Source organism: Nocardia aegles (assembly GCF_052545135.1).
The window spans coordinates 1-56,422 of sequence record NZ_JBQWRI010000013.1 but is presented as its reverse complement, the minus strand read 5'-3'; the positions used below and the strand labels follow the sequence as shown (position 1 = coordinate 56,422).

Annotated in this window: 51 protein-coding genes and 3 tRNA genes (1 of these 54 cut by a window edge); 34 read left to right on the top strand and 20 right to left on the bottom strand. The window is 67.5% G+C overall.

Translation table 11 applies throughout. From position 1 onward, the window contains the following. Positions 1 to 929, top strand: partial view of an MFS transporter gene (locus tag ACT89H_RS26585; RefSeq protein WP_445111401.1) — the 3' portion only. It extends 436 nt beyond the left edge of the window; 929 of the gene's 1,365 nt are visible here — the last part of the coding sequence; its start codon lies off the left edge, out of view; it ends in the stop codon at positions 927 to 929. Between the two features lie 6 nt (positions 930 to 935). Here ACT89H_RS26585 and ACT89H_RS26580 read toward each other — a convergent pair whose 3' ends face one another. Beyond that, on the bottom strand, positions 936 to 1,556 hold the full coding sequence (locus ACT89H_RS26580) for a TetR family transcriptional regulator (protein ID WP_445111400.1): 621 nt from the start codon (positions 1,554 to 1,556) through the stop codon (positions 936 to 938). A 171-nt stretch (positions 1,557 to 1,727) separates the two neighbouring features. Here ACT89H_RS26580 and ACT89H_RS26575 point away from each other — a divergent pair, with 171 nt between their 5' ends. From ACT89H_RS26575 to ACT89H_RS26565, 3 genes are read left to right on the top strand one after another with little or no spacing between them, the layout of a single operon-like run. Beyond that, positions 1,728 to 2,846: a ferredoxin reductase gene (locus ACT89H_RS26575; RefSeq protein WP_445111399.1), complete on the top strand. Its 1,119-nt coding sequence runs from the start codon at positions 1,728 to 1,730 to the stop codon at positions 2,844 to 2,846. 19 nt (positions 2,847 to 2,865) lie between these two features. Next, positions 2,866 to 4,014 (top strand): fatty acid desaturase family protein, encoded by a 1,149-nt coding sequence (locus ACT89H_RS26570; protein WP_445111398.1) that lies wholly within the window; start codon positions 2,866 to 2,868, stop codon positions 4,012 to 4,014. Further along, the gene (locus tag ACT89H_RS26565) at positions 4,015 to 4,332 is read left to right on the top strand and encodes a hypothetical protein (RefSeq protein WP_445111397.1); all 318 of its coding nucleotides are present in this window, start codon (positions 4,015 to 4,017) and stop codon (positions 4,330 to 4,332) included. Here the strand turns inward: ACT89H_RS26565 and ACT89H_RS26560 are convergent, their stop codons facing one another. After that, positions 4,333 to 4,863, bottom strand: coding sequence for a DUF4254 domain-containing protein (locus tag ACT89H_RS26560; protein ID WP_445111396.1), 531 nt, complete (start codon positions 4,861 to 4,863; stop codon positions 4,333 to 4,335). Positions 4,864 to 5,280: 417 nt separating this feature from the next. Here ACT89H_RS26560 and ACT89H_RS26555 point away from each other — a divergent pair, with 417 nt between their 5' ends. After that, a complete protein-coding gene (locus tag ACT89H_RS26555) occupies positions 5,281 to 5,559 on the top strand; it encodes a hypothetical protein (protein WP_445111395.1) in 279 nt (92 codons plus the stop codon). Positions 5,560 to 5,603: 44 nt separating this feature from the next. Here ACT89H_RS26555 and ACT89H_RS26550 read toward each other — a convergent pair whose 3' ends face one another. From ACT89H_RS26550 to lpqS, 3 genes are all read right to left on the bottom strand, one after another. Beyond that, a complete protein-coding gene (locus ACT89H_RS26550; protein ID WP_445111394.1) occupies positions 5,604 to 6,842 on the bottom strand; it encodes an MFS transporter in 1,239 nt (412 codons plus the stop codon). Next, the gene (locus ACT89H_RS26545; RefSeq protein ID WP_445111488.1) at positions 6,839 to 7,891 is read right to left on the bottom strand and encodes a PLP-dependent cysteine synthase family protein; all 1,053 of its coding nucleotides are present in this window, start codon (positions 7,889 to 7,891) and stop codon (positions 6,839 to 6,841) included. The genes ACT89H_RS26550 and ACT89H_RS26545 overlap by 4 nt, the downstream gene beginning before the upstream one ends. A 225-nt stretch (positions 7,892 to 8,116) precedes the next feature. Further along, entirely contained in the window at positions 8,117 to 8,533 is a 417-nt protein-coding gene (gene lpqS / locus ACT89H_RS26540; protein WP_445111393.1) for a putative copper homeostasis (lipo)protein LpqS, read from the bottom strand. A 237-nt stretch (positions 8,534 to 8,770) separates the two neighbouring features. On the opposite strand from lpqS, the gene ACT89H_RS26535 reads away from it, so the two are divergent. Beyond that, positions 8,771 to 9,448, top strand: coding sequence for a DUF4389 domain-containing protein (locus tag ACT89H_RS26535; RefSeq protein WP_445111392.1), 678 nt, complete (start codon positions 8,771 to 8,773; stop codon positions 9,446 to 9,448). Positions 9,449 to 9,475: 27 nt separating this feature from the next. Here ACT89H_RS26535 and ACT89H_RS26530 read toward each other — a convergent pair whose 3' ends face one another. The 4 genes from ACT89H_RS26530 to ACT89H_RS26515 form a co-directional block, all read right to left on the bottom strand. Next, a complete protein-coding gene (locus ACT89H_RS26530) occupies positions 9,476 to 10,462 on the bottom strand; it encodes an ABC transporter ATP-binding protein (RefSeq protein ID WP_445111391.1) in 987 nt (328 codons plus the stop codon). Continuing rightward, positions 10,459 to 11,286: an ABC-2 family transporter protein gene (locus tag ACT89H_RS26525; protein ID WP_445111390.1), complete on the bottom strand. Its 828-nt coding sequence runs from the start codon at positions 11,284 to 11,286 to the stop codon at positions 10,459 to 10,461. The genes ACT89H_RS26530 and ACT89H_RS26525 overlap by 4 nt, the downstream gene beginning before the upstream one ends. Beyond that, on the bottom strand, positions 11,279 to 12,010 hold the full coding sequence (locus ACT89H_RS26520) for an ABC transporter permease (RefSeq protein ID WP_445111389.1): 732 nt from the start codon (positions 12,008 to 12,010) through the stop codon (positions 11,279 to 11,281). The genes ACT89H_RS26525 and ACT89H_RS26520 overlap by 8 nt, the downstream gene beginning before the upstream one ends. Positions 12,011 to 12,453: 443 nt before the next feature. Continuing rightward, positions 12,454 to 12,527: transfer RNA gene (locus tag ACT89H_RS26515), tRNA-Arg, on the bottom strand. 201 nt (positions 12,528 to 12,728) lie between these two features. Here ACT89H_RS26515 and ACT89H_RS26510 point away from each other — a divergent pair. The 8 genes from ACT89H_RS26510 to ACT89H_RS26475 all read left to right on the top strand — a co-directional run bounded on the left by ACT89H_RS26510 (position 12,729) and on the right by ACT89H_RS26475 (position 24,864). After that, on the top strand, positions 12,729 to 14,762 hold the full coding sequence (locus ACT89H_RS26510; protein WP_445111388.1) for a bifunctional copper resistance protein CopD/cytochrome c oxidase assembly protein: 2,034 nt from the start codon (positions 12,729 to 12,731) through the stop codon (positions 14,760 to 14,762). Then, positions 14,759 to 15,727, top strand: coding sequence for a serine/threonine dehydratase (locus ACT89H_RS26505; RefSeq protein WP_445111387.1), 969 nt, complete (start codon positions 14,759 to 14,761; stop codon positions 15,725 to 15,727). Before ACT89H_RS26510 ends, ACT89H_RS26505 begins: the two co-directional genes overlap by 4 nt. Before the next feature lie 160 nt (positions 15,728 to 15,887). Continuing rightward, positions 15,888 to 16,385 (top strand): single-stranded DNA-binding protein, encoded by a 498-nt coding sequence (locus tag ACT89H_RS26500; protein WP_445111386.1) that lies wholly within the window; start codon positions 15,888 to 15,890, stop codon positions 16,383 to 16,385. A gap of 80 nt (positions 16,386 to 16,465) precedes the next feature. Then, positions 16,466 to 18,142 carry an energy-dependent translational throttle protein EttA gene (ettA, locus tag ACT89H_RS26495; protein ID WP_445111385.1) on the top strand — a complete coding sequence of 559 codons (1,677 nt, stop codon included), beginning with the start codon at positions 16,466 to 16,468 and terminating at the stop codon, positions 18,140 to 18,142. 296 nt (positions 18,143 to 18,438) lie between these two features. Continuing rightward, entirely contained in the window at positions 18,439 to 18,561 is a 123-nt protein-coding gene (locus tag ACT89H_RS26490; protein ID WP_445111384.1) for a hypothetical protein, read from the top strand. A gap of 192 nt (positions 18,562 to 18,753) precedes the next feature. Further along, on the top strand, positions 18,754 to 23,691 hold the full coding sequence (locus tag ACT89H_RS26485) for an NAD-glutamate dehydrogenase (protein ID WP_445111383.1): 4,938 nt from the start codon (positions 18,754 to 18,756) through the stop codon (positions 23,689 to 23,691). After that, a complete protein-coding gene (locus ACT89H_RS26480; RefSeq protein WP_445111382.1) occupies positions 23,688 to 24,152 on the top strand; it encodes an acyl-CoA thioesterase in 465 nt (154 codons plus the stop codon). Before ACT89H_RS26485 ends, ACT89H_RS26480 begins: the two co-directional genes overlap by 4 nt. Positions 24,153 to 24,198: 46 nt before the next feature. Then, positions 24,199 to 24,864, top strand: a complete 666-nt coding sequence (locus ACT89H_RS26475) for a DUF8185 domain-containing protein (protein WP_445111381.1) — start codon at positions 24,199 to 24,201, stop codon at positions 24,862 to 24,864. Between the two features lie 243 nt (positions 24,865 to 25,107). Here ACT89H_RS26475 and ACT89H_RS26470 read toward each other — a convergent pair whose 3' ends face one another. Both ACT89H_RS26470 and ACT89H_RS26465 read right to left on the bottom strand, forming a co-directional pair. Further along, a complete protein-coding gene (locus tag ACT89H_RS26470) occupies positions 25,108 to 25,416 on the bottom strand; it encodes an AzlD domain-containing protein (protein WP_445111380.1) in 309 nt (102 codons plus the stop codon). Continuing rightward, positions 25,416 to 26,111 carry an AzlC family ABC transporter permease gene (locus tag ACT89H_RS26465; protein WP_445111379.1) on the bottom strand — a complete coding sequence of 232 codons (696 nt, stop codon included), beginning with the start codon at positions 26,109 to 26,111 and terminating at the stop codon, positions 25,416 to 25,418. The genes ACT89H_RS26470 and ACT89H_RS26465 overlap by 1 nt, the downstream gene beginning before the upstream one ends. Positions 26,112 to 26,306: 195 nt before the next feature. On the opposite strand from ACT89H_RS26465, the gene ACT89H_RS26460 reads away from it, so the two are divergent. Further along, positions 26,307 to 26,873, top strand: a complete 567-nt coding sequence (locus tag ACT89H_RS26460) for a helix-turn-helix domain-containing protein (RefSeq protein ID WP_445111487.1) — start codon at positions 26,307 to 26,309, stop codon at positions 26,871 to 26,873. A gap of 4 nt (positions 26,874 to 26,877) precedes the next feature. On the opposite strand, the gene ACT89H_RS26455 is transcribed toward ACT89H_RS26460, so the two are convergent. After that, on the bottom strand, positions 26,878 to 27,579 hold the full coding sequence (locus tag ACT89H_RS26455; RefSeq protein WP_445111486.1) for an HNH endonuclease: 702 nt from the start codon (positions 27,577 to 27,579) through the stop codon (positions 26,878 to 26,880). Positions 27,580 to 27,822: 243 nt separating this feature from the next. Here ACT89H_RS26455 and ACT89H_RS26450 point away from each other — a divergent pair, with 243 nt between their 5' ends. From ACT89H_RS26450 to ACT89H_RS26435, 4 genes are all read left to right on the top strand, one after another. Beyond that, entirely contained in the window at positions 27,823 to 28,227 is a 405-nt protein-coding gene (locus ACT89H_RS26450; RefSeq protein WP_445111378.1) for a globin, read from the top strand. A 216-nt stretch (positions 28,228 to 28,443) separates the two neighbouring features. Beyond that, on the top strand, positions 28,444 to 30,048 hold the full coding sequence (locus ACT89H_RS26445; RefSeq protein ID WP_445111377.1) for a glycoside hydrolase family 13 protein: 1,605 nt from the start codon (positions 28,444 to 28,446) through the stop codon (positions 30,046 to 30,048). Positions 30,049 to 30,152: 104 nt separating this feature from the next. Beyond that, positions 30,153 to 30,431, top strand: coding sequence for an aa3-type cytochrome oxidase subunit CtaJ (gene ctaJ, locus ACT89H_RS26440; protein ID WP_445111376.1), 279 nt, complete (start codon positions 30,153 to 30,155; stop codon positions 30,429 to 30,431). Continuing rightward, on the top strand, positions 30,418 to 30,882 hold the full coding sequence (locus tag ACT89H_RS26435) for a DUF5130 domain-containing protein (protein ID WP_445111375.1): 465 nt from the start codon (positions 30,418 to 30,420) through the stop codon (positions 30,880 to 30,882). The genes ctaJ and ACT89H_RS26435 overlap by 14 nt, the downstream gene beginning before the upstream one ends. Before the next feature lie 234 nt (positions 30,883 to 31,116). Here the strand turns inward: ACT89H_RS26435 and pepN are convergent, their stop codons facing one another. After that, a complete protein-coding gene (gene pepN / locus ACT89H_RS26430) occupies positions 31,117 to 33,699 on the bottom strand; it encodes an aminopeptidase N (protein WP_445111374.1) in 2,583 nt (860 codons plus the stop codon). A 216-nt stretch (positions 33,700 to 33,915) separates the two neighbouring features. Between pepN and ACT89H_RS26425 the strand changes: the two genes are divergently transcribed. Then, on the top strand, positions 33,916 to 34,752 hold the full coding sequence (locus ACT89H_RS26425; RefSeq protein WP_445111373.1) for a phosphoribosylaminoimidazolesuccinocarboxamide synthase: 837 nt from the start codon (positions 33,916 to 33,918) through the stop codon (positions 34,750 to 34,752). Between the two features lie 5 nt (positions 34,753 to 34,757). Here the strand turns inward: ACT89H_RS26425 and ACT89H_RS26420 are convergent, their stop codons facing one another. The 4 genes from ACT89H_RS26420 to ACT89H_RS26405 all read right to left on the bottom strand — a co-directional run bounded on the left by ACT89H_RS26420 (position 34,758) and on the right by ACT89H_RS26405 (position 38,558). Continuing rightward, positions 34,758 to 35,234: an NUDIX hydrolase gene (locus ACT89H_RS26420; protein ID WP_445111372.1), complete on the bottom strand. Its 477-nt coding sequence runs from the start codon at positions 35,232 to 35,234 to the stop codon at positions 34,758 to 34,760. Between the two features lie 321 nt (positions 35,235 to 35,555). Further along, positions 35,556 to 36,821, bottom strand: coding sequence for an RNA polymerase sigma factor (locus ACT89H_RS26415; RefSeq protein ID WP_445111371.1), 1,266 nt, complete (start codon positions 36,819 to 36,821; stop codon positions 35,556 to 35,558). After that, positions 36,818 to 37,219: a YciI family protein gene (locus ACT89H_RS26410; RefSeq protein ID WP_445111370.1), complete on the bottom strand. Its 402-nt coding sequence runs from the start codon at positions 37,217 to 37,219 to the stop codon at positions 36,818 to 36,820. The genes ACT89H_RS26415 and ACT89H_RS26410 overlap by 4 nt, the downstream gene beginning before the upstream one ends. A gap of 106 nt (positions 37,220 to 37,325) precedes the next feature. Next, positions 37,326 to 38,558 (bottom strand): NAD(P)/FAD-dependent oxidoreductase, encoded by a 1,233-nt coding sequence (locus ACT89H_RS26405; RefSeq protein ID WP_445111369.1) that lies wholly within the window; start codon positions 38,556 to 38,558, stop codon positions 37,326 to 37,328. Positions 38,559 to 38,737: 179 nt separating this feature from the next. Here ACT89H_RS26405 and ACT89H_RS26400 point away from each other — a divergent pair, with 179 nt between their 5' ends. After that, positions 38,738 to 39,379 carry a mycothiol-dependent nitroreductase Rv2466c family protein gene (locus ACT89H_RS26400; protein WP_445111368.1) on the top strand — a complete coding sequence of 214 codons (642 nt, stop codon included), beginning with the start codon at positions 38,738 to 38,740 and terminating at the stop codon, positions 39,377 to 39,379. Between the two features lie 40 nt (positions 39,380 to 39,419). On the opposite strand, the gene ACT89H_RS26395 is transcribed toward ACT89H_RS26400, so the two are convergent. Then, the gene (locus ACT89H_RS26395; RefSeq protein WP_445111367.1) at positions 39,420 to 40,529 is read right to left on the bottom strand and encodes a M48 family metallopeptidase; all 1,110 of its coding nucleotides are present in this window, start codon (positions 40,527 to 40,529) and stop codon (positions 39,420 to 39,422) included. A gap of 175 nt (positions 40,530 to 40,704) precedes the next feature. Here ACT89H_RS26395 and ACT89H_RS26390 point away from each other — a divergent pair, with 175 nt between their 5' ends. Together ACT89H_RS26390 and ACT89H_RS26385 are read left to right on the top strand one after the other, a co-directional pair. Then, complete coding sequence (locus ACT89H_RS26390; protein ID WP_445111366.1) at positions 40,705 to 41,178, top strand: ribose-5-phosphate isomerase; 474 nt, start codon at positions 40,705 to 40,707, stop codon at positions 41,176 to 41,178. Between the two features lie 23 nt (positions 41,179 to 41,201). Further along, the gene (locus ACT89H_RS26385) at positions 41,202 to 42,014 is read left to right on the top strand and encodes an Fpg/Nei family DNA glycosylase (RefSeq protein ID WP_445111365.1); all 813 of its coding nucleotides are present in this window, start codon (positions 41,202 to 41,204) and stop codon (positions 42,012 to 42,014) included. 16 nt (positions 42,015 to 42,030) lie between these two features. Here ACT89H_RS26385 and ACT89H_RS26380 read toward each other — a convergent pair whose 3' ends face one another. Beyond that, positions 42,031 to 42,981 carry a diguanylate cyclase domain-containing protein gene (locus ACT89H_RS26380; protein WP_445111364.1) on the bottom strand — a complete coding sequence of 317 codons (951 nt, stop codon included), beginning with the start codon at positions 42,979 to 42,981 and terminating at the stop codon, positions 42,031 to 42,033. Positions 42,982 to 44,005: 1,024 nt separating this feature from the next. On the opposite strand from ACT89H_RS26380, the gene ACT89H_RS26375 reads away from it, so the two are divergent. Both ACT89H_RS26375 and ACT89H_RS26370 read left to right on the top strand, forming a co-directional pair. After that, a tRNA-Gly gene (locus ACT89H_RS26375) sits at positions 44,006 to 44,079 on the top strand. A gap of 47 nt (positions 44,080 to 44,126) precedes the next feature. Then, positions 44,127 to 44,203: transfer RNA gene (locus ACT89H_RS26370), tRNA-Pro, on the top strand. A gap of 243 nt (positions 44,204 to 44,446) precedes the next feature. Here the strand turns inward: ACT89H_RS26370 and ACT89H_RS26365 are convergent. Next, the gene (locus ACT89H_RS26365) at positions 44,447 to 45,163 is read right to left on the bottom strand and encodes a MerR family transcriptional regulator (RefSeq protein ID WP_445111363.1); all 717 of its coding nucleotides are present in this window, start codon (positions 45,161 to 45,163) and stop codon (positions 44,447 to 44,449) included. 266 nt (positions 45,164 to 45,429) lie between these two features. On the opposite strand from ACT89H_RS26365, the gene ACT89H_RS26360 reads away from it, so the two are divergent. The 9 genes from ACT89H_RS26360 to ACT89H_RS26320 all read left to right on the top strand — a co-directional run bounded on the left by ACT89H_RS26360 (position 45,430) and on the right by ACT89H_RS26320 (position 56,168). Beyond that, positions 45,430 to 45,882: a hypothetical protein gene (locus ACT89H_RS26360; protein WP_445111362.1), complete on the top strand. Its 453-nt coding sequence runs from the start codon at positions 45,430 to 45,432 to the stop codon at positions 45,880 to 45,882. A gap of 50 nt (positions 45,883 to 45,932) precedes the next feature. After that, positions 45,933 to 46,826, top strand: coding sequence for an ROK family protein (locus tag ACT89H_RS26355; protein WP_445111361.1), 894 nt, complete (start codon positions 45,933 to 45,935; stop codon positions 46,824 to 46,826). Between the two features lie 370 nt (positions 46,827 to 47,196). Continuing rightward, positions 47,197 to 48,321, top strand: coding sequence for a GAF domain-containing protein (locus ACT89H_RS26350; protein WP_445111360.1), 1,125 nt, complete (start codon positions 47,197 to 47,199; stop codon positions 48,319 to 48,321). Between the two features lie 86 nt (positions 48,322 to 48,407). Next, positions 48,408 to 49,394 (top strand): conjugal transfer protein, encoded by a 987-nt coding sequence (locus ACT89H_RS26345; protein ID WP_445111359.1) that lies wholly within the window; start codon positions 48,408 to 48,410, stop codon positions 49,392 to 49,394. A 16-nt stretch (positions 49,395 to 49,410) separates the two neighbouring features. Continuing rightward, positions 49,411 to 49,671, top strand: coding sequence for a hypothetical protein (locus ACT89H_RS26340; protein ID WP_039796594.1), 261 nt, complete (start codon positions 49,411 to 49,413; stop codon positions 49,669 to 49,671). Continuing rightward, complete coding sequence (locus ACT89H_RS26335) at positions 49,668 to 50,219, top strand: hypothetical protein (RefSeq protein WP_445111358.1); 552 nt, start codon at positions 49,668 to 49,670, stop codon at positions 50,217 to 50,219. Before ACT89H_RS26340 ends, ACT89H_RS26335 begins: the two co-directional genes overlap by 4 nt. Next, positions 50,219 to 52,744 (top strand): ATP-binding protein, encoded by a 2,526-nt coding sequence (locus ACT89H_RS26330; RefSeq protein WP_445111357.1) that lies wholly within the window; start codon positions 50,219 to 50,221, stop codon positions 52,742 to 52,744. The genes ACT89H_RS26335 and ACT89H_RS26330 overlap by 1 nt, the downstream gene beginning before the upstream one ends. Further along, entirely contained in the window at positions 52,744 to 55,221 is a 2,478-nt protein-coding gene (locus tag ACT89H_RS26325; protein ID WP_445111356.1) for a hypothetical protein, read from the top strand. The genes ACT89H_RS26330 and ACT89H_RS26325 overlap by 1 nt, the downstream gene beginning before the upstream one ends. 53 nt (positions 55,222 to 55,274) lie before the next feature. Further along, complete coding sequence (locus tag ACT89H_RS26320; RefSeq protein ID WP_445111355.1) at positions 55,275 to 56,168, top strand: NlpC/P60 family protein; 894 nt, start codon at positions 55,275 to 55,277, stop codon at positions 56,166 to 56,168. The last annotated feature ends 254 nt before the right edge of the window (positions 56,169 to 56,422 follow it).

Sequence of the window (56,422 nt, the reverse complement as noted above, 5' to 3'; positions counted from 1 at the left end):
AGGTGTCCACGCCGCAGACCGTCGGCCGGGTCTCCGGATTCGGCTGGGCGATGGGTTATTTCGGCGGCATCTTCCTGTTGCTGATCTGCTACTTCGGCTTCATCGCCGGCCAGGGCGACAATCGCGGGCTGCTCGGCGTGCCCATCGACGAGGGGCTCAACATCCGCCTGGTCGCCGTGCTGGCCGCCGTGTGGTTCGCCGCCTTCGCCTTGCCGGTGCTGTTCGCGGTCCCCGAGCTGCCGCGGACGGACGCCGATCCCGGCGCGGCGAGCGCGGGATTCCTCGGCTCGTACCGGGTGCTGTGGCGCGATCTGCGGGAACTGTGGCGCGCCGACCCGCGTACGGTGGGCTTCCTGGTGGCCAGCGCGGTCTTCCGGGACGGACTGGCCGGGGTGTTCACCTTCGGTGCGGTGCTCGCCGTGCGGGTCTACGGCATCGCCGACTCGGATGTGCTGCTGTTCGGCATAGCCGCCAATGTCGTCGCGGCGCTGGGTGCGATCGTCGCGGGGCGGTTCGACGACCAGGCCGGACCGAAGGTGGTCATCGTGGTGTCCCTGGCCGCCATGCTGGTCTGCGGGCTGGCGCTGCTGGTGGTGTCGGGCCCGCTGATGTTCTGGATCTTCGGCTTGCTGCTCACCGTCTTCGTCGGTCCGGCGCAGGCGGCGGCGCGCTCGTTTCTGACCCGCCTCGCGCCGCCGGGACGCGAAGGGCAGCTCTTCGGCTTGTACACCACCACCGGGCGGGCGGTGTCCTTCCTCGCGCCGAGTCTGTTCGGCCTGTTCGTCTGGCTGTTCGACGCGGACCGGGCGGGCATCGCGGGGCTGCTGGTCGTGCTCGCGGCCGGGCTCGCGGTGCTGCTGCCGGTGCGGTCGCCGGACCCGGTGACAGCGGCGCGCGGCGGCGTCGAGGAGCCGCGGCCGGCCGAGTGAGGGGTATCAGCGCTGCTTCGGCGGCCGCCAGCTGCCCATGCCGAGGGCGATCAAACGCATCTGCTGGACGGTGCGGTCGATGATCGCCGGTTCGTCGCGCGGTGCGGCCGATACGTAGGCGGCGATCCCGTCGGTCACCGTGGTGACCATCAGCTCGGCGGCGAACTCCAGGTCTCGTGGCGTCCAGGAGTCCAAAGCCCGGATGCGGGAGAGGTCGGCGACGAGTTCCCGAACGATCAGCTGGACCTCCCTGGCGATGGCCGTGCGCAGCGCCGCGGAGCCGCCGTGGCGCTCCCTGATGAGGAAGCCGAACAGTTCACGTTTGGGGCCGATCTGCGCGAACACGAAACGCACCGTGTCCGACAGGCTCGCATCGGCGTTGCGGCGGACTTCGCGTAGCGCCAGTCGCAGCGCCGTGACGCCGTCGTCGACCAGCGTCGCGCCGAGGTCCTCCAGCGAGGCGAAGTGCCGGTAGAACGCCGTCGGCACGATGCCCGCCGAGCGGGCGATCTCCCGCAGGCTGAGCGCGGCGAACCCGCGTTCGGCGGCCAGCGCGAGGGTGCCGTCCAGGAGTGCCTGCCGGGTCCGCTCCTTGCGCTCGCCTCGGGTAGCTGCCTGCTCACTCATCCCGGTGAGCATACATTCGTTCACCATTTGGCCTATCTCCAGATGTAGTTCGAGTCACACATTTCGATGGTTGACACGGAACACCCGTCATCAGTCACACTATTTGAGTGTACAGTCGTGCACTGAATATCGAGTCGCACGCGTCAGCCCGGCAAGAGGTACGGAGAACTCATGGTGGATCTCATCGACCTGGTGCAGACCCTGACCGCGCCGCACCCGCTGGATCGGTACCTCGAACTGGTCCGGCCCACCCTCACGGTGCGGGACATGCGGGCCGAAATCACTCACGTGCGCCGCTCGGCGCCGGGTTCGGTGACACTCACGCTGCGTCCGACTCGGCAGTGGAAGGGCCACCGCGCCGGACAGTACGTGCAGATCAGCGTGGTGATCGATGGCGTGCGGCACACGCGGTGCTATTCGCCGGTGAACCCGGAAGGCGGTCGGGATCGCCATATCCAGCTGACCGTGAAGGCACATCCGGACGGCTTCGTGTCGCAGTACCTCTACTGTCACGCGGCCCCCGGCATGGTGGTCGACCTGGCGCCCGCCGCCGGCGTGTTCCGGCTGCCCGAGCCGCGGCCGCGGCGCGTGCTGCTGATCAGCGGCGGCAGCGGCATCACGCCGGTGCTGTCCATGCTGCGCACGCTCGCCGCGGAGGATCATCCGGGCGAGGTCGTCTTCCTGCACTACGCGAAGTCGCCGGCCGTGCTGCCGCATCGAGCGGAGCTGGACACCATCGCCCGACAGCACCCGAACTTCCGGATCGAGCTGCGCTATCCACACCGCATGCCGGACCTGCCGCCCGAGGTGGACCCCGATGCGCCGTCGGTGGACCTCGCTCCACCGAGGAACGACGGATACTTCGACTACGACGAACTGGAGCGCGTCGCGCCTTGGTTCACCGACGCGCAGACGTTCGTCTGCGGCCCGCCATCGCTGATGGAGGCGGTGCGCACGATCTATGCGGCCGAGCAGCTCACCGACCGGCTGCACGCCGAGGAGTTCACACTGCCGGTCGCGCCGGTGGACGCCGACGCGCACGGTACCGTCAACTTCTCGGCCAGCGGGGTGACCGCGCGGAACAACGGCGCCACCCTGCTCGAGCAGGCCGAATCCGCCGGTCTCAGTCCCGAGTACGGCTGCCGCATGGGGATCTGCTTGTCCTGCACCGCGGTGCGCCGCTCCGGCTGCACGCGCGATCTGCGCACCGGCGCGACCGACCTCGACCCCGACCGGCCGATCCAGCTGTGCATCAGCGCGCCGGTCGGCGACGTCGACATCGACATCTGATCACGAAGGGGAGCGAATCATGACCATCCTGACCGAAACCGAGAACGGACCGCTGGTCCTGAGCCCGGACCAGATCGAGGAACTCGGCCGCGAACAGGACGAGCTGCGCGCCGCGATCGTCGCCGATCTCGGCGAACGCGACCGGGAATACCTGTACTCGATCATCAAGGCGCAGCGGGGATTCGAGATCGCCGGGCGCGGCCTGATGTATCTCGGCTTCCTTCCGCCCGTCTGGCTGGCCGCGGTGGCGGCGCTGAGTGTGTCGAAGATCCTGGACAACATGGAGATCGGCCACAACGTGATGCACGGCCAGTACGACTGGATGCGCGAGCCGGGGCTGAATTCCCGGGTATTCGAATGGGATAACGTCTGCCCGGCCGACCAGTGGAAGCATTCGCACAACTACCTGCACCACACCTACACCAACATCCACAACAAGGACCGTGACATCGGCTACGCCATCCTGCGCATGGACGAGGCGCAGGAGTGGAACGTGCTGCGGCTCGGTCAGCCGCTGTACGCCTTCGTGCTCATGGTGCTGTTCGAGTGGGGCGTGATGGGCCACGACCTGGAGGTCGAGAACATCCTGGCGGGTAAGAAGAAGTGGCCGGAGGTCAAGAAGCTGCTTCTCGGTCAGTGGCGCAAGGCGGGCAAGCAGGTGCTCAAGGACTACCTGGTGTTCCCCGCGCTCACCGGACCGCTGTTCTTCCACACGCTGGCCGGTAATACCGCCGCCAACCTGGTGCGCAACGTGTGGGCCTTCGCGATCATCTTCTGTGGTCACTTCCCGACCGGCGTGCAGACGTTCACCGAGGAGGAGACCGCGGACGAAACCCGCGGCGAGTGGTATATCCGGCAGATGCTCGGCTCGGCCGACATCACCGGCAGCAAGCTGTTCCACATCATGTCCGGGAATTTATCGCATCAGATCGAACACCATCTGTTTCCCGACCTGCCCGCCAGCCGTTATCCCGAGCTGGCGCCGACCGTGCGCGCATTGTGTGAAAAGTACGGTTTGCCGTATAACACCGGCCCGCTCGGTAAGCAGATCGGCTCGGTGTGGAAGAAGATTTTCAAGCTGGCACTTCCGTCGCGTTGGGTCGAGAGCGAACCGCCGCCCGGTGTTATCGTGATGCGTCAGCGAAATGCGAGCGAAGCGGGCGTGTGAATGATCGGGAAATTCGAGAGCAACAAAGATCTCATTCAGGAATTGACCTCTTCCGGCGCGAGACACGTCGGCAATATCGCCAACATCATCACGGGGACCGTCGCCGAGGTCACCAGGGAGATCGGTGAGTGGATCACCGACGCCATCGAGATGAACGAGGCGGCGGCCGCGGCTCGCCGGGACGCGGCGGCGCAGCGGGATCTCGATCGTGACCTCGGCGAGGAGACCGAGGTCGCGGTCCCGAAACCGCGGGCGGAGGCGGCGGAGGGGTTCCTCGACGCCGAGGTCGTCGAGCCCCGGGTCGACGAGCCGCGCTGATCACCACACCGGCAGCCTGCGCCGATGCTGGATGACATCGGTGATCAGATCCTGATAGCCGTCGATCAGCTCGGCCAGCCTGCTCCACTGAAGGTGGGCCTCCCCGCGTGCCTGTGCCGGATGCGGCCCGGTCGTGATCTCGTCGTCCAGCGAGTGTCGAGCCGACACCCATTTCGCCGCGATTCGGTCGATGACCGCGCCGAGTGTCTCGGTGTGCAGGGAGGCGCCCTCGCGGTGCGGCACGTTCTCGGCCACCCAGGCGTCTATCCGCCCGATCCATTCGGCGCGGCAGCCGTCGATGTCCTCGACTTCCTGGGTGCACGCCGCGACGCGGGTGCTGGATGCCCCCGGGGCGTGCGCTCGCTCCAGTTCCCGCTGCCGCCGCTCGTGGCAGTCGACGAGTTTCCGCGCGGCGTGCAGCACGCTGTGCCGGTGCTGGTTCTCGCCGGGTTCGCGAATCGCGCGAAGCAGTGCGGCGGGCGGCGGTAGTTCTTCGGCTCCGAAACTGCGCTGAGCGTATTGAGTGGTCATGACATACCTCTGCGACACGACGAATGCTGGATACGCCAGGGCCGAGGGGGATTCGGGGAGGGTCGCCCCTCGGCTCCGGCGCAGTCCCGCACCCGGGTGCCGACCCGTGCTCCACCAGTACGGCAGAGAAACCGGGAAATCCGCGACGATGCGAGAGAGACGGTCCGAGAAAATCGGGACACTTTCAGGAAAGCGCGGCAACCGAAGCCGCGCAATACTCTGGTTCGCGAATCCGAAAGCTGCCGGGAAATCGTTATGTCTCGTTACGGATCGGTCACCCGGATCGGGTGTTCGCGAAATCGTCGAGCGTATGAGCAGCAACCGATTCCGTGTGAGCACTGCGCACCGCTGCCCGATCCGCTAGCCTCGGTATCCGTGCCCGCCTACGTGTCATCGCCGGAGCTGACATTCGGCTTCATGTTCGCACTGGAAGACCCGGAGCGAATCGCGGAGGTCGTGCGTAATCTGATCGTCCGCAAGACCGTCTCGGTCTTTCGTCTCGCCCGGCTGTCCGACGACGACGGTCCACCGGAGCGCTACGTGGTCAACTGGGCGGTCATCCCGCAGATCTCGATCACCACCGCCGCGCCGGACGACGAGGAATTGCGGACCACCCGCACCATGCTGGTCAACGCCTTTCTCAGTGAGGACGGCGAGGTGAGCCTGTACTCGGCGCAGTCGAGCGGACCGGCCTGAGGCGGTCGGTCCCGGATGACGCGTATCCGGGACCGACCAGCCGATCACCCGATCGGGACCGGCGCGTCGAGTCGCCCGGACCGGGCGAGCGCGAACAGTCCCCACGCCGCGACCGCGCCGACGGCGACGAGCGCGGCCCACGCCAGCGCGCTCATCCCGGCCTCGCGCGTGCGGTCCAGCAGCGTTCCGATGCCCAGGTTCCCCAGCAGGATGCCGATGCCGACGATGGTGTTGTAGAGGCCGTAGTGCGTCGCCACGAGGCGGTTGCCCGACAGCGCGACCACGGTGTCCATCTCGAACGGAAAGACCGCTGCCGCACCGATTCCCAGCGCCACGGCGGTCAACAGCAGGGCGCCGATCGCGGGCCACACGCCGAAGCCGGTGCCGGGGATCACCACCAGCGGTGCGAACGCGGACGCGAGTATCGCCATGCCGAATGCCAGGCTGTGCGCGCGGCCCCACCGCTGCCCGAACCAGCGGGTGATGCGCAGTTGCCCGGCGATCGCGATCAACCCGGACAGCACGAAGACCGCCGTCATCAGCACGGTGGCCGAGTCGCCCGCGATCCGTGCGGCGTGCACGGGCAACGCCAGGTAGACCTGGAAGGCGAGGACCGAGGAACTGATCATCGCCGCGGCGAACAGCAGGAACGGCCGGTTGCCCAGTACTACGCGCCAATCGTCCAGCACGGACGTGGTTTTCGGCTCGGCTCGGTGCTGCGGGAGCGCGCGTAACTGGGCCAGCGTCAGCACGCCGAACACCACCGCGGCGCCGGTCGCGGTGGCGCGGAAGTCAACGGCCATCAGCGCGAGCCCGGCGATCGGGCCGAACAGCATGCCCGCCTGGTAGAAGACGTTGAACACGGCGAACGCCTCCACGCGGCGCGCACCCGAGTCCGCCGCCAGATAGGCGCGGACCGCGGGGTTGAACAGCGCGCCCGCGAAGCCGGTCGCGGCCGAGGCCGCCACCAGGGCCGGCAGTGTGTCCGCGACCGCCAGTAGCGCGAAACCGCCGGTGCGCAGCAGGCATCCGGTCACGATGAGCGGTTTGTAGCCGAGCCGGTCGGCCAGCGTGCCGCCGAACAGGAACATTCCCTGCTGGGCGAAGTTGCGGATGCCGAGGACCAGCCCGACCGCCCACGCGGCCAGCCCGAGTGGCCCGGCCAGGTAACCGGCCAGGTAGGGCATCAGCATGTAGAAGCCGGTGTTGATGGCGAACTGATTGACCATCAGCATGCGGCTGGGACGGTTGAAGCCGCGGAAGGTGGCGATCAGGTCGGTCATCGCGTCCGCTCCTTCCCGGCGGCGCCACGGGGATCGACGACCGTCGTGCACCGAGTCCACGAGACCGCGACGGCGTGGGCGGGATGCGGGATGCGCAGCGGCGCCGCGGCCGGTGCGACGTCGAGCAAGCCGTGCTCGCGGCAGTAGTCGTCGTTGTACACCGTGTCGAAGTAGCGCAGCGGACCGTCGGGAAAGACCGCGGCTATCCGGATGTCCGGATCCCCGGTACGGGCCAGCCAGCCCGCGACCAGGGCGACCGCGCCGACGCTCCAGCCGCCGCTGGCGTGATGTGTCGCGGCGAGTCGGCGGCAGGCCCACACCGCCTCCGCGGGCGCGACCCAGTGCACCTCGTCGAACGCCGCATAATCGACGTTGTCCGGGTGGATGCTCGAACCGAGCCCGCGCATCAGCCGCTGCCCCGCGGGCTGTCCGAAGATCGTGGACGCCACGGTGTCGACGCCGACCAGACGCAGGTGCGGAAAGTATCGGCGCAGCGTGCGCGTGATCCCCGCGGAATGGCCGCCTGTGCCGACCGAGCAGACCAGGACGTCGATCCTTCCCAGCTGCGCGACCAGCTCGAGCGCCAGGCCCGCATAGGCATCCTGGTTGTCGGGGTTGCGGTACTGGTCCGGGCACCAAGCCCGCGGATCGTGCCGCAGCAGTTCGGCGACGCGGTCGCGCCGCGCCTGCTGCCAGCCGCCGGTGGGGTGTGGTTCGGTGACCAGTTCCACCCGCGCCCCGTAGGCCGCGAGCATGCGGTGCATGAGCGGTTCCAAGCCGGGATCGGTGACCAGCGTGACCGGGTGGCGATACACCATCCCGGCCAGCGCCAAGCCCGAACCGAGCGTGCCGCTGGTCGATTCGATGATCGGAGCGCCCGGTGCGAGCGCACCGCGCGCGATGGCGCGCTCGACCATGTGCAGCGCGGGCCGGTCCTTCATTCCGCCCGGATTGGCGCCCTCGAGTTTGGCCCAGAAGCCGCGCCCGTTCGGTGTCGTCGTGCCGTCGAGCGGTTCGGTGATCCAGAGCACCGGCGTGTTGCCCACCATGGTGGCCGGACGCGGACAGCGCTGGGCCGCCGTGAGCAGACTCGCCGGGCTCGCGAGGAGCGCCTCCGGTTCGCGTGGAGCGGGATCGGGCACGGCCGGATTCTGCAGCGCAGAAGTCATGAGCAATCGTCGATTCTGTGCGGTCGCTGTCGCAGCGACGGTGTGAGTGCGGACTTCGCACGAACACCGGCCGGCCCCGGCAGGCTCCGGCCTGACGCTGACCGATCAGTTCCGATCGATGCCGAATCGAGTGAGTCTGTCTCTGCCCGGATACACCGGAAGGGTCGCGACCGGAGGTGCGCGCACGCCGCCCGCGCGGGCGGACGCGGGTGCGGCGAGCAGCACCGGCACGCACGCGATCAGCAACAACAGCAGCAACGTGACCGCGCGCGGAAGGGCGGCGAGCACCCCGTCGCCGGGCATGTGCCGGTCCGGCTCGGCGGCGTGCTGATGCGGCTCGGCGATGATCGCCGGGGAGACGATGGAGGCCGCGACGGGGCCGGACGCTTCGATGTGGGCGTGTGACGCGACGGCGTGGCCGAAGACGTGGCACTGCGGCACCGCCATGGCAACCACCCACACGGTGTAGGTGAGAGCCACGATTATCCGGATCCCGGGTTGCCGCAGCGCGCCGAACGTCACGCTTTCCGATGGTACAAGCCCGTTCGCGCCCCGATCGGCGGGTGCGAACGGTATAGGCGCGGCCCGGGCGATTTCAGCTGCGGCGCAACGCCCCTCGTTCGCCGAAGACCGTCTCGCGCCCCGATTCGTTGGCGTGTCGGTATCAGATGGTGCCGTTCGCGGGCAGCCGGATACGCGACAATCAGTAACACCTACTGGTTGTGGCTTGGATCACAGCAACCGTAAGGAGCGTTGCTCATGGAACTCGAGAAGCCCGTCGCGCCGCCCAGCCCGATTCGGGTCCGAGGCGATCTGGACCCCGCATTGTCCCGGTGGCTGTGGCTGGTCAAATGGATATTGGCGATTCCGCACTACATCGTGCTGTTCTTCCTGCACATCGCGTACGCGGTGCTCACGGTGGTCGCCTTCTTCGCCATCCTGATCACCGGAAAGTACCCGCGGGGGCTGTTCGACTTCAACGTCGGCGTGATGCGCTGGGGATGGCGGGTGACCTTCTACGCGCTCTCGGTGCTGGGCACCGACAAGTACCCACCGTTCAGCCTGCGACCGAACGCGGAGTACCCGGCCGATCTGGAAATCGACTATCCGGAGACGTTGCACCGCGGCCTGGTGCTCGTGAAGTGGTGGCTGCTCGCCATTCCGCACTACCTGATCGTCGGCGCGGTCGTGAGCGGCGGCATCGCGATCTCGGGCAGCGGCGGCGACGACTGGGGCGGCGCCTCGATCTCGTTGCTGAGCATCCTGCTGATCGTCGCGTTGGTCGCGTTGCTGTGCACGGCGCGCTACCCGCAAGGTCTCTACGACTTCGTGATGGGCGTCAATCGCTGGATCATCCGCGTGCAGGCCTACGCGAGTCTGATGCGCGACGAGTACCCGCCCTTCCGGCTCGACCAAGGCGCTCGCGAGTCCGACTGAACCCGGCACCGAATCCGCCCGCCTCGTTCAGCGGGCGGATTCGTATATCCGGCGGACCACATCCTCGATTTCGGGCTCCTCGATCGACAGGTCCCGCACTTCGGCGCGTTCCGACACCGCGGCCAGCAATTGCGCGGCCGTGATCTGCTCGGGATCGAAGGCCAGTCGCTGCCGCATACCACCGCCTTCGGTGCCGAGCAGCTGCGCCGCGGGAAGATCGTCGAGGTCGGGCACGGGCTCGGCCAGGTCGACAACCAGCACTCGGCGCGCGCCGACGGTGGCCGCCAATCCGGTGAGCGACCCGTCGTACACCAAGCGGCCGTGGTCGACGACGAGAACACGCTCGCAGAGCCGTTCGATGTCGCCCATGTCGTGGGTGGTGAGCAGCAGGGTCGTGCCGCGCTCGGCGCGCTCGGCCCGCAGGAACTCCCGCAACCGTTGTTTGGACAGCACGTCGAGGCCGATGGTCGGCTCGTCCAGGATCACCAGCTCGGGCGAATGCAGCAGGGCCGCGGCGACTTCCGCGCGCATACGCTGGCCCAGCGAGAGCTGGCGCACCGGTGTGTCGAGCGTGTCGGCCATTTCCAGCTGCTCGATCAGTTCGTGCGCGCGCATGCGTGCGGCGCCCGGCTCCAACCGGTGGATCGCGGCGAGGATCGAGAACGATTCGCGCAGGGGCAGATCCCACCACAGTTGCGAACGCTGACCGAACACCACACCGATCCGTCCGGCCAGTTCACGCCGCTGCCGCACCGGATCGAGCCCGCAGGTACGCACGGTGCCGGAGGTGGGGACCAGGATGCCGGTGAGCATCTTGATCGTGGTGGACTTGCCCGCACCGTTGGCGCCGATGTAGCCGACGGCGGCGCCCCGCTCGATCCGGACGGTCGTCCGGTCGACGGCGGTCAGCGCCTCGCGGCGCCTGCGCCAGCGGCGACCGTCTTTGCGATACAGGATGAACTGCCTGGTGAGACCCATCATGTCGATGATCGCCTCCGGGCCGCCCGTGCTCATCCGCCGCCTCCCTGGTAGTGCCGAGTGCCCGATCGCCACAAACCCAGCGCCAGCAGCCAGACCCACAGCGCCGCCACCGGGGTGAGCCAGGCCAGCCAGGCGGGCAGCAGCGGAGGCCCGGGCAGGCCGAGCAGCGCGAGGGTGGGCAGATAGGCCGTGAACGAGACCGGAATCGCGAACCCGAACAGCAGTCGCATGGGTGTGGGAAACACCGACGCGGGTTGCGTCGCCGCGAACGAGCCGCCGTAAGTGAAGCTGTTGGTGAGCTCGGAGCCGTCGATCAGATAGAACTGCGCTCCGGCCGCGCAGACGAACACCCCGCCGAACAGCGCGGTACCGCCGGCGAGCGTGAGTGCGAGCAGCGCGGCCGTGGCCGGAGACCAGGCGATGTCGTTGCGCGCCGCACCGGCCACCAACGCGACGATCGCTACCGAGGCGCGAGCGAACCGGCGCAGGGAGATGTCGCTGGTGATCAGTTGCAGCAGCAGTGGTTGCGGCCGCAGATGGTAGGCGTCGAGCTGACCCATCCGGATCAGTACCGGCAGCGTATCGAGGTGGCCGAAAAGCACTTGGGACAGCGCGAAACTCGTGTTGCTCAGCCCGAACAAAAGCAGTGCGCCGTCCAGGTCGAGGCCGCCGAGGACGCGTGCGGTGCGGAAGATCAGCCATACTTCGGCCAATTCGACCAGGCCCACCAGAAATGCGCTCAAAAGCTCACTGCCGAAGGACAACCGGTAGCTGCGCTGCGCCCGGATCCGGGAGCGCAACACGGCCACATAGGGCGTCGACCACGAACCGGTACGCGGGGCACCGATGTCACCCACCCTGTACCTCCAGCCTGCGCCGGCCCGCCACCAGCAACACGCGCCCGGCGATCGCGGTCACGACTACCCAGAACACTTGGACGCCGACGACCGAGAGTGCTTCCGCGCCGGTGATCCGTCCCGAGAGCACGTCGATCGGAGATTGCAGAATCGACGGGAAAGGCGTGGCCGCCGCGATGGCGCCCAGCCACGAAGGGAACATGTGCACCGGCACGAACAGTCCGGCCAGGAACGTGCCCGCGGTGTAGTACAGCACCCGGATGCCACGGGTTTCCACGACCCAGAATCCGATCAGCACCACGAGGAACCGGCACAGGAACGAAATGACCACCGCCAGCAGGACGCTCACCGCTCCGAGCAGGTAGGGGCCGGGCGTGACCGGCATCGCCAGCCCGAAGGTGAGCGTGCCCACCAGCACGCTGGGCACTCCGCGCGGAAGGAAGGTGCACGCCGCTCGCCCGAGATCATCGGCGAGATAACCGCATTGGATATCGACCGGGCGCAGGAAATCGATGGCGATGTCGCCGTTCTTCACCCGATCGTCCAGTGGGCCCAGCGGTCCCATGAACTGCAACGCGCCGAGCAGGCCCTGGGAGAGCCACACGTAGGCGCCGATGCTGCCCCGGTCGTATCCGCCGAAGTCGCCGGCGGCGTCCACCGCCGCGGCCAGTACGGACGCGCGGACGAACCCGAACACGCAGTTGGTGAACAGTCCCGCCAGCATCGCCGCTTTGTATTGCCCCTGTCTGCGGAATCCGGCGCCGACGAGCGATGCGTAGAGGGCGACGGCACCGCGAAATCGTTCCCTGACGGCACGCTGTCCGCCCCCCTCCGGTCTGCCGCGCACAAGGAGTTGACTCTACTGGCCGCGGTGGCACGCCGAAAGGCTTCGGCGCCGTTTTGGGGAAGTGCCACATCCGCAAGGCAGCACAGAAGCACGCGCACTTCAGGGTGTGGAGCGCTGTTTGCGGGCACCGGCTCGGCCGACTGCGGCCACGACTCGTGCTCCCGCAACTCGCTCGCGAAGTCGTCGAGCCAGCTCGGCCGGATCGACGAAATCGTTCCCGATGGCGAACCCCATTGGGCGCCGTTCCTCGGTGTTTGAGGTTCGCACTGGGTGGGTAATAACCCTGTGACCTGCAGAATCTGCAGGTCACAGGGCCGTTGCGCCCCCGGCAGGAATCGAACCTGCGACCTAGGGATTAGAAGGCCCTTGCTCTATCCAACTGAGCTACGGAGGCAGTGGGTTCTACGATGGCCGACATCGGCCGTACTGTCCAGCGGGTCGAGTATAGCGACCGTCCAGGTGGTCACATTCTTAGTGTTAGCAACGTTTCAGCCATCTCGAGACAGTAGGTGACGCGCCCATAGTGATCGGGGCCGAGGATATCGGTACAAACCCGACCGGGCCACGGAATACTCGCCGAACTACGCTCAGTCGTATGTCGTCCACCCCCACCTCGTCCGCCGCTCCCCGAACCGGGGCCGCTCGGTCCAGGGCGACGTTCGCGACGATCACCGCGTTGGCCGGCGCCATCGCGGCCGTGGTCGCGGCGCTGGTAGTGGGGTTGTCCGCGGCGCAGGCACTGAGTCTGCTCGGCATCCCGGACCCGGGCGCGCCGACCACCTATGGACTGCCCGCGGTCCGGGCGCTCGCCGATCTGTCGGCCGCGCTGACGGTCGGTTCGCTGGTGTTCGCGGCGTTCTTGGTGCCGCCGCAGTCGAACGGGCTGCTGGACGTCGGCGGGTATCGCGCGGTGCGCAGGGCATCCGACTTCGCGCTGGTCTGGGCGTGCTGCGCGGCGCTGCTGGTACCGCTGACGATTTCGGACACCACCGGACGGCCGGTGGGGGACGTCCTGGGGCCGCAGGATCTCTGGCAGGCGATCGATCGGGTCGAACTGGCCGGAGCCTGGCGAACGACGGTCGTGTTCGCGGTGATCGTCGCGGTGGGCTGCCGGCTCGCACTGCGCTGGGGCTGGACTCCGGTCCTGCTCGGCGCCGCGATAGCCACCATGATGCCGCTGGCGTTGACCGGCCATTCCTCCTCGGGCGGGTCGCACGACGTGGCGACCAACAGCCTCATCCTGCACTTGATCGCGTCCGCCGTCTGGGTCGGCGGTCTGTTCGCGGTGCTGGCGCACGCCTTGCGCGGCGGTGCGTACACCGATGTCGCGGCGCGGCGTTTCTCGCTGACCGCCACGGTCTCGTTCGCCGTGATCGCGGTCAGCGGCGTGATCAACTCCTGGGTCCGGGTACCGCTGGACGAACTTCTCTCCAGCACCTACGGCAGGCTGGTGCTGGCCAAGGCCGCCGCGCTGGTCCTGCTCGGCGTGTTCGGCTATCTCCAGCGCCGCGCCTCGCTGCCCGCTCTGGCCGCCGATCCCGGCGACCGGTCGGCCCTGGTGCGATACGCGGGTGTCGAGGTGTTGATCTTCGCCGCGACCATCGGCCTCGCGGTCGGGCTCGGCCGCACGCCGCCGCCACCGCCGGATTCCGTTCCGACTCCGGTCCGAGTGGAACTGGGCTACGACCTGGCCGGGCCACCCAGCTTCGCCCGTCTGGTGTTCGACTGGCGATTCGACCTGATCTACGGCACGCTGTCGGTCCTGCTGGCGGTGCTGTACCTGCTCGGTGTGTGGCGGCTGCGCTCGCGGGGCGACGCCTGGCCCGCCGGGCGAACGCTCGCCTGGCTGTCCGGTTGCGTGGTGCTGCTCGTCGCCACCTCTTCCGGCGTCGGCCGGTACTCGCCCGCCATGTTCAGCGTGCATATGGGAGCCCACATGGCGCTGTCCATGCTCGCGCCGATCCTGTTGGCGCTCGGTGGTGCGGTGACGCTGGCGTTGCGCGCGCTGCCCCCGGCCGGCCGCGGTGGCGTGCCCGGCCCACGGGAATGGCTGCTGGCCGCGGTGCACAACCCCGTATCGCGTTTCATGACCCACCCGATCTTGGCCTCGGTGATCTTCGTCGGCGGCTTCTACGCGCTGTACCTGGGCGGCATCTTCGACGCCTACGCCGATTCGCACGCCGCGCATCTGTTGATGAACGCGCACTTCCTGCTCAGCGGTTACCTGTTCTACTGGGTGGTGATCGGCATCGATCCCAAGCCGCGGCAGGTGGAGCCGCTGACCAAGCTCGCCATGGTGTTCGGCTCGCTGCCGTTCCACGCGTTCTTCGGCATCGCGCTGATGAGCATGACCACAGTGCTCGGCGGCTGGTTCTACCACGGCCTCGGTCTCGGCTGGAACGGCGACCTGCTCGGCGACCAGCGCACCGGCGGCAGTCTCGCCTGGGCGAGCGGAGAGGTCCCCCTGGTGGTGGTGATGCTGGCGTTGCTGATCCAATGGTCGCGCAGCGACCATCGGCTCGCGCAGCGCACCGATCGAGCCGCCGAACGCGACAACGACGCCGCACTCGCCGCACACAACGCCATGTTCGCCGAACTGGCCAAGCGAGATGGAGAAGTGCGTAAGTGAGTGAACGCGCCACCCCGGTCCACCCGCACGGGCCGGTCGGGCGGGTGGACCGGTCGGACGTGCGATCCGCCCGCAGGCGGCTGACCGGACATATCCGCACGACGCCGGTCTTTCACACCTCCATCGCGAGCCCGTCCGGTCCCGTGCCGGTGACGATGAAGCTCGAGCATCTCCAGCACGGCGGGACGTTCAAAGTGCGCGGCAGCCTCAACGCGCTGCTCGAGTCGGGCGCCGGGATCGATCAGGTGGTGATCGCCTCCGGCGGTAACGCGGGTATCGCGGCGGCGCTGGCCGCGGCGCGGCTCGGCAAGTCCTGCACGGTCGTCGTTCCGGAGACGGCGCCGCACACCAAGGTTGCCGCGATGTGGTCGCACGGCGCCGAGGTGCTCTGGCACGGCACCTCCTACGACGAGGCCTTGCGGCACGCGACCGAGCTGGCCACCGAGCGCGGCGCGCTGCTGCTGCACGGGTACGACCTGCCCGCGGTGGTCGCAGGCATCGGTGTGGTCGGGCTGGAACTCGAAGAGCAGGTACGCGGTCGGCCGCCGGTGCTGGCCGTGGTGGGCGGCGGCGGACTGGTCGCCGGGATCGCGGCCGCGGTCGGGCGCCGCAGGCGGGTGATCGGGGTGGAGCCGGAAGGCGCCGCGATCCTGCGCGCGGCGTTGGCGGCGGAGTGCCCGGTGGACATCGTCGGATCCGGGATCACGGTCGACTCGCTGGGACCGACGCGGATCGGTGACATCGCCCTCGACCTCGCCCGCCGTCATGGCGTGACGTCGCTGCTGGTCAGTGACGACGCGATCAGCGCGGCTCGGGAGTATCTGTGGCGCGAATTCCGCATCCTGGTCGAAGTGTCCGGCGCGACGGCGCTGGCCGCCGTGCACAGCGGCGCCTACGTTCCCGAGCCGGACGAACGACCGGTGATCGTCCTCTGCGGCGCCAATACCGACGTGGCGGTGTTCTGATCGCGCGGTGGTGAAAGCTCGATCTTCACATTTCCGGAAGTTGTGCACATTCCCTCGATCGGATCGTTCGGGTCGGCGGAATCGGCGCACCCTGGAAGAGCCCTCCTGGAGGGGGAGGAAATTCCGGGCAGGCCCGGATCCGAAGTGAAGGGGCATCGATATGTACGAGGCGAATGCGACCGTGATCGGAACGATCGCCACCCACCCGGTCAAGCGCGATCTGACCAATGGCGAGCAGGTGGTCACCTTCCGGTTGGCAAGCAATTCCCGCCGGCTGGACCAGACGTCGGGGCAATGGGTGGACAACGGCACCCTCTATCTCACCGTCAGCTGCTGGCGCAGGCTGGTGGCTGGTGTCGACGCGTCCCTGCGGCGCGGCGATCCCATCATCGCCTACGGCCGGCTGCGCTCCCACGAATACCGCAGCAAGGACGGTGTGGAGCGACGGGATCTGGAGATGCGCGCCACCGCCGTCGGGCCGGACCTGTCCCGCTGTGTCGCGCAACTGACGCGGTCGTCCGACCTGCCGCCGCGGAATACTTCCGGCGTCGCGAGCGCTGAAGGTCGGGTGCCGGTCGGCGACGCGCCGGGGGAGAATGTCGCTGCCGCCGATTCGGCACCGCCCCGCGGCACCGCGCCCGAGCCTGTCGACGCTTGATCGAACGACCGGTTTTCGTCCCGGCGGCAGGGTAGCTCTGCTTCGTCCTCCCATCTCCCGCACCGATAGGCTTCACACTTATGGCTGAGTTCATCTACCAAATGAAGAAGGTTCGCAAGGCGCACGGCGACAAAGTCGTGCTCGACGATGTCACCTTGAACTTCCTTCCCGGCGCCAAGATCGGTGTCGTCGGCCCGAACGGCGCGGGTAAATCCAGCGTTCTGAAGATCATGGCCGGACTGGACCAGCCGAACAACGGTGACGCGTTCCTCGCCGCGGGCGCCACCGTCGGGATCCTCCAGCAGGAGCCGCCGCTCAACGAGGAGAAGACCGTCCGCGGCAACGTCGAGGAGGGTCTCGGCGAGATCAAGGTGAAGCTGGATCGCTTCAACGAGATCGCCGAGCTGATGGCCACCGACTACTCCGACGAACTCATGGAGGAGATGGGCAAGCTGCAGGAGGAGCTGGACCACGCCGACGCGTGGGACCTCGACTCCCAGCTCGAGCAGGCGATGGACGCGCTGCGCTGCCCGCCGCCGGACGAGCCGGTCACGAATCTCTCCGGTGGTGAGCGACGCCGGGTGGCGCTGTGCAAGCTGCTGTTGAGCAAGCCCGACCTGCTGTTGCTCGACGAGCCGACCAACCACCTCGACGCCGAGAGCGTGAACTGGCTCGAACAGCACCTGGCGCAGTACCAGGGCGCGGTGCTCGCGGTCACCCACGACCGGTACTTCCTGGACAACGTCGCCCAGTGGATTCTGGAGCTCGATCGCGGCCGCGCCTACCCGTACGAGGGCAACTACTCCACCTACCTGGAGAAGAAGGCCGAGCGGCTCGAGGTGCAGGGCAAGAAGGACCAGAAGCTGCAGAAGCGGCTCAAGGAAGAACTCGCCTGGGTCCGGTCCGGCGCCAAGGCCAGGCAGGCCAAGAACAAGGCCCGTCTCGGCCGGTACGAGGAGATGGCGGCCGAGGCCGAGAAGATGCGGAAGCTGGACTTCGAGGAGATCCAGATTCCCGCGGGCCCGCGCCTGGGCAATGTGGTGGTCGAGGTCGAGCACCTGGACAAGGGCTTCGGCGACCGCCAGCTGATCAAGGACCTGTCGTTCACCCTGCCGCGCAACGGCATCGTCGGCGTGATCGGGCCCAACGGCGTCGGCAAGACCACCCTGTTCAAGACCATCGTCGGGCTGGAACAGCCGGACAGCGGCGAGGTGAAGGTCGGCGAGACGGTCAAGCTGAGCTATGTCGACCAGAACCGTGCAGGCATCGACCCGAAGAAGACGGTCTGGCAGGTGGTCTCCGACGGCCTGGACTTCATCGAGGTCGGCCAGCAGGAGATGCCGTCGCGCGCGTACGTGAGCGCGTTCGGCTTCAAGGGCCCCGACCAGCAGAAGCCCGCGGGCGTCCTGTCCGGTGGTGAGCGCAACCGGCTGAACCTGGCGCTGACGCTCAAGCAGGGCGGCAATCTGATCCTGTTGGACGAGCCGACCAACGACCTCGACGTCGAGACCCTGGGCTCGCTGGAGAACGCGCTGGAGAAGTTCCCCGGCTGCGCCGTGGTCATCTCGCACGACCGCTGGTTCCTGGACCGCACCTGCACCCACATCCTGGCGTGGGAGGGCGACTCCGACAACGAGGCCAAGTGGTTCTGGTTCGAGGGCAACTTCGAAGCCTACGAGGCCAACAAGGTCGAGCGGCTGGGCCCGGAAGCGGCGCGCCCGCACCGGGTTACACACCGCAAGCTCACCCGCGGCTGAGTTCGTCGCACGGCGGGTGCGGGGTGTCACCCCGCACCCGCCCGTGCTCGCCGCACTATGGGGGATGAGTGTCGTCGACACGATAGGGGGAAGACCGGGGTCCGTTTCCGACCAGGATGCCGCCGCGCGGAGCGTTGCGCACCGCACGCTGCCTGGCGTTGCGGGTACTGCCTGGGAGGCGGGAATCCGAGTCGGAAGCGGTGGTGGCCGCCTCGGCGGGGGTGGTGCGAAAAGTCTTGTCGGCAACGCGGAACAGGAGTGACACCTACCCGCGCGTAGCTCGCTAGGGTGGAGTCGTGAATGCGCAGGCGCAGTTCGAGCAATCGGTGGCTTCGACCGCCGACGCGGTGGTCGAGCTGACCCGAGGTACCGCTGCGGCGCCGTTGCCGCCGCGGATACGACCTGTGACGCACACCTGACGTTTGCGGGTCCGATTCCTGTGCGGTGCCCGGGGTCATGCCGTCCGACCTCGGCACACGAGCGGCGAACTCCGTGGTCGCGGTGAACACCTCGATATTGGAAGGGAATTCACCCGCGCGTCTCCGGCGCACAGTTACTCTCGGACCGGCGTCACTTTGTTACGGAACCGATATCCGAGGGAGTTGGCGAAAATGACCGTCTCGTCCGAATTGTCCAGCGCGGCGTGGGCCGCGGGTTTGCCGCAGTCGCTGCGCGGCGAACTCGCGACCCTCGAGGAGGCGTACTTCCGCCACGTCGACGCGGGCGATGTGGACTGTGCGATCACCGGCATCACCCAGATTTTCCGGAGGCACCTGGAGTTGGCGGTGACGCGCCGCCCGGGTCGCGCGCTGGTGCGGGTGTATCACCCGGACGACGGTTCCGGAATCGGTGCGGCGGTGCAGATCGTCACCGACGACATGCCGCTGCTGGTCGAGTCGATCAGCTCGTCGCTGAGCCGGATCGGTGTCAGCGTCAGCGAGATCATCCACCCGATCTTCGAGGTCGAGCGGGACGAAGAGGGCCGGCTGACGCACGCCGGCGCGCACGAGGTGGACGGCACCGGCGGGGCGGGGCTGCGCGAATCGTGGATGCACGTGCAATTGCACCCGTCGACCAGTGCGGCGCTTCTGGCCAAGGTCGAGTCCGCCGTACCGGACGTGGTGGACGACGTGCGGCAGGTGATCGGTGACACCGACGCCATCGAAGATGTGCAGAGCAAGCTGGCCGACGCTCTGGAGCTGGCCGCGCACTCCGGGTCCGCGCCGTTCCCGCCGACCGAACTGACCGACACCGCCAACTTGCTGCGCTGGCTGGCCGGGGGAAACTTCACCCTCCTCGGTTACGCGCGCTACCGCCTGAGCACCGACCAGGGTCGCGAGGTGTCCAGCGTCGTGCCCGACACCTGCCTCGGCGTGCTGCGGCCGGACGTGGGGACCGACTTCCACGTCCCCGTCAACGGCGCCGACCGTCCGTTGCTCACCCTCACCCAGGGACTGGTCCCCGCCACCGTGCACCGGGCGGTGTATCCGTACATCGTCGGCGTCGCGGATTTCGACGCCGACGGAACGATCGTCGGCGAACATCAGTTCATCGGCGTCTTCACCGTCACCGCCGTGCATGAGAACGTGCTGGACATCCCGGTGATCGAACGCCGGGTCCGCTCGGCCATCGAGGACAGCGGATTCGACCTGGATTCGTTCTCCGGTCAGGCCATGCTCGAGGTCATCCAGTCCTTCCCGCGCACCGAGCTGTTCTCCGCCGACGCCGAGACGCTGCGCCGCACCGCCACCGCCGTGCTGAGCGTCAGCCTGCGGCGCCAGGTGCGCCTGTTCCTGCGCGCGGACACCTACGGCCGCTATGTCGCCTGCCTGGTCTATCTGCCGCGTGACCGGTACACCACCAGAGCCCGGCTCGAGATGCAGGAGATCCTGGTCCGGGAACTGGGTGGCGTGTCCATCGACTACTCCGCGCGAGTGGGCGAAAGCGATTTGGCGCGAGTGTATTTCACCGTGCGCATGCCGGAGGCCGAGCTCGATGTCCCGCGTAGTACGCTGCCCGGCGCCGATACCTCCGAGCCCAACCGGCTGCGTTTGCAGAACATGCTCGCCGAAGCCAGCCGCACCTGGGAAGACCGGCTGAACGACGAGGTGAGCACCTCGACGGTGCTCGATCCGGCGGTGGTGCAGCGATACGCGGAAGCCTTTCCCGAGGGCTACAAACAGGATTTCGCCGCGGCCCGGGCGCTGAGGGACATCGTGCGCCTGGAGCGTTTGCGCGCCGGCGCCATCGACCAGTACCTCTACCGAAAGCCGGATTCGGCACCGGGTTCATGGCGTTTCACGCTCTATGTCGGTGGCAGCGGCATCTCGTTGAGCCAGGTGCTTCCGCTGTTGCAGAGCCTCGGCGTGGAGGTGGTTGACGAGCGGCCCTATCAGATCGGGCTGGAGGCCGCGGCGGACGGCACCGGCGGCGAGCGGTGGATCTACGACTTCGGCCTGCTCGCCCGCCCGGAGCTGCTGCGCAGTTCGCTCGACCGCGATCTGGACGCCGAGCTGCTCGAGTCCGCCAAGCGCGCCGACGTGCTGGCGGCGGAGGTGCGCGGGCTGCGGGAACGGTTCGTGGAAGCCTTCGAGGCCATGTGGTACGGCCGTGCGGAGGCGGACGGGCTGAATGAGCTCGTGCTGCGTGCCCGGCTGCCGTGGCGGGCCGTGTCGATCCTGCGCACCTACGCGAAGTACTTGCAGCAGGCCGGTTTTCCGTACAGTCAAGCCAACATTTGCCGCGTGCTGCTCACGTACCCGGATATCGCGCGCCTGTTCGTCGACCTGTTCGCCGCGCGCTTCGACCCCGACACCGTGTCCGCCGAGCACGCGGCGGAGCTGGAGACCCAGGTACGCGGACGGATCGACGAGGTGGTCAGCCTGGACGCGGACCGCATCCTGCGGGCGATCCTCGGCTTGATCAAGGCGACACTGCGGACCAACTACTACGTCACCGACGCGGAAGGCAGACCGCGCGACTTCGTCTCGGTGAAGGTCGAACCACGGGAGATCGCTGAACTGCCGAAGCCGAAGCCGCAGTTCGAGATTTTCGTGTATTCGCCGCGGGTGGAGGGTGTGCATTTGCGTTTCGGTTCGGTGGCGCGTGGTGGTTTGCGGTGGTCGGATCGGTTGGAGGATTTCCGCACGGAGATTTTGGGTTTGGTGAAGGCGCAGGCGGTGAAGAATGCGGTGATCGTGCCGGTGGGCGCGAAGGGCGGTTTCGTGGTGAAGAGGCCTCCTGCGGCTACGGGTGATCCGGTGGTGGATCGGCAGGCGTTGGGTGTGGAGGGGGTGGCGTGTTATCGCACGTTCGTCTCCGGTTTGCTGGATGTCACTGACAATGTCGATCGGGTGAGCGGTGAGGTTCTTCCGCCGGCGCGGGTGGTGCGTCGGGATGGGGATGACACGTATCTGGTGGTGGCGGCGGATAAGGGTACGGCGACGTTTTCCGATATCGCGAATGATGTGGCGGGGAGTTACGGTTTTTGGTTGGGTGATGGGTTCGCGTCGGGTGGTTCGGCGGGTTATGACCATAAGGCGATGGGTATTACCGCCAAGGGTGCGTGGGAGAGTGTCAAGCGGCATTTCCGGGAGATGGAGATCGACACGCAGGTTCAGGACTTCACGGTTGTGGGTGTTGGTGATATGAGTGGTGATGTGTTCGGCAACGGTATGTTGTTGTCGGGGCACATTCGTTTGGTGGCTGCGTTCGACCACCGGCATATCTTCTTGGATCCTGATCCGGATGCGGTGCGTTCGTATCGGGAGCGGCAGCGGTTGTTCGCGTTGCCGAGGTCGTCGTGGGCGGATTACGACACGTCACTGATCAGCCCGGGCGGCGGGGTGTGGGATCGCACCGTGAAGGCCGTGCCGATCAGCCCGCAGGCCAGGGTGGCGCTCGGCTTGGCCGATGACGTCGTGTCGCTGTCGCCGCCGGACCTGGTTCGCGCGATCCTGCTCGCTCCGGTGGATCTGTTGTGGAACGGCGGTATCGGCACTTACATCAAGGCGAGTACCGAGACCAACGCGGAGGTGGGTGACAAGTCCAACGATGCGGTTCGGGTCAACGGGGATCAGTTGCGGGTCAAGGTGATCGGGGAGGGCGGTAATCTCGGCGCCACGGCCCTCGGGCGGATCGAGTTCAACCGCAACGGCGGCAAGATCAATACCGACGCGCTGGACAACTCGGCGGGTGTGGACTGCTCCGACCACGAGGTCAATATCAAGATCCTGCTCGACGCCGTCGTCTCCAGCGGTCAGTTGCCGCCGGACGAGCGCAACCCATTGCTGGCGTCCATGACCGACGAGGTTGCGCAGATGGTCCTGCAGGACAATGTGGCGCAGAACTTCCTCATGGGTATCTCACGCACCGAGGCGCCGCAGATGCTGAGCGTGCAGATGCGGCTCATCGAGGAGCTCGAGCAGCGTCGCGGCTTGGACCGCGAACTCGAAGCGCTGCCCTCGGACCAGGAGATGAAACGCAGGCTGGAGGAAAGCGCCGGACTGGCCTCGCCGGAGCTGGCCAATCTGATGGCGCATGTGAAGCTCTCGCTCAAGGCCGATCTGCTCGATTCCGACCTGCCCGACAGCCAGTATTTCGCCGCGCGGCTGCCGGAGTATTTCCCGACGCCGCTGCGCGACCGTTTCGGAGCGGCGATCAAACGTCACCGGCTGCGCCGGGAGATCGTCACCACCATGATCGTCAATGAGATGGTGGACTACGGCGGCATCACCTACGCGCACCGGTTGAACGAAGAGGCCGGCGCTACCACCACCGACGCGGTGCGTGCCTTCGCCGCGGCGAGCGGAATCTTCGACCTGCACGAACGGTGGGCGCGAATCCGCGCGTGCGACGCGCCCACCCCGGTGCGCGACCTGCTCGAACTGGAGACCAAGCGGACCCTGGACCGCGCGTCCCGGTGGCTGCTGAGCAATCGCCCGCAGCCGATCGCGGTGGGGTCGGAGATCAGCCGGTACCGCGCCGACGTGCGGGAACTCGCACCCAAGGTGCCAGGATGGCTGCGCGGGCACCACGTGTTCACCCTCACCGACCGATCCGCCGAGTTGATCGCTCGCGGCGCGCCGACCGAGCTGGCCACCGAGGTCTTCGGTCTGCTCCACCTCTTCCCGCTGCTGGACATCGTGGACATCGCCGACATCACCGACCGGGACGGCGACGAGGTCGGATCGCTGTACTACGCGCTCAACGATCACCTCAAGATCGACTGGCTGCTGCAGGCGGTCAGCCACCTCGAACGCGGCGACCGCTGGCACGCGCTGGCGCGGCTCGCACTGCGCGACGACATGTACGGGTCGCTGCGCTCGCTCACCCTCGACGTGCTCTCCGGTGGCGACCCCGAGGAGACGGCGGACGAGAAGATTGCATACTGGGAGTCGAAGAATCAGTCCCGCCTCGGGCGAGCCAGGGCGGCGCTGTCGGAGTTGTTCGAGTCCGGAACCCACGATCTCGCCACGTTGTCGGTTGCAGCGCGGCAAGTGCGGAGCATGGTGAGCGGGGTGGGCGCTCAATCGGAGGTGCCGCGTTGACCAGTTCGGCGAACGGAGGCGGGAAGGCCGCGGGCAGCCTGGTGCTGCCCAAGCGGTTCCACGCCAAGGTGGACGTCAGGTGGTCGGACATGGACGTGTTCCAGCACGTCAACCATGCCCGGATGGTGACGCTGCTGGAAGAGGCGCGGATTCCGTGGCTGTTCGAGAACGGCCGCCCCACCGCACCGCTGCGCGAGGGCTGCGTCCTCGCCGACCTGCGGGTCCGCTACCGCGGTCAATTGCGGCACGAGGACACGCCGCTGGACATCGCCATGTGGATCGAGCAGTTGCGCGCGGTCGACTTCACCATCGGCTACGAGGTGCGGGCGGCGGGTGCGCGGCCCGACTCGCCCGCGGCCGTGGTGGCGTCCACGCAGATCGCGGCGTTCGACATGCGGGCGCAGCGGTTGCGCAGACTCACCGACGCCGAGCGTGATTATCTGTCCGAATGGATGGAGTGAGCGACCGCGGCGATGGTGGTCGAGTGCTGACGGCGGAGCTGCCGTGATGGCGGAACAACGAGTACTGCACGTGCCCGATCCGGCGGAGCGGGAAAATCTTGCGACGTTCCTGACCAGAGCCGTGCGGCTGGACCCAGCGGCGGTGGTGCGCCTGCGCCGCCGCGGGGAAAAGTATGTCTCGGCGTGGGTGGCGACCGGTTTCGAAGCGTTGGCGATGCGCACCGTGGTCGCCGAGCTCGGCGTGGACGATGTGACGGTCGGCGCCGAACTCGTGCTGGCCGGTTCGGCGGGCGGCACTCCGATCGATCTGGGGTATTCGATGGACTCCGCGTGGCGCGGCGCGCTGCCACCCGTCGACGGTTTCACGCATATCGATGACGTGCCCGCGCGCACCCTGGTCGAACTCGCCGAGCGGGGTGCCCAGCTGGCGAAGGAACACGGCAGCGGCCACGGCCCGCCCGCCTCGTTGCTGGATCAGGCGGTGCTGACCGTATCGGGTGCGGACACGCGGGTGCAGGTGCCGATGCGCGTCGTCTTCGCGCTCACGGCGATGGACTTCATCCCGCATTCGGGGGAGAAAGCCGACCCCCGCCGCATCCCAGCCGCCGAGATCGTCCGCGTCCGAGCGACCAGAACCTGGCTGCGGCTCGACGCCCGCTACGGTTCGGTGGCCCGTCGACTCGGCGGCGGAATTCCCCTGCTGCCGCACTGACCGCGCGGCCGTCAGGCTGGTCGTTCACCGGCCGGTCGGCGTCGACGTCGGACGTAGTTTCTTCGATCCGAATCGCTATTTCCTTCGTACACAATGGAATCCGGGTGCCTCTGCCACACGGTGAATTCTGGAGTAGCGAACAGGGTCACCGAAGCGACCGATGAGGCAGGCGGCGCCGTCGGTAGGAGCGGATGGCGTCGCCTGCCGCTGCGCGGAATCCGGTTGCCGAGAGGTCCCGGCCGCTCAGGAAACGCCGAGGAGGCGGACGAACGCCGTGGTCGCGGCGGCGGCGAGGATGACAAGGAGCATGGGTTGCCGGAACCAAGCCAACGCTGCGCCGACGAGAGCCCCTGCGGGCACGGCGAATCCGAGGTTCGCGGTGCCCAGCGGAAGGATGGTGACGGCCACGAGTGCGGTGAGCAATACGACTGCGCCGATCTCCAGCAGCCGCACCACGCGCGTGGGAAGGCGCACCCGGTCGCGCAACGCGGGTCCGGCCCAGCGGAACGCGTAAGTGCCCGCGGCAAGGGCGACGATTCCCGTGGCCAGCATCACGCCACCCCCGCTACGGTCGCCGGTTCGGGTTTTTCCCGCGCCGCGACCAGCACCCCGGCGAGGGCGAGCAGGACCGGAAGGCCCCTGGGCAGGAACGGAGCGCTGACCAGCGCGATGGCGGTGCCGACACCCACTGCGGCGAGGGTGGTCCGGTCCCGCAGCGCGGGTAGTACCAAGGCGAGTAGAACCGCGGGGAACACCGCATCGAGTCCGAGCGCCGAGGTGTCGGTGACCACCGATCCGATCAGCGCTCCGACGGCGGCGCCGCCGGGCCAGGCGAGCAGCACGCCCGCACCGGTGATCCAGTAGGCCGCGCGCCTGCGTCGCGCGTCCGGCTGCGCGATGGTCATCGCGACGGACTCGTCGTTCATCAGATGGACGCCCAGCGGGCGCCGCCAACCCGTGCCGACCGCGTCGGGGATCGACAGCCCGTACGGCACGTGCCGGGCGTTCACCAACAGTCCCGCCAGCACCGCCGCGATGGGACTGCCACCGGCGGCGACGATCCCCAGAAACAGGAACTCCGAGCTCCCGGCGAGCACCACGCAACCGAGCAGCACCGGCAGCCAGACCGGGAAGCCCGCTGCGACCGCCGTCGCCCCGTAGGAGATCCCGATCACACCGACCGCTAGGCACACCGCCCCGATCCCGAGCAGCGTATTCCGATCGAGTGTTCGCCATATCGAACGCATGTAGCTTATAGTGAACATTGCGTGCCGCTTCGTCAAACCTGACCCAACCCGCCGCGTCCGCGACGAAGTCGCCGGCGGTGGTCGCTCGGGCCCGAGCCACAAGACGGCCGCGAACACGCAGCGGCCGAACCAGCGCAGCCGCGAACGCAGCGCCGCAGGCGCGGCAAAGTAGACACAGTGGACACAGAGGCGGACATGACGCAGCAGGACGCGACGGCAACACCTCAGGCGGTGATCGCCGCCGCCCTTCGCCGCGAGCGCACTCGGGCCGGACTGTCGTTGAGCGAGGTCGCCGGCCGGGCGGGCATCGCGAAATCGACTCTCTCGCAATTGGAGTCGGGAACCGGCAACCCGAGCCTGGAGACCTTGTGGGCGTTGTGCGTCACCCTGGACCTGCCGTTTTCCCGATTGCTCGACCCGCCGCGCCCGAACGTGCACGTCATCCGTGCCGGTGCGGGCCCGGTGGTGGCGGCCGAGCAGTCGGAGTATCGGGCGACGCTCCTGGCGGCCGGGCCGGCCAATTCCCGCCGCGACCTGTTTCGCATCACCGCGGAGCCGGGACATGCGCGCCGATCGGATCCGCATATCGCCGGTGTGGTGGAGCACGTGCTGCTCGCCGAAGGGAGGGCGCTGGTCGGCCCCGTCGACGCACCTGTCGAACTACACCCGGGCGACTACATCGCGTACCCGGGCGATCAGCCGCATGTGTTCGAGGCGCTGGCGTCGCCGACCTGGGCGACGCTGGTGGTGGAGTACACCTGATCGGTCAGGCGGCGCCTTCACCGAGATACTGCAACCACACGGGGTCGAGTTCGGCGGTGGTGGACAGCAGGCGCCAATGCGGCCCCTTCGGGGAGACCAGCGGGGCGCGCAGTGTCCAGCCCAGTTCGCTGAGCAGTTTGTCGGCTTTGCGATGGTTGCACGGTGCGCAGCTGGCCACGCAGTTCTCCCAGGAATGCTCGCCGCCGCGGCTGCGCGGGATGACGTGGTCGATGGTCTCGGCTTTGCCGCCGCAGTAGCCGCAACGGTAACGATCCCGGTGCATGAGCGCGGCGCGGGTCATCGGCACCCGGGCGCGATAGGGAACGTGCACGTAGGTGCGCAGGCGGATCACCGAGGGGATGGCCACCGACGTATCGGCGGAGTGCACTATCGCCCCTTCGTCGTTGTGGTGAACGGCGTCGGCCTTGTCGCAGATGAGCAGGACGATCGCGCGGCGCGCGGACAATGCGGTGAGCGGCTCGTAGGTGGCGTTCAACAGCAACACCCTGGTCTTGAGCCAGTTCGTGCCCTCGGCGGGCGGGGCGGTCGGGCGGGGTCCGTGGTCGTGATGGCCACGGTGTCCACCCGGATATCGTTCGGACAAGATGTGCAGCGGAGTAGCCCCCGACCCACGATTGTGGACGTCGGCGGGCTGGAGTTGTCGGTGCGCTCGCGCCTCATGTCGGGCGCCGTGCCGCTGCTTCATCTCGACCTCGATTTCATGATTGGCAGGATCATGTGGTATCTGCAAAGCAGAGACTGTCACCCAGTTGACCATGGAATGTCGGGCATTGCACGGTGATTTTCAACAATGTCCGGTTAACTGTGGCTGACGTGCCGTTCCGGCGCGATGTTCCGGTTGCCGACCGGTGGCGCACGGGCGGTGCGGCGGCGGTGCACGGGCGCGGGCACAATGGACAGCGGCGCATCCGGTGAAGCGAGAGGGTCTATGACTTCGGGCGAGCAAACGGCGACGTCGTTCTACGAGGCGGTCGGCGGGGCGGAGACGTTCCGGCGGCTCGTCGCGACGTTCTATCGCGAGGTGGCCGCCGACGAGGTGCTGCGCCCACTGTATCCAGAGGAAGATCTCGGTCCGGCGGAGCGTCGTTTGCGAATGTTCCTGGAGCAGTACTGGGGCGGTCCGCGCACCTACTCCGAGGAGCGCGGCCACCCCCGCCTGCGCATGCGGCACATGCCGTTCACCATCGGACCGATCGAGCGGGACGCGTGGCTGCGGTGCATGCGTATCGCCGTCGCCGAGATCGAGCCGGGAATCCTGGATGGCGAGCACCGTAAGGCTCTGCTCGACTACCTGGAGATGGCGGCCAACTCCTTGGTGAACGCCCCCTTCTGAGAGGTATGCCGACTCCGGCGACGGTGTGTTTTCTACCGCGTTGAGGTGACGAGACATTCGCTGGTGAACGGCGGGTGACGTGCAGGTTGCGGGTGAGAGGTGGAGCGGAGCAGCGTCTTTCGCCTACACAGGTGACAGTGCTGGGTATTTGCCGGGAATTCCAAACCGTGTGGCGGGTGACGGCTTTCGCGTTGAAACTTTGGCACTATTGCGGATGTGAGTGATGCACCAGCCTTAACGGCGCCGGTGGATCGCACCACGCAGTCGTGGTGGCGGTCGGCCGTGTTCTACCAGGTTTATCCGAGATCCTTCGCGGACTCGAGCGGAGACGGGGTCGGCGACCTCGGGGGAGTCCGAGACAAATTGGGCTATCTCGAACTGCTCGGCGTCGACGCGCTGTGGATCTGCCCCGTGATGCGTTCGCCGATGGCCGATGGTGGCTACGACGTTGCCGATCCCCGCGACATCGATCAGCTCTTCGGCGGGCTCGCCGCGATGGACGCGCTGATCGCCGAGGCGCATGCCCGCCGGATCAAGGTCACCATGGACTTGGTGCCCAACCACACCAGCGACCAGCATCCGTGGTTCCGCGCGGCGCTGGCGGCGGCTCCGGGCAGCCCGGAGCGCGACCGGTACATCTTCCGCGACGGCCGCGGCCCCGGTGGCGCCCAGCCGCCGAACAACTGGCCGAGCATTTTCGGTGGCCCCGCCTGGACCAGGATCACCGAACCCGACGGCACGCCCGGCCAGTGGTACCTGCACATCTTCGCCCGTGAGCAGCCCGACCTGAACTGGGCCAACCCCGAGGTCGCCGCCGATTTCGAGCAGACGCTGCGGTTCTGGCTCGACCGCGGGGTGGACGGATTCCGGATCGACGTCGCGCACGGCATGGCCAAACCCGACGGTCTGCCGGATATGCCGGAGCTGTCCGTGTCGGCCCTGCTCGCGCACGACGACAGCGACCCGCGGTTCAACAATCCCGCGGTGCACGACATCCACCGCCGGATCCGCAAGGTCGTCGACGAGTACCCGGACGCCGTGACCATCGGTGAAGTGTGGGTGAACGACAACACCCGCTTCGGCGAGTACGTGCGCGCCGACGAACTGCATCTCGCGTTCAACTTCCGGCTCGCGGAATCGGCGTTCGCCGCCGACGCGGTGCGCGACGCGATCGACAACTCGCTGTCCGCCGTCGCGCCGGTCTTCGCCGTGCCCACCTGGACGCTGTCCAACCACGACATCGAGCGGGAGGTCACCCGGTACGGCGGCGGCGCGCTCGGCGTCGCGCGGGCGCGGGCGATGATCCTGCTGGAACTCGCGCTGCCGGGCGCGGTGTTCATCTACAACGGCGCCGAGCTGGGGCTGCCCAACGTCGACGACCTGCCGGACCATGTTCTGCAGGATCCGGTGTGGGAGCGCTCCGGCCACACGCAGCGCGGCCGCGACGGCTGTCGGGTGCCGCTGCCCTGGGAGGGCGCCGCGCCGCCGTACGGGTTCACCATCGGGACGCCGTGGCTGCCGATTCCGCGCGACTGGTCGCCGCTGACCGTCGAGGCGCAACTCGAGGAGCTGGGGTCGACCTTGTCGCTGTATCGCATGGCGATCGAGCTGCGCGCGCTGCGGCCGGAGTTCGCGGGGGACCGGATCGAGTGGTACGGCAGCCCGGCTGGTTGTCTCGCCTTCCGCAGGCCGGGCGGACTGGTCTGCGTGCTCAACGCCTCGGACGCGCCCATCCAGCTACCGCCGGGAGATGTGCTGCTGGCCAGCGCGCCGACCGACGGCGGCCAGCTGCCGGCGAACGCGACCGCCTGGTTGGTCTGAGGGGTGTCGCAAAATACCAGCTCGGAGCGGGTGCAGTCGACACTGATGGCGATCCGGCTCGACCGGACGGAGAACTACTACAGAGGATCGTCTACCTTTGATCCGTGAGCATTCTCGAGACAGTGCTGATCTTCGCCGGCATACCGCTGGTGATCTACGGCGTGATCGCCGGATTGTCGTTCCTCGGTAAGCCGCTGCCCGGCGAGAAGCCGGTCCACTTCGCCCTCGGTCAGAAGTGGACCGCGTCGCCGGTGCTGTGGAGTGCCACCGAAGAGGTGATCGGCTCGGGTCACCACTTCGCGGAAACGCCGCATGAACACCATGCGGCCATCGAGTCCACCGCGGTGGAGCTGATCGGAGGACGGGCAAGTGGCAGGTTCTAAGTGGCCCGCGGTGGTCGAAGCCGATTTGCCGCACGGATACGCGATCACCAGCAGCGGACGCGTCTCCGGCGTGCACGAGGCAGGCGACGTGTTCAAGGAAGCGCCGTTCAGCGACGACGAGCGGCTCCTCATGGACAACGTGCTCACCGAGGCGACCCGCGCGACGAAGGTGCGCTTCAACGTCTACATCGGCGATCTCGGCGCGGACCCGGCAGCGTCCGCGGACGCGATCTTCCCCGGCACGCCCGAGGCGGCGCACTCGGTACTCATCGCCGTCTCGCCCAACGAGAAGGCGATCGAGGTGCGCTCGGGCCGGGCTGTCGCCGACCGTGCGAACGATCGCGTCTGCCAGCTCGGCGTCACCGCCGCGCTGAGCTCGTTCCGGCAGGGCCAGCTGATCGACGGCGTGGTCTCCGCCGTCCGCGTGATGGCCGCCGCCATCGGTAGATAGGGCTGTAATTTTTTCCAGCGCCTGCGGCGCTGGGTGAACGGCGGATGCTCGGTCTCGCTGACGCTCGAAACCTGGGGTTTGGCCGACGCCGTTTGCGTAAGCGGTCATCTTGGACGCGAGCCGGGCTCGTGATCGGCGGATGCTCGGTCTTCCTTCCCTCGAAAGAAGGTGTGGCCGCTGTGGTGCTGCCGTAGTCGGCGCGTCCGCCCGACCAGGGCGGACGCGCCGGTTCGGTTACGACTGGGCGTCGAAGGCGCGGGCGCGCAGCGAGCGCTCGATGCCCGCCTTGCCCTCGCTGACCAGCCTGCGCAACGCCGGTGGGTGATCGCCGGCCAGGAACTTGTCGGCGACGGCTACCGCGTCCTCGCTGATCGCCCAGTGCGGGTAGAGACCGACCACCACGGTCTGGGCGACCTCGCTGGAGCGACGCTCCCAGACGCCGGGGATCTCGGCGAAATACCGCTCCACGTAGGAGGACAGCAACTCACCCTGTCCGGCGGGCGCGAAGCCGCCGACGATCGAGCGGGCGGTGATATTGGGCACCGAGTCGTCGCCCATCACCGTCGCCCACGCCTGCTCCTTCACCTCGGCGATCGGGCGCGCCGTCGCCGCGGCGGCCGCTTGCCGCCGGCCCGCGGCGGTGGGGTCGTTGGCCAGCTCCTCATCGATGACCGGCGTGTCCAATCCCTCGGCGTCGATCTCGCCCGCCGCCGCAAGCGCCGACAGGATCCGCCAGCGCAGATCGGTGTCGACCACCAGACCGGGCAGGCCGACCTTCGCCGGGTCGCCGTCGCGCAGCTCGCTCAGCACCTCGGTGTGCCAGGCCGACAACTTCGCGGCGGTCAGCGCGTTGACGAAGGCGAGCTGATGGTCGGAGGCCGGCTCGGCTTCCCGTGCCAGCTCCAGCAGCCGGTTCGCGTATTCCGGCCAGCCGGTGGTCGCGGCCCATTCCGGATCGGCGTAGCTGCTCAGCGCGGTGTTGGCCTGCATGAGCAGCCGTTGCACCACACCGATCTCGCTCTCGGCGCCGGCACCGCGCTCGACCAGCGCGACGAAATCACGGGCGCGGAACTCGGCCTGACGCGTCATCTCCCAGGCCGCTGACCAGGCCAGCGTGCGCGGCAGCGGCTCCGCGATGTCGGCGATGCGGTTGACCAGCACGTCGAGCGAATCGGCGTCGAGGCGGATCGAGCAGTAGGTGAGGTCGTCGTCGTTGACCAGAACGAACTGACCGCGCGGCACGCCGACCAGCTCGGGTACCTCGGTGCGCTCGGCGGCGTCGAGGTCGAGTTCGACCCGCTTGGTGCGCACCAGTTTCCCGTCCTGGTCGTCGTAGACGCCGATCGCGAGGCGGTGCACGCGCCGCTCGCCCGCGCCCGGCTGCGCGCCCTCCTGCACGACCGCGAAGGAGCTGAACCTGCCCTCGGCGTCCACCTCGAAGTCCGGGCGCAGGATGTTCAGTCCGGTGGTCTTGAGCCACTGCGCGCCCCAGGTGGACAGGTCGCGGCCGGAGGACTTCTCCAGCGCCGACAGCAGATCGTCGAAGGTGGCGTTGTCGTAGGCGTGGTCGGCGAAGTACGTGCGCAGCCCGGCCAGGAACGGCTCCAGGCCGACATAGGCGACGAGCTGCTTGAGCACGCTGGCGCCCTTGGCGTAGGTGATGCCGTCGAAGTTGACCTCGACCGCGGCGAGATCGGGGATGTCCGCGGCGATCGGGTGGGTGGAGGGCAACTGGTCCTGCCGGTAGGCCCAGGACTTCTCCACGTTGGCGAAGGTGGTCCAGGCGTTGGTGTACTCGGTGGCCTCGGACTGGCACAGCACCGACGCGAACGTGGCGAACGACTCGTTCAGCCACAGGTCGTCCCACCACTTCATGGTGACCAGGTCGCCGAACCACATGTGCGCCATTTCATGCAGGACGGTCTCGGCGCGGCGCTCGTAGGACGCCCGGGTGACCTTGGACCGGAAGACGTAGTCCTCCAGGAAGGTCACCGCGCCCGCGTTCTCCATCGCGCCCGCGTTGAACTCGGGGACGAACAGCTGGTCGTATTTGCCGAACGCGTACGGTACGCCGAAGTTCCGGTGGTAGAAGCCGAAACCCTGCTTGGTCTCGGTGAACAGCCGCTCGGCGTCCATGTACTCGGCCAGCGAGGCGCGGCAGTAGATGCCGAGGGGAACAGCGCCGTGGTCGTCGGTGTAGACGTCGGTCCACTGCGCGTACGGGCCCGCGATGAGCGCCACGAGGTAGGTGCTCATCTTGGGGGTGGTGCGGAAGACGTGTTTGCCCGGCTCCGCCACGAGCGTCTGCACGACGGCCGCGTTGGAGATGACCTGCCAGTCCTCCGGTGCGGTGACGGCGAGGTCGAAGGTGGCTTTGAGGTCCGGCTGATCGAAGCAGGCGAACATCCGCTTGGCATCGGCGGTTTCGAACTGCGAGTACAGGTACACGGCGTCGTCGGCGGGGTCGACGAACCGGTGCAGGCCCTCGCCGGTGTGGGAGTACTCGCAGTCGGCCTCGACCACCAGCTCGTTGTGCTCGGCCAGGTCGGTCAGCGTGATCCCGGTCGACTCGTCGTACCCGGAGACGTCCAGCGCGGTCCCGTTGAGCACCGCCGAGCGCACGCCGCGCGCCACGATGTCGATGAACGTGCTCGCGCCCGGTGTCGCGGTGAAGGTCACGGTGCTGCGGGAGAAGAAGGTCTGCTCGCCCGGCTTGCCCGCGCCGTCGGTGAGGTCCAGTTCGACGCGATAGTTCTCGACCGACACCGTCGCGGCGCGTTCGATCGCCTGGTCGCGAGTGAGGTTGGGTGCGGACATAGGGCTCCTTCGTAGTCGAAGAACTGGCACGGGCGACACCCACAATGCCACCCCGGCGTGGCGGGCTGCGCGGGACTTTCCCGATCAACCCTAATGTTCGTGGCGCTGACGCGCCGGTACGGCGGCGCGACGCGGACGGCGCGGCGGTCGCGCTCGGGGCGCCGGTATTGTGCCTGGTGCAGCACAGGTTCACCCCACGGATTCGGAGGCTCGACGTTGAAGCATGTGCACGCCGGAAAGGTGCGTGACCTGTACGAGGACGGCGACACGCTGCTGCTGGTCGCGTCCGACCGGGTGTCGGTGTACGACGTGGTGCTGCCGACGCCGATACCCGACAAGGGCGCTCTGCTCACGCAGCTGTCGAACTGGTGGTTCGAGTACTTCACCGACGTGCCCGACCACGTGGTCTCCGCCACCGACGTGCCCGCCGAGTTCGCCGGCCGCGGCATCCGGGTCAAGCCGCTGAAGATGATCCAGGTGGAATGCATCGCGCGCGGCTACCTGACCGGGTCGGGCCTGGTGGAATACCGCAGGACGGGCGCGGTGTGCGGGATCGCGCTGCCGCCCGGCCTGCGCGAGGGCGACAAGCTGCCGGAGCCGATCTTCACGCCGACCACCAAGGCGTCCGAAGGGCACGACGAGTCGATCACCTTCGCGGACGTGGTGAACCAGGAGGGACGCGAGGTCGCCGAGCGGCTGCGTGAGCTGACCTTGCACATCTACGCCCGAGGCGCCGCGCACGCGGCCGAACGCGGTGTCATCGTCGCCGACACCAAGGTCGAATTCGGCTGGGACGGTGAGGTACTCACCCTCGGTGACGAAGTACTCACGTCCGACTCGTCACGTTTCTGGCCCGCCGACGAGTGGGAGCCGGGTCGTACCCAGCGCTCGTTCGACAAGCAGTTCGTCCGTGACTGGGCCACCTCCACCGGCTGGAACAAGGAGGCGCCCGGACCGGAGATTCCGGCCGATGTCGTCGCGGCGACGCGCCAGAAGTACGTGGAGGCCTACGAACTCATCACTGGCCGGGCCTGGGCGGGCCTGTCGCGGTAACGCGGTCAGTCCGCGAGCAGTTCGGCCAGCCGGTCCAGACAGGGCCGCTGTCCCGCGACGAGCTTGTCTCGCGCGGTGGACACATCGAACCACTCCGCGCGGTCGACTTCGGGGAACTCCGCGAGGCGACCGGAACGCGGCGGCCATTCCAGCTGGAAGGTTCCCGGTACCACGGCGGCGGGATCGAGATCGCCTTCGACGGCCCAGACGGTGAGGATCTTCGTGCCGCCGCTGTAGCGCGTCTCACCCAACGGCAGCCACCTGCCCGCCGGGACCGGCAGCCCGAGTTCCTCGGCGAACTCCCGGCTCGCCGCGGCCTCGGCGTCCTCCGTCTCCGGCTCGTACTCGCCTTTCGGAATCGTCCACGCGCCCAGGTCTTTTCGCGCCCAGAACGGACCACCCATGTGTCCGAGCAACACCTCCACGGCGCCGCCGGAGTTCCGGCGGAAGACAAGGACTCCCGCACTGTGTTTGCCTGCCACACCGCGTAGTCTGCCCGGTCACGATCAGCCGAGCGTCCTCGCCCGCTGTCGTCCGGCGCGTCGCAGTAGCAGCCGCTTCCACGAATCCACCGTCGGCGTCCGGTCGCGCCCGAGCCGAGCCGTGCGAAGGTGTGCGCGCACGGACAGCCGGTCTCCGCTGCCACGCGGTGGCGCCCGAAGTCCCATACCGCAGATCTGGATCCGCGCCAACGGCCCGGGCGGGACGCCGCGCCGGGGTGGAACCACGATCACGCAGGCTCAGCAGAGTTCGCGCAGGCCCCGATGGCGAACCGAGGTCGCCGCAGCCGTTCGGGCAGCTGCTCAGCCGGTGCGATTCGCCCGTGCTCCGTGACGCAGCCGTGCCGCACGGATGGTCAGATAGTCGCGCTCCGGGACACTTGTCGTGCGGGCGGCTGCCTTGGTGTAGCAGCCGATGGCCGCGTCGACCGCACCGGCCATCTCGTGCAGATGGCCGCGCACGGCGTCGAGCCGGTGGGTACCCGACAGTTGGTCCTCGAGGGTCTCGGCCAGCGCGAGACCCGCTTCGGGCCCGGCCACCATCGCCGTCGCCACGGCCCGGTTCAGCGTCACCATCGGATTGTCCGAAAGCCGTTCGAGCCGGTCGTACAGCGCCAGGATCTTGGTCCACTCGGTATCTTCCGGGCGCGGAGCCTGCGCGTGCAGGACCGCGATGGCCGCCTGGATCTGATAGGGCCCGCGCAAGCCGCCCGCGAGCGTGCCGGTGACCAAGGCCGTCCCTTCGATGATCTGCGCCCGGTCCCACAACGCGCGATCCTGCTCGGCCAGTGGCACGAGTTCGCCGTGCGCGCCCGTGCGTGCCGTGCGGCGGGCGTCGGTGAGCAGCATCAACGCGAGCAGGCCGGTGACCTCCTGGTCGTCGGGCAGTAGCCGGTGCACCGCCCTGGTGAGCCGGATCGCCTCGTCGGACAGATCCGTCCGCTGCAACGTGTGCCCCGAGCTGCTGGTATGGCCTTCGCTGAAGATCAGGTACAACACGTGCAGCACCGCGCCGAGCCGCTCGCGCCACCCCTGGTCACCCGGCTGCGCGAAGGGCCGTTCGACCGTGGCCAGCTTCTTCTTCGCCCGGGTGATCCGTTGCGCCATTGTCGCTTCCGGCAGCAGGAAGGCGCGGGCGATCTGTTCGGTGCCCAGGCCGCCCACCGCGCGCAGCGTCAGCGCGATGGCGGCGGCGGGCGTCAGTGCCGGGTGGCAGCACAGGAACAGCATGGTCAGCGTGTCGTCGTGGTCCACCGGGACGGCGTCGCTCACCTCGCGGTCGAAAGCCGTGGTCTCCCTGCGCCGCCGAGCCACTTCCGCGCGCACGGCGTCGGCCATGCGGCGCTGCGCCACCTGGATCAGCCAGGCCCGGGGGTGGTCCGGCAGGCCCTCGCGCGGCCACTGGGTCGCGGCCGCGAGCAGCGCTTCTTGCAGTGCGTCCTCGGCGGTGTCGAAGTCACCGAACCGGCGGACGAGCGTTCCGAGGACCTGCGGCGCCAGTGCGCGCAGCAGGTCCTCGGTGCTCGCCGGGAGCGGTGTGTCGTCGGGCACCGCACTCCGGTCGCTCATTGCTCGGTGGCGGGGGCGCCCATCACCGCGCGAACTTCTATGTACTCGCCGATCGGTTTACCGCCGGGGCCGGGTGCGGCGGAGGCCTGCGCCGCGATCTCGTAGGCCCGCTCGGGGCTGTCCACGTCGACGATCCAGTACCCCGCCAAGAACTCTTTGGTCTCCGGGAATGGTCCGTCCGTGACCACCGGCGCCGACCGGCCGTCCGAACTGACGATCCGTGCCTCCTCCGGCCCGGCCAATCCCTGCGCGTCCACCAACTCGCCCGCCTCGGCCAGCTGCGCACCCAGCGCGCGCTGGAAGTCTATGTGCGCCTGGATCTCTTCCGGGGACCATTCGTTGATCGGTGTGTCGCAGTACGCGGTGGGTGCGTAGGTCTTCAGCAGCATGTACTTCATGGTCGTCTTCCTCTCCGGCGTTCGGTCGCATGGAGCGCTCCGGTGGCGCCCGCGAGGAGGTCGGAGCACGGCGCGCGCATTCGACCCAACTCTTCGGTGATCCACATCACAGTTCGGCCGAGGTGTCCGCCAGCCGATCCGGATCGACCGGTTCACCCGCCAGAATCAGTTCCTTGATCCGGTCGGTCACGTCCCAGACGTTCACGTTCATCCCGGCGAGCACGCGGTTGCCCGCGTCCAGCCAGAATGCCACGAACTCGCGTGCCGCCTGGTCGCCGCGCACGACGACCCTGGCGTGCTCGCCCGGCGCGGCGAACCCGGTGTACTCCATGCCCAGGTCGTACTGGTCGGTGAAGAAATAGGGCAGCCGGTCGTAGGACGCCTGCTTGCCGAGCATGGTCGCGGCGGCGACCGCGGGTTGGTTCAGTGCGTTCGCCCAGTGCTCCACCCGGACCCGCCTGCCGAGCACCGGATGCTGCTGAGCGGCGATGTCGCCGACCGCGACGATGTCCGGATCGCTGGTGGCCAGGCGTTCGTCGACGAGCACACCGTCGTCGACGGCGAGGCCGGCGTCGGCGGCCAGTTCCACGTTCGGGCGCGCACCGACGGCGACCAGCACCGCGTCCGCTTCGATCGTGCTGCCGTCGGCGAGCCGTACCCCGTTGGCGACCGCGGTCGCGATGGCGTCCTCGGTGGTGATCGCCTCGACCTGAGCGCCGAACCGGAACTCGACGCCGTTGGCCCGGTGCAGATCGGCGAACACCTCGCCCATCTCCGGCCCGAGCACCGCCAGTAGCGGCAGGTCAGCGCGTTCGACGATGGTCACCTCGACGCCCGCCGCGCGTGCCGCGGCGGCGACCTCCAGGCCGATCCAGCCCGCGCCGATGATGACGAGCCGCCGCGCGCTGCCGAACAGTTCGATCAATGTGTCGGAGTCCTCGATGGTGCGCAACGTGTACACGTTCGGCGCGTCGGCGCCGGGCACGGGCAGCGTCCGCGGCGTGGAGCCGGTGGCGAGCGCGAGCTTGTCGTAGGGCAGCGTGGAGCCGTCGGGCAGGGTGAGCGTCTTGGCCGCGGGGTCCAGCCCGGTGACCGTGGTGCCGAGCTGGATCTCGATGTGGTGATCGCGGTACCACTGGGCCGGATCGATCGTGAACTCCGGCAGCGACTTCTTTCCGGCGAGATGCTCCTTCGACAGCGGCGGCCGATCGTAGGGCAGGTGCTCCTCGGCGCCGATCAGCGTCACGCATCCGTCGAAGTCGTCGGCGCGTAACGCTTCCGCGACCTTGGCCGCGCCCAGTCCGCCTCCGACGATGACGAAACGCTGGTCAGAACTCATCGCGGACTCCTTCTCCGAAGGGAACCAAGCTCCTGGCGACCAACCCTACTTGCAGCCGTACGCCCAGCTCGGGAAAACGGGCGCCGCGGGTGGGAACGAATCGGGAGCCGCCGTGGTTGGTCGGTAGGGCGGCGACGTGTGCGCGTCGTCCTGCCGCATGCGATCGAGAGGAACTGCCCGTGACCGACAAAGCCACCAAGGACGTCGCCGATTTCTGGTTCGACCCGCTGTGCCCGTGGTGTTGGATCACGTCCCGCTGGATCCTCGAGGTCGAGCAGGTGCGCGACATCGAGGTCCGGTTCCACGTAATGAGCCTTTCGGTGCTGAACGAGGGCAAGGACGCGCCGCCGCAGTACCAGGAAATGCGGGCCGCGGGCTGGGGCCCGGTCCGCGTCGCGATCGCCGCGGCGCAGGAGCACGGCGACAAGGTGCTCTCGCCGCTGTACACCGCGATGGGCACGCGCATCCACGATCGGCGGGCCGAATACGAACGCGAGAGCCGCAAGGAGTCCCTCGCCGCGGTGATCGCCGACGCGCTGGCCGAGGTCGGCCTGCCCGCCGAGCTGGCCGCGGCCGCCGAGAGCATCGACTACGACGAGGCGCTGCGCAAAAGCCACCACGAGGGCATGGACAAGGTGGGGCCGGACGTCGGCACCCCGACCATCCACATCAACGGCACCGCGTTCTTCGGTCCGGTGCTGTCCCGGATTCCCCGGGGCGAGGAGGCGGGCAAGGTCTGGGACGGTGCGGTGGCACTGGCGTCCTATCCGCACTTCTTCGAGCTGAAGCGCACGCGGACCGAAGATCCGTCGTTCGACTGAGCGACGTGCCCGGGTGCCGACGCGCGGCACCCGGCTCCGGTCATGACGCGGACTTCGGCGGGCTCGCGGGCATCTGGCCGTAGGAGTTCGCGTAGCCGCCCGCGGGCACACCGGCGCCCGGGGGCGGCGCGGGGCGCAGGAACAGCTTCCCGTGCCTGCTGCGATCGCGCAGCGCCCACATCCGCCAGGTGAGCACCGGGTGGCTGGACAGAGCGTTCACCATCCAGACGAAGAATCCCTTCTCGACAGCCGCTCGATCGGCCATCTCGTCGAAGCCCACCAGCGTGTTCATGTACTTGCCCGCCGCCAGGGTGCCCATGGCGGCGGACGCACCGGTATGCCGATTGCAGAAGCCGTGGTTGTCCGCGGTGTATTCCTGCGCGCGGATCAGGCTGTTGCCGACGATCGGCAGGAACGGCACGAGGAACATGCCCAGCTGCCGCCAGTACGACGTGTGCCCCGCCGCGATATGGCCGACCTCGTGGCCGATGATGAACGCCAGGGCGTCGGGTTCGCGTGCGGCACCGCCGATTTCGAACAAATCGCTGTAGACGACCACGTAGCGCCGGAACCCGTGCCCGCTGGCGAACGCGTTGATCTGGCCGTTGCCGAGCACCACGTACGCGTCCGGCACCTTCGTCATGCCGAAGCGAGCGGCGGCGTCCACCACCATCTGATATCCCTCGGGGAACTGGGTCGGCGACATCTTGACGCCGTTCACCCGCTGGCTCGCGTAGTTGACGCCGCGACCGAACCACAGCAGCAGCGGCGCCGCCGCGAACGCGAGGACGTACTGGTCGAAGTTTCCGGTGGCGAGCAGCACGAGCGCGATCAGATACGCGAACACGGTGAGCACCACCACGACGACCAGCATCGGTATCTCCCAGCTGTGCCGGGCGGGCATGCCGAACGGCGACAGACCGCGTGGCTGCCGCTGCGGCGGTGCCGCGGGTGGCACCGGGACGCCGGGATAGGAACCGTAGGGCGCCGGGTACGCAGCCGGAGGCGCGGACGGATACGAGCCCGAGGTGTACTGCTGGCCGAAGGACGCGGCAGGTGTGTTATGGGTCGGGCCCCACCCGCTTTGCTGGGCGTACGGGTCGGCCTGGCGGCCCGCCTGGTCGGACGGCTGGGGTTGGAACGGCTGCATGGGATGAACTCTATTCAGTGGTCGGGAACGGCGTCGGGGCGTCGGCCGTGTCACCGGGCTCTGTGGCCGCGAACACAACTGGCACATCACTCGATTCGCGCGGTGCCGCCGCGGTGTCGATCGTGGGGCAAGCCCTCTCGCCACCGCGACGCGGCCACCTGACACAATGCCTGCCATGCGCGTTTACCTCGGTGCCGACCATGCCGGTTTCGAACTGAAGAATCACGTCAAGGCCCATCTGGAGCAGGCGGGCCACGAGGTCGTCGACTGTGGGGCGCTCGAGTACGACGCGCTGGACGATTACCCCGCCTTCTGCATCGAGGCGGCTCGCCGGACCGTCGCCGACCCGGGCAGCCTCGGGCTGGTGTTCGGCGGCAGTGGCAACGGCGAGCAGATCGCCGCGAACAAGGTGCCCGGCGCCCGCTGCGCGCTGGCCTGGAGTGTGGAGACCGCGAAGCTGGCCCGCGAGCACAACAACGCGCAGTTGATCGGCATCGGTGGCCGCATGCATTCGACCGAGGAAGCGCTGGCCATCGTGGACGCGTTCGTCTCCACCCCGTGGTCGGGCGAGGAGCGCCACCAGCGTCGCATCGACATCCTGGCCGAGTACGAGAAGACCGGCATCGCCCCGTCGGTTCCCGCGTACTGAGCGCACCGAGGTCGTAATAGGCTGTGCCGGAAGGACATACGCTACACCGCCTAGCGCGGCTGCATCAGCGTCGCCTCGCGGGCGGTGTGGTGCGCGTATCGAGCCCGCAGGGCAAGTTCGCCGCGGGCGCTGCCCGGGTGGACGGGCAGGTGCTGACGAAATCCGAGGCGTGGGGCAAACATCTGCTGCACTACTACGACTCGGGGTTGGTCGTGCACGTGCATCTCGGCCTCTACGGCGCCTTCACCGAATCCGCGCTGCCGATGGGGGAGCCGGTCGGGCAGGTCCGGATGCGCATGTTCGGGGGGCCGGACGGGCAGCCGGGCTTCGGCACCGACCTGCGCGGGCCCACCGCGTGCGAGATCCTGCTGCCGCCGGAGGTGACGGCGCTCACCGACCGGCTCGGTCCTGACCCGCTGCGGCGCGGCGCCGATCCGGATCGGGCGTGGCGGCGCGTCTGTCGTTCTCGCAGGCCGATCGGCGCGCTGCTGATGGACCAGCACGTGGTCGCCGGAGTCGGGAACGTCTATCGCGCGGAATTGTTGTTCCGCCATCGCATCTCGCCGCATCGTCCGGGCGTGGATCTGTCCGCGGGCGAGTGGGCGGACATGTGGTCCGATCTGGTCATGCTCATGCGGGTGGGGGTGCGCGTCGGGAAGATGGTCGTGGTGCGGCCCGAACACGATCACGGCGAGCCGTCCTACGCCCCGGATCGTCCGCGCACCTACGTCTACCGCCGCCAGGGCGCTGCGTGCCGTCTGTGCGCGACGCCGATCGCCCATCAGGTGATGCAGGCGCGCAATCTCTTCTGGTGCCCCACCTGCCAACCCGGCTGACCCGGACAGGTCCGGGTCAGCCGGCGACGGCGGTGTCGATGTCCGGCTCGTCCGCGAGGGCGAAGCGGCGGCCACCGGCCGTTTTCGCGGAGTACATCGCGCGATCGGCGCGGCGGAGCAGATCGGTGAAATCCAGTGGGCTGCCCGGCGGGTTGTAGGCGGTGCCGACGCTGGCCGACACCGGAACGGGCCCGGCCGATGACCAGACCGGGTCCCGCAGAGCGGCCACGATCCGATGCGCGAGGTCACCGAGGTTGTTGTGGTGCGGGTTTGTCGCGAGCACGAACTCGTCACCGCCGTACCGGCAGATCACCGTGTCCGGCGGACACGCTTCGCGCAGTCTGCCGGCCAGTTCGACCAGCACCTCGTCGCCGATCGCATGCCCGTACCCGTCGTTGATCTGCTTGAACCGGTCCAAATCGATCAACAGCAATCCGACACCGCGTGTCGGATCGGTGGCCATCAGGCGCACCTTGTCCTGCAACAGCGTCCGGTTGGCCAGATCGGTGAGCGCGTCGTGGGTGGCCTCATGGCGCAACCGGTGCTGTAGCGCGGCGATCTCCTGCACGCGCAACGACACCTTGGCCGACAGGTTCTGCTCCTGCTGCGCGAGAGCGCGCTCCTGCAGCGCCTGGGCGTAACTATCGATGGCCTGACTGGCGATGAGGGGCCAGCGTGTGGCCACCAGGGAGCCCGGCGCGCCGGACGGGAAACCGAGCAGCCAGCGCGTGGCGTGCGCCAGCATCCGAATCCGGTCGAACGGCGCCTCGGCGAGCCGCGCCCCGAGCATCCGTGCCTCCGGAACCGGGAACGGCTCGGATCTGGCCAGCGTGAGCAGGCGCTCGACGAGCTCGACCAGCACCGGTTCCAACTGGTGGGGCGCCGCGCCCGAACCGGGCTCGGCGCAGACCGCACGGGCCCACGCTCGGGCCATGGCGGCTACCGGGGGCTCGATGGTGGTCGCCATCGGAATCACCCGGTGTGGGCGACGTCGGTACCGAGATGCCCTGTAGTCACACAGGTGCCGGCGTCACCCTGATCGTTCCCACTGCTACGCGGTTGTGTCCACCTGGTTCGGCGCACGTTCACCGCCCCCTTTCCAGATACCCCCGTCCGGCACAAAGGATCCTAGCAAGCCACTCGGCATCGAAAAGCGACGATTTACAACGTGTGCTCGACGCGTGACGAATGGTGATCGGGTATGTGATCGTTCCCGTCGCTTTGGTGTTACACCGGATTCTCGTTCGCCGCAAAGACGCGCCGCGACGCGCTGGCGACACGCTGTATGTGGCGTACGGACAGTGGTGTGTCAGCCATGCGCACGGTCCGCACCGGTCCCGCGCCGCCCGCTTCACGAGAATCTGTTCTCGCCCGCGATGTCCTTGTCTGCCCTGTCGAGGTGCGAATCGCTGTTCCGCGCGTGCTCGAGGTGGTCGCCCGCTCGCGGTCGTCCGGCCGAACCGGCTCGGGTCGCGTCCGCCGCCCGGCGCCACGATGCCGGCGGCATCCAGGTGTGCGGTGTGAGCTGCTCGCCGCGCTCCCGGCAATCGGGTTGCCGGGCGACCGGCCGAGGGTGGCTCGCTGCCCGGACTTCTCGGCACGCACCGTCCAGATCCCGGCTCGGTGTCGCGGCCGTGGCCGTGCGACACGGCGAGTGCGTCGGCCTTGACGGCGAGTCGTGCGGTCCTCATCGGAATTCCCTCGGAGCGAAGTTCTGTTCCTGGCGTGACAGATGTGCCCTTTGAGTTTCGCCCACCCGAATCCGACACGCCAGAGTTTCACTGAAAAATCACCTTTTAAATGTTCCCGCGGGCGCGGCACCGCGTTCCGGCGGCCCGCCGTGCGACACTGGGCGCGGCAACCCCGGAGCGCTCCGGCAGGCAACCTGCGAGATCGCGCTGCGCGGGGGGCTGATTGGCGTTTTGGAAGTCGGGTTCGGTACAGTCGGATCGCACACGACATCGTGGCGATCCCATCGGTGTCGTATGCCTGCGGGTGTAGTTCAATGGTAGAACCTCAGCCTTCCAAGCTGATGGTGCGGGTTCGATTCCCGTCACCCGCTCCACGGAGCATTCATCCTCGTCGGCGACCGTCCCGTCGCCGCGAGCGCCACGGGGTGTAGCGCAGCTTGGTAGCGCATCCGCTTTGGGAGCGGAGGGTCGCAGGTTCAAATCCTGTCACCCCGACCATCGTTCGGTGGGGCAAGGTTCGCGCTCGGTCTTCGGTAGTGGCGCCCTCATCGATCATCGGATCGGTATACCTATGTATCCCACCGGCTTTCGCGCGTGCGATACGGCAGCCATAGGGGACGCGCGGAGCCATTCGGGCGGCCGGCACCGGTGCAGCACTCGGAAGGCTAGAGGGACTTGTCTACCTGAGTATTCGACAGTGCCGGATGGACACAGCGGAGCGGTCGGTTCCGGCTTGCGCCATCACTGGTCGGCAGGCGCCTGCCGGCTGGTAGGCACCGGCGGCAGTTCGGAGTGCCGGGCGAACGCTTGATCGATCAGTTCCGAAGTGGCGCGGGTGACGATCAACCGAGCGATCGCCAGGTCGGTCTCCAGCCTGGTGCGATCCCGGGGGGTTCGCGCCGATTCTTCGTAGGTCTGCCCGGCCAGACGGAAGAACAACTCGGTGGCGAAGCGGTCGGCGATGCGATCGCAGTCGGCGCGCAGACGCTCGACCAGCTGGAACGTGTCCCGCATCGGTAGCCCGGTGTCGTGCAGCCTGGTGGCCAGATCGCAGCACCGCGGATTCGTCACCCGGTACGCCTCGAGGGGATCCTCGCTGGAGGCCAGCGCCTGCTTCGCGTAGTCCGGCAACTCGGCGTAGCCGTCCTGTGGCTCGGTGGTGGCTTCTGGTTCCGGTTCGGCTGCGCTCTGATTCTTCACGCCGAGTACATCGGCGAGTCCGTCACCCCGGTCCCAGGCTTCGAGCAGTTCCCTGATCCCGTTCAGTTTCATGCCCCGCCCCAGCAAGCGGCTGATCGTTTGCAGCCGATCGAGGTGGTCCGACCCGTAATACCCGATCCGCCCGCGCACCTCCGGCGAGGGCAGGAGACCTCGCTCGTGGTATACGCGGACGCTGCGCACGGTGGTGTCGGCTGCCCGCGCCAGTTCGTCGATCGTGAATTCAGAGTCTGCAGCCATGTTTAAAAGGAAACCATAGTAGGGCCCCCGAGGAAAACGGTCCGTTTCCTAACGTACCGTTGAACACGGTAGCTGGGTGTTGCTTTGAGATCAACGAGCCGTTAAATAGCGGCACAAGATGTTGTGGTCTGGGCAACGGTGGGCTACCGTGCGTAGACCAGCTTATCGCGGCTGGGTTCCGGGGACTGTCGAGCAGCCCTGATGACGTCCGATCCATGGGCCACGCACCTGCCAGAGGTGTGTGCTCGGCATCCCCGGAGATGGCTATGAGCATTACGCGAACCCTTCCGATGGACACGAGATCCATTGCCACGGCAAAGATCTCGTCGATTCCGGCAAAGTCGAACCAGCGGCCCCCGTGCGCCGACGTCCCGGACAACTGGGACATGGACACCGGGAATCCGGATGCCTGGCGAACGGCGGTGCGCACCTGTCAGAGTTGCCCGCTGCTCGCGCAGTGCCGCCAATTGGCGCAGACGCTCACCACCCGCGGTGACGGTCCTCGCGCGATGATCTGGGCGGGCGTCGCCTATGACAACTCCGGCGGCGTCATCGAGAATCTGGACCGGCACCGTGCCGCGCCGATCGATCACAAGCGCCCGATGCGCATCATTCGCAACGGGCCGCGTCCGCTGCGCACCGTATCCACGCTTCCCGCGCCCCGGCGGCACATCGTGCTCGGGCAGCCCTTGAAGTCGACTGGGACAGAAGGTCTGTAGCTATGCTGCGTGCGGTCTTTCGCGTCGAGTCCTTCGGTGGTGCGTAACTCATGACAGTGCTGGCATTGGAGATCGGGTCTTCGGGGTTCGCGGCGACCCGGGTCGCCGACGATGTCGACACCGACGACATCCGGAGGAGCCCGATCCCAGCGACCGGCGCTTGGGGCCGATGCCAGGATCTGCTGCTCGAGGTCGCGGGCGGCGGGGAGGTCACCGCGCTCGGCATCGCTTCGGCCGGGCCGATCGACATGGCGGCCGGTGTGATCGCTCCCCCTGAGGTTCCGGAGTGGCGGGGAGGGTTCGGCATCGTCGAAGCGGCGCGAAAGTTGTTCCCGAAAGCGCAGGTTCCACTCGCGCTGGACGGTGTCTGCCTGGCGCTGGCGGAGCGAGGTTTCGGCGCGACGAGCGGAGTGATGGACAGTCTCGCGCTCAGTGTCGCCGATCGCATCACCGGCGGGGTCGTGGTGGGCGGCTTCGTCTTGGTGGGACGCACCGGCAACGCGGGGCACGTAGGTCATGTCCTGGTTCCCGGCTTCGACGATCGATGCTCCTGCGGTGGCCATGGGTGCCTGGAGGCGGTCGCGGGGGGCCGGGCCATGGTGCGCTGGGCGCGGGAGCAGGGCTGGGCGGGCGCGTCGGTGCCGGAACTGGTGGAAGCCGCCCGGGTGGGCGAGGACATTCCTGCCGCGGTGGTCGGCCGGGCCGGTACAGCGCTCGGCCGGGCAATCGCTTCGGTGGCGGCATTGCTCGATCTCGATCTCGTCGTGCTCGGCGGCTTGCTCGCCGGAGCGGGGCCCGTGCTGTGGAAACCGCTCGGCGAGGCGGTCGCAACGCATGCCAGGCTGAGCTTCCTGCCCGGATTGCGGGTCATCCCTTCGGAGCTGGGAGATGTCGCGACGATCATGGGCGCGGGTGTGCTGGCTCTGTCCGGAAGGAATGCCTGATCGATCGAGTGGTGGTGTAATGCGCTGCGCGCGATCGGGTTCGCGTGAGAATTGCCAAGGGGATGCCCTGGGCTTCGGGCGACGGCTTTCTTCGATCTTGCGCACCGATTTGCGGCGAATGCGCCGTTGCGTCATGCGCCGGTCGAAGCGCGGTTCGTCCTGAACTCAATGTGAACAAAATGAACTCGACTGCGTGTGTCTCATGAACATGGTGGAGACTTCGTGAGAACAGACGGCGATGTCACGGGTTGATCGAGCCGCTAAATAACGGTACATTGCCTGAGTCACAAAATGTCTCATCCGGGTAGGCGGACCCGGAGGAACGGCTGGTCGGGCGAGTGCGAAGCGAAGTGGCGCAGTGATTCCATGGGTGACGATCGAAACGTTGGCGCCGGACGGCATGTCCGTCGCGTCGGTAGGGGATGCACCGCGTGAGTTTGCGAACTGGCAGCGGGTACTACAGCGGACCCTGTCCAAGACGCCCGCGCTGTACGACAAACTGACAACCGCTGGACTGACGGAGGCAATCCAGACCGCGCACGATCAGGCGCACGATGTCGACCTGGCTGTGCAAACTCGCGCCGGACGGCACCAACTGCTCATTCGTCCGATCTTCGGCCCGGCCGGCGACGTACACGCGGTCCGGCTGTGGCTGGGCCCGGCGTCCGAGCGGGTGCCCGTACTACGCCCGGCTGTGGGCGCCATCTGGGACCTGAGCAGTCAGACCATCCAGCAGCCGAGCGGTATAACGCGGCTGTCCGGCAGCGCCGCTGAACAATACGTCCCACGGATGTCGATCGCGGAGCTGTTCCACCGGGTGTCGAGCTTCGATCGGCATGCCGAGGTTCTCGATCTGCTGTACGACCCCAAACCCGGTGAGCGGATGCAGTTCGACACCACGGTGCTGCACGGTTACGGGCGCCCGGCCCAGTGGCGGATCACCATTCGTGCGCGCGATGACGAGCGCACGCGCGGCGCGTGGTGGCTGATCGAGGATGTGACCTCGGAGAACGCGCCGGCGGCGTGGCCGACCCTGGAGCGAATCGGCTTGCGTGAGGCGCATCGGCGGGCGGGAACACATCTGGCCGTGGTGCAGCTCGAGCACACCAGCATCTCGCACTGGCTCACCGATCCCGCGCCGTGGGTGCGGTGGGACTATCTCTTCCGGCCCGTCGATGTCTTCCATCCCGAGGACCGTCCTCGGCTGGCGGAACTCGGCGATCGGCTCCGGTCGGGTGACAGCGCCGGTGTGACGTTGCGAGCGCTCAACTACGGCGGCGGTTACACGCCCACATCCTTACTTCTCTACCCCTATCCTGGGTACTCGAGCAGACAGCTGGCGATCGCCCAATTGGTCCGGGTCGCCGACGATGTCCCGCTGTTGGAAACCCATCGTCAGGTGCTGGAACCACGGCCGCGCAGCGCGCCGATCGGCTACGACGAACAATTGCGTCACTGGCTGGCGGGCAGGATGAAAAGCAGCCCGGCCTGCTGACAGTTCGATTCCCACGAGTGGGAACTATCGGACGGTTAACGACGCCCGTGCTCTCTACCATTTCGGGAGTGAGGACAGGCGTTCGTGTGTCGGCAGATTCGGGTGAGGCACTGCTTCGCCGGATGGCCGCCCGCCGCCGTCGCGACAATATCGTGGTCGCGGTGCTCGCTGTTCTCGCCGTACTCGGCGGTGGTCATGCGATTCTGAGTGTTTTCGACTCCGGGCCGCCCGCGCCGCCGGACGATTCGACGACGGCAATCGTCGGGCATGCGCAATTGGCCGGTTCTTTCGCCGAGCAATTCGTCGTCACCTATCTGACCGCTGTTGGGGGACAGCAGGATCGGCTCGGCGAATTCGTCGGGTCCAATCAGCAGATCACATTGCCGTCGTCCGCGCGCCAAGTCTCCGACCCGGCGGTCGTCTATGTCTCGCGCGCGTTGTCCTTGGGCGGCCTCGATGTCTGGTCGGTGACGGTGTCGGTCCGAGTCGGCAAATCCGGCGCCGCCGCCGCGCCAGAACAGCGGCAGTTCTACCGTGTCGCGGTGTCGCTGTCCGACGGGCGGCTGCGTGCGCTGTCGACGCCCGCGATGGTCCAGCCTCCGGCGAAGGGCGTCGATCTCAAACTGGCCTATGGCGCGCCCTGCGCGCCGGACACGCCGCTCGGGCAGGTCGCGGCGGGCTTCCTGAGCGCCATGCTGTCCGGAAACGGGGACGTGGCGCGCTACACCACACCGGATGCCGGGCTGGCCGCGCTGAAACCGCCCCCCTTCACCGCCGTCGAGCTGACCTCGCTCACCACAGACGATTCGAGTTGCGGTTCCGGCGGTGCGAAGGCCCGAGTGCTGGCCACCGTCAACCCCAAAGCCGATACGGGAGCGACCGCGACGCTGGCCTACCCGCTCACCATGATCCGCACTGCGGGCCAGTGGCAGGTGATGTCGATAGATCCGATTCCCGCCTTGTCGAGTCCGCCGGCGGTGGTCGTCGGTCAGGATTCCCGTGGCGGAGCGCCGCCCACCTCGTCCCCGTCCCCCTCGACGTCGGTGACGATTCCGCCGGCGACACAGAACTGATCCGAGAGGCAGCCCGATGGGTAATCTGAGCAACATCCTCTATGGCATCCTGATCTTTGTCCGATGGGGCGGAATGATCATCATCGCCATCGTCACGATCGGTGTGGTGATTTCCGAGGCGGCGAAATCCAGGCTGTCACCGGCGCGGATCATCGTCGTCTTCGGATCGGGGTTGATGGCCGGGGTGGTGATCTGGATTCTGCCTACGACCATCAATTACGCGCGCACCGACGCGAACCTCATCGTCCCCGATCACCCTATCGGTGGCTATCGATGACCCAAGTGATCAAGGTGTTCACGCCGATCAAGCGTGTTCCCACGATGATCGGCAAGGCGCAGAACGGGCAGAAGCTTCCGTTCGGCCCCTATACCCTGCCGCAGGTCGCCGCCGGTGTGGTGATGATGTCGGTGGCTTCGGTCGGCGCCATGACCCTCCCGGTCAATCCGGCGGTCACTTTCATCACGGGTCTGGCGCTGACCATCCTGGTGGTCTTCGTGCTGGGACTCGTGCCTTATACCGGTGTCCGGATGACCTCGCGTGCCCTGTGGGTGGGCAGGCTCATCGTCTACCGCAAGCCGGTGTCCGCCTCGGGCATGCCGATCGGCAGCGACTCGGTGCGCCACACCGTATTTGTCGACAAGAGCGTGGTCCTCTTGCTGCCCGACCACGCTGATGCGGCAGTGGCCACCGAGCCGAAGTCCGGCGTCCGGATGCTCGAGGTGATCAGTGGCGGCGGAAAAGTCACCGACCTGTGGCTGCGACTGAATGGCAACGACGAAGACGACGATAACGGCAGCGGCCCACCCTCCGGAGGACGCCCCTGATGGCACTCGGACGAGATCTACAGCCGACCGCGGCAATTCGCGGCAATCTCCAGTTCACCCATTCCGGTCTGGTCACCGCGACCTATTTCATCAATCCGCTGGGCTACGGCTTGCGCAAAGCCGGTGACAAGTACGACGTCAAGATGGCGCATCACGCGCTGGTCACCAACCTGCCGAGCGGATCGCTGCTGCTCGGGATCCAGGCGCGGTTGAACACGATCGACGTGCTCACCAAGATGGTGGAGGGCGTCGACCTGGACGAGTGTGAGGACTACGCCGACGAGGTGGTGGCCTCCTACGAGCGCGTGCACGCCATCATGCCGCAGACCCGCATCTTCCTACTGTCGATTCCGGTTGGGGCCGGCAACTCCAGTATTTCCGCGCTGTCGCGCCTGTGGCGCGGCAGCACCGCCACCACCGACGCGACCGCGATCTCTCGCGCCGATCTGGACCAATACGACGAGAAGGCGAACGAGATCCTGTCCAGGATCGGCGGCGACTTCGATCCGGTGCCGGTGCCCGCGGCGCTGTTCCAATGGCTGTGGGAGCACTATCTCTCCCGCGGTGCGGCGGGGGATCCGGTGGCACCGACGCGGGCCGGTGCGCTGGACGACGCGACGGCGGCGGTGTTCCGTTCCGCCGCGCTCGACGAGGGTGCCCAAACCGACAGCAACCGGCGTATCCGGCCATCGTTCGTCCCCGTGATCAAGGTGGTGCAGCCGGATTTCGATTACCGCCCGTCATACCAGGCGATGCTGACGCCGCACTCGTTCCCCTACGCGGGCATGACTTTTCCCGGCGGCAGCGAGTTCCTGAACGTGTTGGAGGGCCTCGGCGACGTCACCGTGGACTGGGGCATGCGGATCTCCACCAAGCCCGCCGAGGAGGTGCTCAAGAACAACGAGCTCAGCCTGCGCAGGCTCGGCGAGCAGATGGACCAACGGGACCAGGAGATTTCGTTCGCACAGAACACGCTGGCGTCGAAGGCGCACATGCTCGGCGAGTACAACCAGCACTTCGAGGTCAACGGTGGTGAATCGGAGGTCTCGTTCACCACCGTCATCGCTATCGGCGGACCGACGCGCGACGCCACAATGGATGCGGTCAACACGCTCAAACGGCGCTACAAGCGGTTCCAGGTCGACATGACGGCACCGGTCGGGGCGCAAGTCGAGCTGTGGTCGATGCTGGTTCCCGGCAGTCCGCCGCGCCGTGCCTTCGACGACTTCGCCCATATCGTCCCCTCGGACATGTGGGCAGGCTTCGTGCCGTTCACCACCAGCCAGATCGGCGACGACAGCGGGCCGGTGATCGGCGTCAACTTGCTGTCGGGCCATTTCGAGCCGATCCACTTCGGAATCATGGAGGCCGCGCTGCACGACCTGTCCGCCTCCTTCGCGGTGACCGGCGAACTCGGTTCGGGCAAGTCGTATTTCCTCAAGCTGATGGCCGTGCTGGTGCACGACATGGGCGGCCAGTTCCTCGCCATCGACCGCAGCCAGGTCGGCGAGTGGGAGCATTTCGCGCGGTCGATCGACGACGCGGTCGTCATCGACCTGGCCAATCCCACGGTGTCGCTGGATCCACTGCGGTTGTTCAGCCCGCGCGTCGCGGGTGAACGGGCGATGGACTCGATCCTTCCGCTGCTGGATCTGTCACCGACTTCTGGCGCGGGCGCGGCGGCGAGCAATCTTCTGTCCCCCAGGGGCATGGCCGAGCACAAGATCAAGAGCCTGCTCGATCTGTTCCACGTCGTCCGCCGGTTACGGGAGCACCCCGACCGAGGCGACGAGTACGCGGATCTCGCGGCGCGGCTGGGCACCGTGGTGGAGCGGGTTCCGGTGCTGTTCGACCCCAAGCTCCGACCGCTGCGTCTCGACGCCGCCGCGACCGTCGTCCGCAGTCACAACCTGCAACTGCCGAGTGCCGAGGAACTCACGACGCCACACTTGTACAATCGGTTGCCGCTGACGAAACGGCTCGGCACGGCGCTGTACGAACTGGTCGGCGTGGCCGCGCGGGAGGCATTCCTCTCCGACAACGGCAGGTTCGGCCTGCTGGTCGGCGACGAGGCACACCACTTCACGCAGACACAGGTCGGCTCGGCGGTCACCTCCGACTTCAGCCGTGACGGCCGCAAGCACCTGGCCGCGATCGGGCTCGCCTCGCACGACCCGGCCACCGACTTCCAGGGCGCGGCGCACAATCTCATCCCGAACCGGTTCGTCTTCCGGCAGCGCGATGAGACGCTGGCGCGCAACAGTTTGGAGTGGCTCGGCGTCGATCTGGAGGAAGCCCCGTTTCTCTTGCAGATTCTCCGTGAGGAGACCTCGCCCCCCGTTGGTCCCGGTCGTCAGATTCCAGAGGAGCGCCGTGGCGAGATGTTCATGCGGGACGCGCTGAACCGTATCGGTCGCGGTAAGGTGCTCGGTCCGGCGCGTCCGGACCGTGCTGCGGCGATCACGAGTACTCCGACCCCCGCCAATGCCATGCGTTCGGTGCTACCGGAGCGGTCGGTGCGCTGATGAGATCGCTGCTCGGGACCAGCATGCGCGCACATCAGTCGTCCTTCGGGATGCCCTGGGAACCGCAGTTCTGGGACGTGGAACGTTGGCGACCGCAAATGGTGTTCCGGCGCTTCCGGGCTTGGATCGCCGCGTCGCGCCGCCGCCGCCGCACCGCGTGGATCGGCCTCACCCTCTTCGGGCTGTTCGTCTTTCCTGGTCTCATACACGCGGTGTCCATTGCGCAGAGCGGCACGCTGGCCCAGGGGGCCACACCCAACAGTGCGACCAGCTGGATGAATGTCAAAGACTCGAACGGAGTCAACGTCTCGAGCTACATGCTGGTGATCGACCACGGCGGCGTGTGGAATCTGGGAAATTTCGCACTTTGGATCATCCTCATGCCGATGTTCGCGCTGTGGCTGGTCACGATGACGACTGGCGTCTGGTTTCCCGGCGAGGCAATGAGTTTCGGGTGGCTGAACCTGATCAGCGCGCCATTGCAAGCGATGGCCCGCAACCTGACGGTGCAGATCGCGACACCTTTGCTGGCGGCCACGGCGGTGACGATCGGCGCGTTCTTCGTGGGCTATTTCATCGTTCGCGCTCTGTACGCCAAGGCCGTAACGCAGGTCGTCACGATGATCGTAGTCGCGATCGCCGGCGTGTTCTTCCTGGCCAACCCCTTGGCCGAGGCACTGTCCGACCATGGCTTGCTTGTCCAGGGGCGCGACCTCGGACTCTCGGTCGCGGCGGGTTTGAACGGGAACAACAACCCGAATCCAGAACAGTTGGTCGCCACACTGCAAGCGACCATGGCCGACAATTTCATTCGACTGCCCTTGCAGGTTTGGAATTTCGGACATGTTGTGGACAGCAACCCGTCCTGCCGGGCGGCGTGGTCGTCCGGCATGGCGGCCGGTAGCGAAGACCGGGTGAAGAACGGGATGAAATCCTGCGGCGACAGTGCCGCGTATGCCGCAGTTGATAATCCCGGCGTCGGTCAGATCGGAGCCGGACTGCTGCTGCTGCTGTGCGCGGTCATTCTCTTGGCCTTCGCGGCGTACTTGTCCTTCAAGATCATGTGGGCAGTTCTCGACCTCATCTACTACGGATTCGCGTCGGTATTCGGTTTCGCCGCCGGTGGGTACATCTACGGTCCGACGCAGACGTTCACCGTCCGTTGCGTGGTCCACGGCTTCATCTCCGCTGGGAAAATGGCCTTCTTCGTCATCGCCCTCGGCATCTACGAGCTATTGCTGGGCAGCCTGTTCCGAGCGGCGAACGGCCAGATCATGGTGATATTCGTGATCGGGGCCGGCGTCGAGATCGTCGCCATCGTCCAGGTGCGGCGTCTGAGCGGAAATATCGACGAGGCCAACGACTGGGTGACCAACCGCATCGGAGCGGCGATCCAGAGCGGTGGATCGTCACAGGGTGCGGGTGGTGGTGGCTCCGCGCTGGGTATGGGCTTGGGCATGGGGAATTCGAATGCGGCCGGCTCGATGAGTCCGCTCGCGATGGTCGGCGCGATAAGCACCATCAACAGTTCGCCGCTCACCGCATGGCTTGCCGGTGGCCGCCTCAACCCGTTGAATCCGTTTTCCCGCGTGGACCAGGTCGACAAGAAGCTCAAGAAGAAGGGCCTGAAGACCAAGGACCTGCGCGAGGCCTCACACGCCAGCCTTTACGATCGAATTGCTGGGGCGAACGCGGCCCGGCGCGGTATCCAACGCTCCGGCAACAGGAGACGCAGTGAGCGAGCCGCCGCCTTCGCCATGGAGAATTACACGCACCTGTCGGGTAGTGGCGGCCCGCAGAACGGCGGGTATCACGCTCTCCTGATGGCAGGAGTTCCCGAGCGCATAGCGCAGCGGGCGCTCGAGGCTCGGACGGACATCATTCGGCATGCCGACGCGGAGCCGCTCGCCTCGAAGCACCTTGCGAACCTCGTTGCCGCACAGAAACATTTCGAGAATCACTTTCACACGAACGATCGGGAGATGTACATGGCCAGGTTCCACGCGTTGGAGGCCAGCGTCGATCGGTATCGAGGGGATTACCAGGGCGGTGTGCGGATTTCGGAAGATCTGGCCGAACTCGGCAGGCAATACATCAACAATCCAACCAAGGAATGGATCGATGCATTGCAGGCCCATGCGCAGGGGCCGATCCGGGACAGTTCCACCCCTCGGCTGCGGATCAATGGCCGGGACGTCACTCAGCTCGAGGCGGACAGGTTGAGGGAGTGGATCGCCAACGAGCATGCGTTGAACGTCCTGGCGGCCAGCAGGAATGTAGCCGAGAATCCTCGTGACTTCGATCGGCTCCGGGTACTGCGTTCCGAAATCGACAAAGCTGCCCAAACCGATCAATGGCAGGCAGGCCGGAGTATCACGGGTGCTGTCTCGCTCCCCCAGCCGGACTCCGACGCAAACCCGCTGCCTGCCATTCCGGACGCGATCCTGAATCCCCTCCGAAACCCGCGGGGCCGCTGATCAGTCCTCGATAAGGGTAAGACAGTGCGGCTGATATCACAGAAAGGTAGTCGATGATCGGTCGTCTCTTGACGTTCGTACTGATGCCGCTCTGGATATGGGTGGTGTTGGGGGGCGTGGGAGTCCTACTCGTGTTCATGATGGCCATGGTGCTGGTCATCGGAGGCGCGACGTCGGCGATCGCCTCCGACCTGAACTATCAGTGCGACAGTGCGGTGGGGCCCGATCCCTCGCAGACGGTGACCCCCAGTCGCGCGACGACGGCGGCACGGCCGACTGTGAGAAGCGGACCGGTGGGTGGGGTGAGCGCCACTCCGACCACGAATCCGTACGCGGACCTGACCATCGCGCCGGACGACACCAGCGCCTCCGACTGGCAGCGCGCCTGTGCCACAGCGATGAGAAACGCGCCGCGACAGGATCCTCCTTTGCTGACCGGCAATTCGGGCGTCGGCGCGGAGTGCGCCCGCGAGCTCGCGCTGGCACAGCTGACGGCGAGTGACGCCCGCAACGGTTCCGGTAGCCACGCAGACGCTGCGGAGTTCTCCAGATCGGTGATCTACCAGGCCTCGGTCGCGCAAAAGACCGGCAGATGCGCGACTACCGAGGGTACGGCGGCGCAGCCGGTGGACGCGAACGGTGCGGGGCAATCGAGCGGTTCGGCGCGGCGGGCATGTGGACAGCTCGACGGGGCGTCGGTAGTTGTCGTTCTGCCGAAAACACTCGCGGAACAGGGTGCTTGCGGTCAGCGGGTGGATCCCGCCGCGGTATCGTCCGGTGACCTGGTGTTCTGGAATTACCGGAGAAACGCGCCGACCCAGGTCGGCATCGCGGTCAGCGACACGCGGCTCGTCACCACCGATGCGTCGACCGGTGAACTGGTCGAACTGACCATCCCGAGCGCGTACGACGTGCGGGTGAAACGAGTACTCGGCAGCGGGATGTGATGAGTAAGCGATGCCGCCAACAGAGGTAGAGCCCCAGATAGAAGCCGGCGAGGATGCCGAGGCGCCGCCGGTGCCGATGACGCCGTGGTCCAACCGGCCGGATCAGCCGCGGCAGCGGCCGGGTGGGGCTCCGGGGTCGCCTGGCAGTCCTTCTCCCGGGCCGGGGCAGTCTCCCGGAGCGGGGCAGCCAGGGGCCGGACAGCCGAATGGTGGCGGTGATGCCGGGGTTCCGGGTTCGCCTGGGGCGCCTGGTA

Excerpts from the sequence above, each read along its gene's own strand:
- ACT89H_RS26545 (WP_445111488.1), bottom strand. The coding sequence starts at position 7,891 with ATGGTGGGCAACACGCCGGTGCTCTGGATCACCGAACCGCTCGACGGC.
- ACT89H_RS26580 (WP_445111400.1), bottom strand. The coding sequence starts at position 1,556 with ATGAGTGAGCAGGCAGCTACCCGAGGCGAGCGCAAGGAGCGGACCCGG.
- ACT89H_RS26405 (WP_445111369.1), bottom strand. The coding sequence starts at position 38,558 with ATGAGTTCTGACCAGCGTTTCGTCATCGTCGGAGGCGGACTGGGCGCG.
- ACT89H_RS26470 (WP_445111380.1), bottom strand. The coding sequence starts at position 25,416 with ATGCTGGCCACGGGAATCGTCGCCCTTGCCGCGGGCACTTACGCGTTC.
- ACT89H_RS26460 (WP_445111487.1), top strand. The coding sequence starts at position 26,307 with ATGACGCAGCAGGACGCGACGGCAACACCTCAGGCGGTGATCGCCGCC.
- ACT89H_RS26365 (WP_445111363.1), bottom strand. The coding sequence starts at position 45,163 with ATGGCTGCAGACTCTGAATTCACGATCGACGAACTGGCGCGGGCAGCC.
- ACT89H_RS26380 (WP_445111364.1), bottom strand. The coding sequence starts at position 42,981 with ATGGCGACCACCATCGAGCCCCCGGTAGCCGCCATGGCCCGAGCGTGG.
- ettA (WP_445111385.1), top strand. The coding sequence starts at position 16,466 with ATGGCTGAGTTCATCTACCAAATGAAGAAGGTTCGCAAGGCGCACGGC.
- ACT89H_RS26500 (WP_445111386.1), top strand. The coding sequence starts at position 15,888 with ATGTACGAGGCGAATGCGACCGTGATCGGAACGATCGCCACCCACCCG.
- ACT89H_RS26475 (WP_445111381.1), top strand. The coding sequence starts at position 24,199 with ATGGCGGAACAACGAGTACTGCACGTGCCCGATCCGGCGGAGCGGGAA.
- ACT89H_RS26340 (WP_039796594.1), top strand. The coding sequence starts at position 49,411 with ATGGGTAATCTGAGCAACATCCTCTATGGCATCCTGATCTTTGTCCGA.
- ACT89H_RS26530 (WP_445111391.1), bottom strand. The coding sequence starts at position 10,462 with ATGAGCACGGGCGGCCCGGAGGCGATCATCGACATGATGGGTCTCACC.
- ACT89H_RS26570 (WP_445111398.1), top strand. The coding sequence starts at position 2,866 with ATGACCATCCTGACCGAAACCGAGAACGGACCGCTGGTCCTGAGCCCG.
- ACT89H_RS26320 (WP_445111355.1), top strand. The coding sequence starts at position 55,275 with ATGATCGGTCGTCTCTTGACGTTCGTACTGATGCCGCTCTGGATATGG.
- ACT89H_RS26560 (WP_445111396.1), bottom strand. The coding sequence starts at position 4,863 with ATGACCACTCAATACGCTCAGCGCAGTTTCGGAGCCGAAGAACTACCG.
- ACT89H_RS26550 (WP_445111394.1), bottom strand. The coding sequence starts at position 6,842 with ATGACCGACCTGATCGCCACCTTCCGCGGCTTCAACCGTCCCAGCCGC.
- pepN (WP_445111374.1), bottom strand. The coding sequence starts at position 33,699 with ATGTCCGCACCCAACCTCACTCGCGACCAGGCGATCGAACGCGCCGCG.
- ACT89H_RS26465 (WP_445111379.1), bottom strand. The coding sequence starts at position 26,111 with ATGCGTTCGATATGGCGAACACTCGATCGGAATACGCTGCTCGGGATC.
- ACT89H_RS26360 (WP_445111362.1), top strand. The coding sequence starts at position 45,430 with ATGAGCATTACGCGAACCCTTCCGATGGACACGAGATCCATTGCCACG.
- ACT89H_RS26555 (WP_445111395.1), top strand. The coding sequence starts at position 5,281 with ATGTTCGCACTGGAAGACCCGGAGCGAATCGCGGAGGTCGTGCGTAAT.
- ACT89H_RS26535 (WP_445111392.1), top strand. The coding sequence starts at position 8,771 with ATGGAACTCGAGAAGCCCGTCGCGCCGCCCAGCCCGATTCGGGTCCGA.
- ACT89H_RS26455 (WP_445111486.1), bottom strand. The coding sequence starts at position 27,579 with ATGAAGCAGCGGCACGGCGCCCGACATGAGGCGCGAGCGCACCGACAA.
- ACT89H_RS26520 (WP_445111389.1), bottom strand. The coding sequence starts at position 12,010 with ATGCTGGCGGGACTGTTCACCAACTGCGTGTTCGGGTTCGTCCGCGCG.
- ACT89H_RS26335 (WP_445111358.1), top strand. The coding sequence starts at position 49,668 with ATGACCCAAGTGATCAAGGTGTTCACGCCGATCAAGCGTGTTCCCACG.
- ACT89H_RS26575 (WP_445111399.1), top strand. The coding sequence starts at position 1,728 with ATGGTGGATCTCATCGACCTGGTGCAGACCCTGACCGCGCCGCACCCG.
- ACT89H_RS26450 (WP_445111378.1), top strand. The coding sequence starts at position 27,823 with ATGACTTCGGGCGAGCAAACGGCGACGTCGTTCTACGAGGCGGTCGGC.
- ACT89H_RS26330 (WP_445111357.1), top strand. The coding sequence starts at position 50,219 with ATGGCACTCGGACGAGATCTACAGCCGACCGCGGCAATTCGCGGCAAT.
- ACT89H_RS26355 (WP_445111361.1), top strand. The coding sequence starts at position 45,933 with ATGACAGTGCTGGCATTGGAGATCGGGTCTTCGGGGTTCGCGGCGACC.
- ACT89H_RS26410 (WP_445111370.1), bottom strand. The coding sequence starts at position 37,219 with ATGAAGTACATGCTGCTGAAGACCTACGCACCCACCGCGTACTGCGAC.
- ACT89H_RS26325 (WP_445111356.1), top strand. The coding sequence starts at position 52,744 with ATGAGATCGCTGCTCGGGACCAGCATGCGCGCACATCAGTCGTCCTTC.
- ACT89H_RS26395 (WP_445111367.1), bottom strand. The coding sequence starts at position 40,529 with ATGCAGCCGTTCCAACCCCAGCCGTCCGACCAGGCGGGCCGCCAGGCC.
- ACT89H_RS26485 (WP_445111383.1), top strand. The coding sequence starts at position 18,754 with ATGACCGTCTCGTCCGAATTGTCCAGCGCGGCGTGGGCCGCGGGTTTG.
- ACT89H_RS26565 (WP_445111397.1), top strand. The coding sequence starts at position 4,015 with ATGATCGGGAAATTCGAGAGCAACAAAGATCTCATTCAGGAATTGACC.
- ACT89H_RS26390 (WP_445111366.1), top strand. The coding sequence starts at position 40,705 with ATGCGCGTTTACCTCGGTGCCGACCATGCCGGTTTCGAACTGAAGAAT.
- ACT89H_RS26510 (WP_445111388.1), top strand. The coding sequence starts at position 12,729 with ATGTCGTCCACCCCCACCTCGTCCGCCGCTCCCCGAACCGGGGCCGCT.
- ACT89H_RS26415 (WP_445111371.1), bottom strand. The coding sequence starts at position 36,821 with ATGAGCGACCGGAGTGCGGTGCCCGACGACACACCGCTCCCGGCGAGC.